This window comes from Ciceribacter sp. RN22 (assembly GCF_024054295.1).
GTDB lineage: Bacteria > Pseudomonadota > Alphaproteobacteria > Rhizobiales > Rhizobiaceae > Allorhizobium > Allorhizobium lividum.
Map to the genome: position 1 here is coordinate 1,487,647 of NZ_JAMXLD010000001.1, position 55,140 is coordinate 1,542,786.

The following is a 55,140-nucleotide window of genomic DNA, read 5'->3' on the forward strand; positions in this document are numbered from 1 at the left end:
ATCGGCCTTGATCCGGGTTGCGGCGCGGCAGGGGATTGTTCGAGCGTGAACGTCATAGGAGGACGGCTATGAAAGAACTGACGACAATAGTGGTCGCGCTTTGCACCATCGTTTCTTCGACGCTGATGACGTACCATCCGGCCGTTGCCGGCGACTATGTCGGGGTGCGTGAGATTGCGGTTCCCTCCAGGGAACGGGGCCGCGATCTTGCCGTTACCGTCTGGTATCCTGCGAACGCGGAGGGCGATCCTGTGACGCTTGGCGAGAGCATCTTCTTTGTGGGGACGCCCGCCTGGCTCGACGGTCCGATCTCGGATGGAAGATTTCCTTTGATACTGCTTTCCCACGGTGCCGGCCTCGCGGGAAACGCGCAAGCCTTGAGCTGGATTGCTGTGCCCTTGGCGCAGCAGGGTTTCATCGTGGCGGCTCCCACGCACCCCGGAAACTCAGGTGCCAGCAGGTCTGCGGCGGAAACGATGAAGCTCTGGCTGCGCCCAGCCGATATCACCGAAACACTGAATGCGATGGAGGACGCCCCTCTCTTCAAAGAACATCTCGAGTTCGATAAGACAGGTATCCTCGGGCTCTCGATGGGAGGCGGCACGGCGTTGGCGATCGCCGGTGCTCGTATCGACCCTGAACGCTTGGCAAGCTATTGCGATACGGATGCTCTCAACCCTTCGCTCTGCGATTGGGTCAGGCAAAGTGGTGTCGATCTGCACGCGATGGATCTACGATCGGCCGGACGGGATAACCATGACGCGCGCATCGGATTTGCCATGGCAATTGATCCGGCGCCTGCCGATGTCTTCGAAATCGACAGCCTTTCTCGAATCTCAATTCCCGTCGCGCTCGTGAATCTGGGTCAGCCGGGCAAAATCCCTCCCACCCTGCGGGCGGACGAAATCGCAAATGTCATTCCAAACGCAAAATATTCCACGATCGAGGATGCAAGCCATTACAGCATGTTTGCCGAATGCAGACCCGGGGCGGCCGAGATAGCCGAATCCGAAAAGATAGGCGATCCAATCTGCTCGGATGGCGGGGGACGCTCACGCCGCGAAATCCACGTGCAGCTCATCGATATGGTCGTTGCCGCTTTCAGCCGAGCATTGAAATAGGGTCCTTAAGCGCGCTTGCCGGACGTTATTTCACACTTTCGCCAGGGTGCGTCGGATCTCTGCTGTCGAGCGCGTTCAATACTCAGGTTGGAGAGCGGCGCCGGAAGGCGCCGCTTTGAGTTTATAGTCACCTGTTGTCCAGTTCCGCCCTCACCAGCTGCAGACCTCTTTCGGTGATCCGGTAGGGGCGTCCGGCCTTCGAACTGATCGCCTTCAGGCGCTTCAGTTTTCGGAAGAGGAGAAGATCGAAGCCGGGATAGAGCCAGCCGTCGCGCGAGAAGCACCGGGCGTTCTCGATCTTGCGGCTGTCATTGCGGGAAATTTCGATCCGCCCGCCTTGGGCGAGCAGGTGAAGGATGCGCTGTTCGGTGCGCGAAATGTCCATTGTCGTTGATCCGGTGTTCGCGTCCTTCGGAAGGACGCACGAAAACGTATCCGGTGCCGGTCAGGCATCGGGGTTCTGTTCTCGTCGGGCCCATGCGCGCAGATCGTAATCGATCGCGGGCAGGGCCTTCACCGGGTCTGTGACAAACCGTACATCAACACTCCATCGTGCGGAGCTGTTTTTGCCGCATGCCTATGCGCGCGTCAAGCGCACGGCGACATCCGCCTCTCAATCCTTTGGCGAATCAGGCAATCGCTCTTCCAAGGATCCCGTAACGTAATGCTCGGATGCAAAAGGGAGCGTAGAGAATTGTATATAAAGGACATTCCCTAACTCCGCATCAGCCACTGGCGGCGGGCTGGTAAATCCGCATCGGCGGTGTTCTACTGATGCAAAGCGGGGGGGCACTTCATGATCACGATCCGCAGTGCACGGCAGGACGAGGCGGTGATCCTTGCCGATGTGGGGCTGCGCGCCTGGGAAAAGGCGATGATCCCCGTCGGCGAAACGAAAGCCATGGTCGAGAATGCGCGCGCCGCCTTCTGGAACTTCGTCAGCTCGGATTGGCTCACGATCACCGTGATCGAGCAGAACGGCGACGTCGCCGGCTGGGCCGCGCGCGAAAACCTAGATGAGGACATCACGGACTTCTGGATCGATCCGGTCTTCCAGGGGCAGGGCCTCGGCACGGCACTGCTCGAAGCCGTCGAGAAGGAAATTCGTCACCTCGGCTTCGAAAAGGCGACGCTCGAGACCCACGCGATGAACCGCGAGGGGCTGCATTTCTTCGAGAAACACGGCTATTCCGTGCACTGGCTGACGGTCGCCTACAACCCCAAGCTCGATCGCGACATTCAGACGGTCGGTCTAGCAAAGCTCTTTGTCGCGCCCGAACCGGTCGGCTACGGCCAGGAATTCTGAACTTGCCCCGAGGCGTCGCTTAACGACGGTCGCGACCGCGTCGAGCCTTGCGCCGCCGCGCCATTTGCTCTACCCAACGGGGTCAGAAATCCCAAGCATGACAAGAGCTCCAGATGACCATTGTTGACACGCGCACGCCTGACCCGAAACGCTTGATCCCCGGCGCCACCGGCGATTGGGAAGTGGTGATCGGCATGGAAGTCCATGCCCAGGTGACCAGCAACGCCAAGCTCTTCTCGGGGGCCTCGACCACCTTCGGAAACGCACCGAATTCCAACGTCTCGCTCGTCGATGCGGCGATGCCGGGCATGCTGCCGGTGATCAACGAGGAATGCGTCAGGCAGGCGGTCCGCACCGGCCTCGGCCTCAAGGCCAAGATCAACAACCGCTCGATCTTTGACCGCAAAAACTATTTCTATCCGGACCTGCCGCAGGGCTACCAGATCTCGCAGTTCAAGGACCCGATCGTCGGCGAGGGCAGGATCGTGATCTCGCTCGGCCCAGATCGCCAGGGCAATTTCGAGGATATCGAGATCGGCATCGAGCGCCTGCATCTCGAGCAGGATGCCGGCAAGTCGATGCACGACCAGCATCCGACCATGTCCTATGTCGATTTGAACCGTTCGGGCGTCGCGCTGATGGAGATCGTGTCGAAGCCCGACATGCGTTCCTCCGACGAGGCCAAGGCCTACATGACCAAGCTGCGCTCGATCGTGCGCTATCTCGGCACCTGCGACGGCAACATGGACGAAGGCTCGATGCGCGCCGACGTCAACGTCTCCGTGCGCAAGCCGGGCGGCGCCTTCGGCACGCGCTGTGAGATCAAGAACGTCAACTCCATCCGCTTCATCGGCCAGGCGATCGAATACGAGGCCCGTCGCCAGATCGCCATCCTTGAGGACGGCGGCGAGATCGACCAGGAAACCCGCCTCTTCGACCCCGGCAAGGGCGAAACCCGCGCCATGCGGTCGAAAGAAGAGGCGCATGACTATCGCTATTTCCCCGATCCGGACCTCCTGCCGCTTGAATTCGACGATGCCTTCGTCGAGGCGCTGAAGAAGGACCTGCCGGAGCTGCCCGACGACAAGAAGGCTCGTTTCGTCGCTGATCTCGGCCTCTCGGTCTATGACGCTTCCGTGCTCGTCTCGGAAAAGGCGATCGCCGACTATTTCGAGGCCGTGGCCGAGGGCCGCGACGGCAAGGCCGCTGCCAACTGGGTCATCAACGACCTGCTCGGTGCGTTGAACAAGGCCGGCAAGGGCATCGAGGAGACGCCCGTCTCGCCCGCTCAGCTCGGCGGCATCATCGACCTCATCAGGGACGGCACGATCTCCGGCAAGATCGCCAAGGATCTCTTCGAGATCGTCTGGAACGAGGGCGGTGACCCGGCGGCGATCGTCGAGAGCCGCGGCATGAAGCAGGTGACCGACACCGGCGCGATCGAGAAGGCGGTCGACGAGATCATCGCCGCCAACCCCGACCAGGTCGCCAAGGTGCTGGCCAAGCCGACGCTTGCCGGCTGGTTCGTCGGCCAGGTGATGAAGGCGACCGGCGGCAAGGCCAATCCGCAGGCCGTGCAGGCGCTCGTCAAGCTGAAGCTCGGAATCGAGGAGTGATGGCAGCGATGTTCTTCGTCCGCACGGCCAGCGAGCGCGATGTCGAAGCGCTACGCGGCCTGCTGGCCGAGACCTTCCATGCCACCTATGACGGCTTCTACGGGCCGGAGAAGGTGCAGCAGCTCGTCGATGCCTGGCATTCGCTGCCGGCGCTCCGAGCCCGCGTCGCCCAGAAGGAAGGCGAGTTCCTCGTCGCCGACGATGGCCGGCGGCTCGGCGGCATGGCCTATGCCGCCATGTCGAAGACGATGACCAAGACCGCCATGCTGCACCAGCTCTACGTGCGTCCGTCCTGCCAGCGCGCGGGGATTGGCCGCGATCTCTTTGCCGAGCTGGAAACCTGCTTTCCGGATGCCGAGATCATGCGTCTGGAGGTCGAACCGCGAAACGCTGCGGCGATCGCCTTCTACGAGGCGCACGGCTTCGTCGAGGTCGACCGCACGACGAGCTGCGGAGGCCCCGATTCGGGACTGCCGGCGATCATTATGGAAAAGCCGCTCGGCTGAGCGTCCTCACTCCTGAGGGACTTCCTCGCCATTGCCATCCTCATCGTAGAGGAACACGGCCGCGCACTCGGCAAGGTCCGGACGCCGTTCCCGGTCGCAGGCGACCTTCGCCGCGGCCAGCGCCGCTTCCTTGCTCTCCCAACCGCAATAGAACTCTTCCCAATGGAGGCCTTCCTTGTGCAGGATCGAGACCTCGACGCTGTAAAGCGCCGGGAAGCAATAGCTCATCGCGACGCAATCCTCGTCCGTGCCGCCGCCGTCGACGCACTGCTTCCGGGCGCAGGCGAACGCCTCGTCCGCATTGGCTCCGGTGCAGACGCCGCTGCTCATCTCGGGGGCCTGTACGAAGGCGATGCCCTTGCGGCCGCCTTCCTCGGCCTGCACTGCCGACACGGATAAAAGTAGCGCAAGAAAGAGCGTGCAAGCGCTGCGGCCGATCATGTAAGTCTTCCCCCAGTTCCCCTGATTTGCGGGTCTCCCCGCGCGCGAAGGACGATACATGGAAACCGAGGCTGTTACCATCAGGAAGGCCGAGCACGGGGATGTGCCGGCGATCGTCGCGATGTTCGCAAGCGATTCGCTCGGTGGCCACGGCGATACGACGGACCCGGCAGCGCTTCCCGGTTATATGGCGGCATTCCGCCGCATCGAGAAGTCCCCGAACGAGACCCTCTACGTGGCCATAAAAGACGGGGAGGTGGTCGGGACCTTCCAGACCCTGATCACCACGACCCTGACCGGCCGCGGCGGTTCCTCGATGATCGTCGAGGCAGTGCATACGCGCACGGATTGCCGGGGGCAGGGGATCGGCGAGGCGATGGTCCGCTTCTGCCTCGAGGAGGCGCGTCGGCAGGGCTTGCGGAAGGTTCAACTGACCTCCAACGCCAAGCGAACGGACGCCCACCGCTTCTACGGGCGGCTGGGTTTCGAGGCGAGCCATCTCGGCTTCAAGTTGACGCTGAAATGACGGTTGAAGGCCCGCGAAACACTGGACAATCGGCCCCCGAGGCGGCATAAGCGGGAAACTGTTGAACCCGAGCGCCGTTCGGGTGTCGGAGCCGAAGGACGAGACATGAAGCAGCTTCTGTTGCAAATTTTCACCTGGTGGAACGGCCAGACCATGGGCACGCGCTTCTTCACCTGGCGCAATGGCAAGCGCGTCGGCGAAGACGAGTTCGGCAACGTCTACTACGAGGGCGGTATGACCTCTTTCGGTCTTCCGCGCCGCTGGGTCATCTACAACGGCTATGCCGAGGCTTCGAAGATTTCGGCCGACTGGCACGGCTGGATGCATCACCGCACGGACGTTCCTCCGACCAAGGAGGACTACAAGGCCCGCGAGTGGCAGAAGCCCCATCGCCCGAACTACACCGGTTCCTCGCTCGCCTATCGTCCGCAGGGCTCGATCGCCGTTCCGGGCGAGCGTCCGCGCGTCACCGGCGACTACGACGCCTGGACGCCCGGCAACTGACACCGGTTTTGGCCACAATTGACGTTTAGCCGCTTTGGTGGGCGTTGCCTTCTCCCGGAGGAGCAGCGCCGACAGGACGGCTGGAGACTGGAGATATGAAGCTTTTCGGAAACGGCATCGGGCTTGGCGCGGCCTCCTTTCTTGCGCTGACGACCGCCGTTTCCCTGCTGTCGGCCGCAAGTGCGGCGAGAGCGGAGCGTATCGCCAATCCGGTTGCGCAGTTCGCCGGCATCGACAAGATCACCGGGCGCATTACCTCGTTTGATGTCTACGTCAACGAGACCGTGCAGTTCGGCGCACTGCAGGTGACGCCGAAGGTCTGCTATTCCCGTGACGACGCGGAGGCCCAGAAGATCGACGCGTTCATCGAGGTCGACGAGATCACCCTCGACCGCAAGATTCGTCGCATTTTTTCCGGCTGGATGTTTGCCGACAGCCCGGCGCTGAACGCCGTCGAGCACGCGATCTACGACGTGTGGCTGACCGGCTGCAAGCCGTCGTCGGACGTTCCGGCGCCAGAGGGCGTCGAGGCTGCTCATCCCGCTCCCGTACCGGTTTCGGAGGCACAGAAGGCCACCGAGACGCAGAAGGCGGCCACAAGTTCGGAAAGTCAGGCGATGCCGCAGGTGAGCGAACAGCCGCAGCCGGCAGAAACTGCGCCCGCCCCGCAGGACAGCGGCACGCTGCAACCGCCGCAGCAGGACGCCATTCCGCCGCTCGGTGCCCCGCGGGAAATCCCGGACAACGCGCCCGGCGACGCCTTGCCGCCGCTCGATGATTCTCAGCAGATGCAGGATGTCGCGCCGGACGAAGCGTTGCCGTCGCTCGAAGAACTCCGACCGGTGCCGGACAATGCGCCGGGAGACCTCCTGCCGCCGCTCGATATTCCGCAGGGTGCCGAAGAGATGCCGCAGGGGCAGCCCGTGCCGCAGTCTCCAGTGACGAAGCCGGGAAGTGTCGGGCTGTTCTGACGTCCTGATGCCTGCGTCGTCGCGTTAGACGAACGCGACATCCGGTCCGGCCACCGCCTTCTCCAACAATTGCCCATACTGGTCCTTCGGCACGTCGATCGCGCCGAAGGTCTTCAGGTGCTCTGTGGTGAACTGCGTGTCGAGCAGTGTGAAACCACGTTCCTTCAGGCGTTCGACGAGGTGGACGAGGCAGATTTTCGAGGCGTTGGTGCGCCGGGCGAACATGCTCTCACCGAAGAAGGCAGAGCCGAGAGAGACGCCGTAGAGCCCGCCGACGAGTTCGTCGCCCTCCCAGGCTTCGACGCTGTGGGCATGGCCCATCCGGTGAAGCGCGCGGTAGAGATCCTTGATCGTCTGGTTGATCCAGGTGCTCGGCCGGTCTTCCGCCGCTTCGGCGCATTTGTCCAGGACGAGGTCGAAGGCGGTATCGTAACGGATATCGAAGGGCCTGTGGCGGATCGCTTTCGCAAGGCTCTTCGAAACGTGGAACTGATCGAGGGGAATGATGCCGCGGAGTTCCGGCTCGACCCAGAAGATTTCCGGGTCGTCCGCCGATTCCGCCATCGGAAAGAGGCCGATGGAATAGGCGCGCAGCAGGATCTCCGGAGTGATCGAATGGTCCCTGCTGCGCGGCCCTGCCATTGGCGTTCTTCAGGCGGAGGTTCTGGCCAGATAGTCCTCCAGCCAGTGGATGTCGTAGTCGCCATTCGCGATGTCCTGATTGGCGATCAGGTCCTGGAACAGCGGCAGGGTTGTCTTGATGCCGTCGATGACGAATTCGTCGAGCACGCGGCGCAGGCGCATCATGCATTCGACGCGGGTGCGCCCGTGCACGATCAGCTTGCCGATCAGGCTGTCGTAATAGGGCGGGATCTTGTAGCCCTGATAGGCACCCGAATCGACGCGCACGCCGAGACCGCCCGGTGCATGGAAGTGCGTGATCGTGCCGGGGGAGGGCACGAAGGTGCGCGGATCCTCGGCGTTGATACGGCATTCGATGGCGTGGCCGGAGAAAGTCACCTCGTCCTGCGTCACCGAGAGACCGGCGCCCGACGCGATGCGGATCTGCTCGTGCACGAGGTCGATGCCGGTGATCGCTTCGGTGATCGGATGCTCCACCTGTAGACGGGTATTCATCTCGATGAAGTAGAATTCGCCGTTCTCGTAGAGGAATTCGACCGTGCCGGCGCCGCGATACTTCATCTTCTTCATGGCGTCGGCGCAGATCTGGCCGATCCTCATGCGCTGCTCGACGTTGAGGGCTGGAGAATTCGCCTCTTCCCAGACCTTCTGGTGGCGACGCTGCAGCGAGCAATCACGTTCGCCGAGGTGGATCGCGTTGCCTTCACCGTCGCCGAGCACCTGGATCTCGATGTGCCGCGGCTTGCCGAGGTACTTTTCCATGTAGACGGCCGGGTTGCCGAAGGCAGCCGCCGCTTCGCTCCGGGCGGTGTTGAAGGCTTCCTCGAGCTCGCCTTCGGTCTTGGCGACCTTCATGCCACGGCCGCCGCCGCCGGCGGTCGCCTTGATGAGAACCGGAAAGCCGATCCGGTGCGCGGTGGCCATCAGGTTGTCTTCGGTCACCTCACCGTCGGAACCCGGAACGACCGGAATGCCGAGTTCCATCGCCGTCTGCTTGGCGGTGATCTTGTCACCCATCAGGCGGATGTGCTCTGCCGTCGGCCCGATGAAGGTGATGCCGTGCGCATCGAGGATATCGGCGAACTTGGCGTTTTCCGAAAGGAAGCCGTAGCCCGGATGGACGGCGTCGGCACCGGTGATCTCGCAGGCCGCGACGATCTGGTGGATGTTGAGATAGCTTTCGCGCGAGGGCGGCGGGCCGATGCAGACGCTCTCGTCGGCGAGACGGACATGCATTGCGTCCGCATCCGCCGTCGAGTGTACGGCCACCGTGGCGATGCCGAGCTCCTTGCAGGCGCGCAGGACGCGCAGGGCGATTTCGCCGCGATTGGCAATCAGGATCTTCGAAATACCGCTCATGGGCCTCACTCGATGATCAGCATGGGCTCGCCGTACTCGACGGGCCGGGCATCCTCGATCAGAATTTCCACGACCTTGCCGGAACGCGGGGCCGGGATCTGGTTCATCGTCTTCATCGCTTCGATGATGAGAAGTGTCTGGCCTTCCTTGACGATCGAGCCGACCTCGACGAAGGGACGGGCGCCCGGGGCGGGGGATAGATAGGCGGTGCCGACCATCGGCGCGGTGACCGCATTCGCAAGATTGCGTGCCGGCTCGGCGGCAACTGCCGGAGCGGCGGCAACCGGGGCCGGGGCGGCCGCGGGAACCTGGTAGGCCGGGGCCTGCTGCATGGCCACCATCTGCGGACCGGAGCGCGAGACGCGGATTCTCAGGTCGTCCTGTTCGACTTCGATCTCGGTCAGATCAGTCTCGTTGAGGATGTTCGCGAGGTCACGGATCAGCGCCTGATCGATTCCCGATTTCTTTTCAGCCATGGATGAGGTCCTATATTCTTGTTATTGCGTGATGTTTTTCAGCGCGTGCAGCGCCAGGATGTAGCTGTGGGGGCCAAAGCCGCAGATCATGCCCTTGGCGGCCGGCGCGATCATCGACTTGTGGCGGAATTCTTCCCGCGCGTGGATATTGGAGATGTGCACTTCGACGACCGGCACGGAGATCGCGCGGATGGCGTCGTGCAGTGCGATCGAGGTATGTCCGTAGGCGCCGGGATTGATCGCGACGCCGACCGCCGCGTCATTGGCCTCGTGCAGCCAATCGACGAGCCTGCCCTCGTGGTTGCTCTGGCGGAAGTCGACATGGAAGCCGAGCGCGTCACCGGCTTCCTTGCAGTCGGCCTCGATATCGACGAGGGTCTTGCCGCCATAGATGCCGGGCTCGCGTTTGCCGAGCATGTTCAGATTGGGGCCGTTCAGCACGAAGATCGTTTTGCTCATGAGGGGTCCGTCTCTCTTCAACCGCCTCCTATAGACTGAGAGGCCCGCAAGGGAAAGCCCCCTGCGGGCCAGACACTGGAGTTCCCCCGACTTTGCGGGGGAGAGAGGTGTTGAGACGTCTCTCCGGCACTCAGCAGGCGGTGCGGCCGCAGCTGCGGACGTTCGCGACCTTCTCCTCGATCGCGTTCGAGCCGATGGCGCCGAACACCGCTTCGTTGCCGACGATATAGGAGGGGGTGCCGGTGATGCCGAGGCTGGTCGCGAGCTGATAGGCCTCGCGGACGGATTCGTCGTTCGGGCTCTCGGCCATCTTCTTGCGGATATCGGCCTCTTCGACACCGAGCGAGGCGGCGACTTCGATCGCGCGCGCCTCGTTGGCACGGCCTTCGCCGCCGAGCAGCGCGCGGTGGAACTCGCCGTACTTTTCCGGCGCGATCTTCCGGAAGGCATCCGAGACCTTGTGCGCGGCTTCCGAATCCGGCCCGAGGATCGGGAATTCCTTCAGCACGAAGCGCACGTTCTTGTCGGCTGCGATGATGCTGTCCATGTCGGAAAGCGCGCGCTTGCAGTAGCCGCAATTGTAGTCGAAGAACTCGACGATCGTGACGTCGCCCTTCGGGTTGCCGAGCGAAAGATCGTATTTCGAGCTGAAGAGGGCATCCTTGTTGCTGTCGACGGCGGCCGAGGCCTGCTGCTGGCGTGCCTCCTGCTGCTTCTTTTCGAGTGCGTCCTGCACGTCGAGCATGATCTCGGGGTTCTCGATCAGGTATTCCTTGATGAACTCGCCGAATTCCTTCTTCTGCTGTTCGTCGAGCGCATTCACCGTCGTCGGCAGTGCTGCGGGCAGGAGGGCGAGGGCCGCAACGGCGAGATGTTTGAACGTCAGGGGCATGTCATTCCTCATAAGGACCGTCGGCGCGCTGCCGACAGCCGGCTGGTTCCATCGGAACCGATTGGATTCGTCATCAATGTAGTGTCTGGAGCACGGAATGGAAGCTCGAAAAATGGCCCCTCCGCGCCAATCTCACCATTGTGAACACTGCAATAATACGGCAAATGTCGGGCGCCCCTCCTGATGCGAGAGAATTGCCCGTGGTCACCATCTCCAAACGCAGTGCCGTCGAACCCTTCCACGCCATGGATGTGCTGGCCGAAGCCACCAGGCGCCGGCAGGCCGGCAAGCCGGTCATCTCCATGGCCGTCGGCCAACCCGGTCATCCTGCTCCGCAGGCGGCTCTTGCCGCGGCCAGGACAGCCCTCGATCATGGCCGGATCGGCTACACCGACGCGCTCGGCACCAGCGAACTGCGGCAGGCGCTTGCCGACTACTATCGCCGGCGGCACGGTGTTGCCGTCGATGCCGGACGGATCATCGTCACGACGGGCTCGTCGGCCGCCTTCAATCTCGCCTTCCTCGGTCTCTTCGATGCGGGGGATGCCGTGGCGATTGCAAGGCCCGGATACCCTGCCTACCGCAACATCCTGAAGGCGCTCGGCCTGACCGTCGTCGAAGTGCCGGTCAATGCCGGAACGCACTTCACCCTGACACCCGAAAGCCTCGAAAACGCGCAGCGCGAAGCCGGGCTGCGGCTGAAGGGCGTTCTGCTCGCAAGCCCGGCCAATCCGACCGGGACTGTGACCGGCAAGGCGCAGCTCCGAGACCTGGCGTGCTATTGCGAGGGGGAGGGGATCAGTCTCATCTCCGACGAGATCTACCACGGCCTGACCTTCTCCGGCGACGAGGCGAGTGCGCTGGAGATCGGCGACCGTACGGTCATCATCAACTCCTTCTCGAAATACTACTGCATGACCGGCTGGCGCGTGGGCTGGATGGTGGTTCCGCCGGAACTCGTCCGCCCGCTCGAATGCCTGGCGCAGAGCCTCTATATCTCCGCTCCGGAACTCTCGCAGATCGCGGCGGTTGCGGCTCTGGGCGCCGGCGAGGAACTGGAACACTACAAGGCGAGCTGCCGCGCCAATCGCGACTATCTCATGGAGAGGCTGCCGACGCTCGGACTGCCCTTGCTGTCGCCGATGGACGGGGCCTTCTACGCCTATGTCGACGTCAGCCGTCACACCAATGACAGCATGGCCTTCGCCCGCGAGATGCTTTCGGCAATCGACGTCGCGGCGACGCCCGGCCTCGACTTCGATCCGGTGGAGGGCCACCGCGCGATGCGTTTCTCCTATGCCGGCACCATGGCGGAAATGATCGAAGCGCTCGACCGCATCGAGCACTGGCTGTAGTAGCGATCGCCGGCAGCCTGCGCCTTTGATCTCTTGCCGCGACAGCCCAAGTCAGGCTCTAACGTATGGACCGGAGATTTGAGCGAGGCAGGAGGTGCGGATGACGGCATGCTGGGTAAGGCGATCATTGCCGGAGGCTCCCGAACTGTTGACGGAGCGCACGCGACTACGCGGGCATCGTGTTTCCGACTTCAACGCGCTCGCCCGCATGTGGGCCGATGAAGACGTCGTCCGCTACATCAGCGGAAAGCCATCCACGCGGCAGGAAAGCTGGGCACGCCTGCTGCGCTATGTCGGCCACTGGCGCCTTCTCGGTTTCGGCTACTGGGCGATCGAGGATCGTCACACCGGCGAATACCTGGGCGAACTGGGCTTCGCCGACTTCAAGCGGGAGATGACCCCTTTGCTCGACGGGGTCCCGGAGGCGGGCTGGCTCCTTGCGCCGGAGGCACAGGGACAAGGAATTGCGACCGAAGCGCTGACGGCGGTTCTTCGGTGGGCGGATGGCAATTTCGTCAGCGACAAGATCGCCGCCATCTTCGATCCCGCACACAATCGCTCGATCCAGCTGGCTGAACGGTGCGGCTTCACCCTGCAAGGCGAGGCGACGGTCGCCGGCACGCGGGCCGTTTTGATGTCGCGACAAAGGCCAGTTCTCTGACGCCTTGCCAAGTCCGAAGGTCCAGCGAGCCCATGAATGCGAAACGGCCGCCCATTGGGCGGCCGTTTCGTGTTCAGACCTGGAAGCGGCTATCTCAGAAGAAGCCGCGCTTCTGCCACCAGCCACCCTTTTTCGGCTTTTCGCCTTCACCTTCCGGCGTCGACGATTTCACCGATGTGACGACTGGTTCGGAGGAGGCGACGTTCGACTGGCGATTGGCACGAGCCGGCTTTGCCGGTTCCGCAGCCTCTTCGGTGACTGCCTCTTCGGCAACAGGTTCCTCGGCGAGCGCTGCGCTCTTCTCCGCGACCTCGGGTTCGACCGGCGCCTCTTCGGCGAGGATCGGCTCCTCGACCGGCGAGACGGCGACCTTGGCCTTGCGGGTGCGGCGCGGCTTGCGGGCTGCAGGCTCCTCGGCCGATTCGATCGCCGCCATGGCGGACGGCTCTTGGGCCTCCGTTTCTTCGGCGATCGCCTCGCTCACTTCGGCGGTGGTTTCTTCATCCTCCGCCTCCGTTTCGTCGCCTTCTGCGCCTGCGGCTTCCGCCGTACCTTCCTCGCCCGGACGGCTGCGGCGGCCACCGCGCTTGCCGCGACGGCGACGCTTGCGCTTCTGACCTTCTTCGGACGTTTGCTCGTCAACCTCGGCGGAGGCGGCTACGGCGCCTTCCTCTTCGCCCTCATCCTCGTCTTCGTCCTCATCGAGGCCGTTGTGCGCGGATGCAGAGGCGGTCTCACCGTTACCGTTTCCGTTGCGGCCACGCCGGCGGCGACGGCGCTTGCGCTTGCGGCCCTGTTGCTCCTCGCCGGCGCCTGCCTGCGGGGCCGAGGCCGCTTCCATAGCTTCCTCTTCTTCCTCTTCCTCCGGCTCGATGTAGATTTCCTCCTCCTCTTCGGGTTCGGAGATCACCGGCATCAGGCTTTCGATCTTGACGGGATTGAGAACCGGCTCGCCACGGTCGATCGCAAAATGCTGCGATCCGACGCTGTCGTCGGAGTCAACCACGATCGAAACGCCGAATCGGTGTTCGTAATCGACGATGGTGCCGCGCTTGTGGTTCAGGAGGTAGAGCGCCGTTTCCGGCGTCGTGCGCACGGTGATGTCGTGCGTCGTGCTCTTCAGGAGATATTCCTCGATGCCGCGCAGGACATGCAGCGCGACGGAGGACTGCGACCGGATGAGTCCGGTGCCGCCGCAGTGCGGGCAGAGCTGCGTCGTCGATTCGAGAACCGAGGCGCGGATGCGCTGGCGCGACATCTCGAGCAGGCCGAAATGCGAGATCCGGCCGACCTGAATGCGGGCACGGTCGTTCTTCAGGCAATCCTTCAGCTTCTTCTCGACGGCGCGGTTGTTGCGCTTTTCTTCCATGTCGATGAAGTCGATGACGATGAGGCCGGCAAGGTCGCGCAGACGGAGCTGACGGGCGACTTCCTCGGCCGCTTCGAGGTTCGTCTGCAGTGCAGTGTCCTCGATCGAGTGCTCGCGCGTCGAGCGGCCGGAGTTGACGTCGATCGCCACCAGCGCTTCGGTCTGGTTGATGATGATGTAGCCGCCGGACTTCAGCGTCACCTGCGGCTGCAGCATGCGGTCGAGCTGGGCCTCGATGCCGGAACGCGAGAAGATCGGGTGAATGTCGCGATAGGGCTGAACGACCTTTGCATGGCTCGGCATCAGCATCTTCATGAAGTCTTTCGCTTCACGATAGCCGTCTTCGCCGGCGACGACGATCTCGCCGATATCCTTGTTGTAGAGGTCACGGATCGATCGCTTGATGAGCGAGCCTTCCTCGTAGACGAGGCAGGGCGCGGTCGAACTCAGCGTCAGCGTCCGGACGTTTTCCCAAAGCCGCATCAGGTATTCGAAGTCGCGCTTGATCTCGACCTTGGTGCGGTTGGCGCCGGCCGTGCGCAGGATGACGCCCATACCCTGCGGTACTTCGAGACCGCGGGCGATTTCCTTCAGCCGCTTGCGGTCGGCCGGATTGGTGATCTTGCGGGAGATGCCGCCGCCACGTGCGGTGTTCGGCATCAGCACGGAATAGCGACCGGCGAGCGAAAGGTACGTGGTGAGGGCCGCGCCCTTGTTGCCGCGTTCTTCCTTGGCGACCTGCACGAGCAGGATCTGCCGACGCTTGATGACTTCCTGGATGCGGTACAGCTTGCGGGGCTTGCGCACGACGCGATCCGGAACCTCTTCCATCGCGTCCTCGGCGCCGACGGATTCGATTTCTTCCTTCTCGCCGTCGTTGTCGCCGTCATCGTCGTCATCGAAATCGTCATGGCCGCGGCGACCGCCGGCCTCTTCGGAGATTTCGTCCATGTCGACCATGGCGGCCATGGTGTTGCCGCCTTCGCTGCCGCCGTCTTCGTCCGTCGCCTGCGCACCGGCTTCTTCCGGCTGCTCGGCTGCGGCCTCCGTGGCTTTCTTGCCGCGCGGCTTGCGGGCACGCCGCGCCTTCGGCTTGGCGGCAGGCTCCTCGGCGGCCTCGGCCGGGGCTTCTTCCGCCGCGGCCGGTTCAGCGGCGAGTTCCGCCTCTTCGGCCGGAGAGGAGGCTTCCGCGGCTTGCGCTGCGGCCGGCGCTTCTTGTTCCGCATCGCCTTCGTCGGCGCGGCGGTGTTCTTCTGCCTCGGCGCTCAGGAGCGCCTGGCGATCTGCAAGCGGGATCTGGTAGTAATCGGGATGGATTTCGGCGAAGGCCAGGAAACCGTGGCGGTTGCCGCCGTAATCGACGAAGGCGGCCTGCAGGGAGGGCTCGACCCGCGTAACCTTTGCCAGATAGATGTTGCCCCTGATCTGCTTCTTATGCTGGGACTCGAAGTCGAATTCTTCTATCCGGTTACCACGAACGACGACAACGCGCGTCTCTTCCTCGTGAGACGCGTCGATAAGCATTCTGTCTGCCATGTAAGTTGTGCTCCTCGGCGCCTTCGCGGCAAGATCGAGTCGCACGTTGCTGGAACGAGCGAGAGATATCTTGGGGATGCGCCGGATATAGATGTCTTCGTCCGGTGGGGTGAGCGAGCAGCAACTGAACAGCTTCCGGGGCGCCGAGCGCTCCAAATCCGCTGATGTTTCTGACTACCTGCTGCAACGACATCAAAGACCGAACAAAAACGACAATGCCATAGGCCCTTGGGCCCGATGAATGCTCACAAAGAGCGTTTGGTGGTTACCCACCAGTAGACGAAACCGGCCGAATGCCGGCTTGTGATCCAGTTTCAGGACAAAGCTGCAGAGACGACGGATGAATGTCCGGCAAGCTGGCGCCAAACCTTTTGTGGCTGGCAGCCGCGGCGATGATTCTATCCCGTGGGCATCTCTATCCCTCGGTTGCGTTGTATGTTTTCTCCACCGCAATAGCAAGGGAAAACCCATTTGTGCCATAATACCCATGGATTAGTAGTGTTTAGCACGCCGAGGTGATTCTCTTGTGGAGGATGGGCGGCGGGCTCTGCCATATCATCGAAAGGGGTGGGTGTTGCGTCAGTCTGGAATCGGTGGACGATGGTCGCGCCGGAGTGCGTCGCTGTTCTGGTTCTTGGTCGCGGCGCTGCTGTCGCTGACAGTGCCGGAGCGGGCGCCTGCCGCCGACGAAGACCGGGAGCCGCCCGTGCTTGCCTACGCCGCGAGGATCGCCGGCGACCGTGCCCGGACCCGCATCGTCATCGATCTCGACCGCAAGCCGACCTTCGAGGTTCGCTATCTGGAACGACCGGACCGGATCGTCGTCGATCTGCCGGCCTTCACCTTCGCCTTCGCCGCGGACGACCTCAAGGCGCGCGGTCTCTTCAAGGACGTCCGCTTCGGCGCGGTCGACGCTCGCTCCGCACGAATCGTGCTGACGACCGAACGTCCGGCGCAACTCGCGCTCGCAGAAGTCCAGGCCGACGAGGCCGGCAAGGGCTTTCGCCTCGTCCTTGATGCCGAAATGGTGAAGAGGGAAGTCTTTGACGATCTCGTAAAGCGTCAGGCCTGGAGCGGCGGCAAGGCGGCAGTCGGCGCGGAAGCCTCCGAGGCGGCGGTCGCTGCCGCGCGCGGGGACCGGCTCGGAACGTCGAGCCCGGAGCCGGGCGGCGCCTTCGTGATCGCGATCGATGCCGGCCATGGCGGCATCGACACCGGTGCGATCGCCAGCGAGACCAAGACGCCGGAGAAGGACATCACGCTCGCCTTCGCCAAGGCTCTGCAGCGGCGCCTCGCCAGGGAGCCGGGGATCTTCGCCTTCCTGACGCGCGAGGGCGACGAGTTTCTGTCGCTGTCCGAGCGGGTGACGATCGCCCGTCAGCACCACGCGAACCTCTTCGTCTCGCTCCACGCCGACAAGCTGCGGCAGGACAACATCCGTGGCGCGACGGTCTACACGATCTCCGACAAGGCTTCCGACCGTATGGCCGCCGAACTCGCCGAGCGGGAAAACCTCGCCGACGCGATCGGCGGCGTCGGCTTCGCCAGCGAGCCGGCCGAAGTCACCGACATCCTTCTCGATTTCACCCGACGCGAAACCCAGGCCTTCTCGGTCGCGATGGCCGACTCGGTGGTGTCGTCCTTCGAAGGACAGGTCGCCCTCATCAACAATCCGCATCGTTTCGCCGGTTTCCGTGTCCTGCAGGCCCACGACGTCCCGTCGATCCTGCTCGAGCTCGGTTTCCTCTCGAACAAGGAGGACGAGAAGGTGCTTCTCGACGAGAGCTGGCGGGAGAAGATCGCCGAACTGCTGACCGCGGCGATCAGGCGATATCGCGAGCCGGTGCTCGCAAACGGTGGCTGAGGTGAACACTCGCCGCGCCGCGGCTATACGGCACGGCGCGGGTGGTGGCGAAATTTGCTGCCCTCCATGCGGAATGAATGCGGGACGGAAGGCGCCCGGCCCTATTTTCCTCACAATCGCACCTTTACTCCGGGGTGGTTTCGAGGAGTGCGGCCATAGCGGCCGCCTGTCCGTCCCCGAAGCCTTGCCAATGGGCGCCCGACGTGCAAAACGCGACGACATGTGCGATGTTTGCCATTGCGCGCCGAACCGAAAGCGAACGCCGGTAGCTCGATTATGATCAGACTGATTGGATACTTCTTCGGACTTGCCTCCGTGCTCGCGCTCGCCGTGGCGGTGGTGGTCGCCATCTATCTGACCAATCTCACGAGGGATCTGCCGGACTTTGCGGTCCTGTCGAGTTACGAGCCGCCGGTCGCAACGCGCATCCATGCCGACGACGGTTCGCTGATGGCCGAATATGCGCGTGAACGTCGCCTCTTCCTGCCGATCCAGGCGATACCGGACCGTGTGAAGGCAGCGTTCCTTTCGGCTGAAGACAAGAATTTCTACAATCACCCGGGCGTCGACATTTACGGTCTCGGCCGCGCGATCCTGGTCAACCTGCAGAACTTCGGTTCCGGCCGCCGTCCCGTCGGCGCCTCGACGATCACCCAGCAGGTCGCGAAGAACTTCCTGCTGAGTTCGGACCAGACGATCGACCGCAAGGTGAAGGAAGCAATCCTCTCCTTCCGCATCGAGCAGGCCTATTCTAAGGACAAGATTCTCGAACTCTATCTGAACGAAATCTTCTTCGGCATGAACGCCTACGGCATTGCCGGGGCGGCGCTCACCTATTTCGACAAGTCGGTGACCGAGCTTACGGTCGCCGAGGCGGCCTATCTCGCCTCGCTGCCGAAAGGCCCGTCGAACTATCATCCGTTCCGCCACCCCGACGCCGCACTCGAGCGCCGCAACTGGGTCATCGACCGCATGGTCGAGAACGGTTTCGTTTCCCAGGAGGATGGTGCGGAGGCGAAGAAGCAGCCGCTCGGCGTCACCCTGCGCCGTACCGGCTCCCATCTTTTCGCGTCGGACTACTTCGCCGAAGAGGTCCGCCGGCAGATCATCGAACGTTACGGTGACAAGGCACTTTACGAAGGCGGGCTCTCCGTCCGCACCTCGCTCGATCCGAAGATGCAGGTCTTTGCACGCAAGGCCTTGCAGAAGGGGCTGATCACCTATGACGAGCGCCGCGGTTATCGCGGCCCCGTGAGCCAGATTGACATTTCGGCCGACTGGGGTGCGCCGCTGGCCAAGGTGGCGGGCTTGAGTGACGTTCCGGAATGGAAGCTCGCCGTCGTGCTGGCGGTCTCCAGTGATCGCGTGGACATCGGCCTGCAGCCGGCGACCGAAGCCGGCGGCAAGGTGGCGGCCGAGCGCCAGACGGGCAAGATCATGGCCGGGGACATGGACTGGGCCTATCGCTCCGCGACCGGCGATCGCAAGACGGCGAAGTCTCCCGAGGGCGTGCTGAAGTCCGGCGATGTCGTTTACGTCGAAGCGCTCGAAGGGGAAGGGAACAAGGATCGTTATCGCCTGCGCCAGCCGCCGAAGGTACAGGGTGGCCTCGTGGCGATGGATCCGCATACCGGCCGCGTCCTCGCCATGGTCGGTGGCTTCTCCTACGCACAGTCGGAATTCAACCGTGCCACCCAGGCGATGCGCCAGCCCGGTTCGTCGTTCAAGCCGTTCGTCTATGCCGCCGCGCTCGACAACGGCTATACCCCGGCGTCAGTCATCATGGACGCTCCCATCGAGATCGTGCAGGGCGGCCAGGTCTGGCGCCCGCAGAACTACGGCGGCGGCTCGGCTGGTCCTTCCACGCTCAGGCTCGGCATCGAAAAGTCGCGTAACCAGATGACCGTGCGCCTTGCCAACGACATGGGCATGAACCTTGTCGCGGAATATGCCGAACGCTTCGGCGTCTACGACAAGATGAACCCGGTTCTGGCGATGTCCCTCGGCTCGGGCGAAACGACGGTGCTGCGCATGGTTTCGGCCTATGCGGTGCTCGCCAACGGCGGCAAGCAGATCAAGCCGACGCTGATCGACCGCATCCAGGATCGCTACGGCAAGACGATTTTCCGTCACGAGGAGCGCGTCTGCGAAGGCTGCAATGCCGACGGCTGGAACAATCAGGAAGAGCCGACGGTCGTCGACAATCGCGAACAGGTGCTCGATCCGATGACGGCCTATCAGATCACCTCGATCATGGAGGGGGTCATCACGCGCGGCACCGCAGCCGGCAAGGTCAAGCTCGACCGCCCCGTTGCCGGCAAGACCGGCACCACGAACGACGAGAAGGATGCCTGGTTCGTCGGCTACACCCCCGATCTCGTCGCGGGTCTCTACATCGGCTACGACAATCCGGCTCCGCTCGGCCGCGGCGCGACCGGCGGCTCGCTGTCCGCCCCGATCTTCAACGAATTCATGCAGGCCGCCGTCGCCGGTACGCCGCCCGGCAAGTTCCACATTCCGGAAGGCATGAGTCTGATTGCGATCAACCGCAAGACCGGCATGGCGGCGGTTCAGGGCGAGCCGGATACCATCATCGAAGCCTTCAAGCCCGGCACCGGTCCGGCCGACAGCTTCTCGGTCATCGGCATGGACGAATACATGGCGCCCGAGGAAATCCTTCGCACGTCGCCGCAGGCCAACGAGGCCGTGACCTCCGGTTCGGGCGGTCTCTTCTAAGATGCTGGACGCGTGCTCGCCGCCCCTTTACAGGAGCGGCGGCCGCAACTATGCACGGGGCTCCTTTTCAGCGAGGTGAAAAAGCAAGCACATGCGTACGGAAATCGAGAACGTCGTCGACGAAATCAAGCAGGCCATAAGCCTGCTGAGGAGGCATCTTTGACTGGGACCAGGCGATAAGACGACTGGACTGGTTGAACAACAGGGCAGAGGATCCGAACCTCTGGAATGATGCCTCCGAAGCTCAAAAGCTGATGCGCGAACGCCAGCAGCTCGACGACAGCGTCAACGGCGTGAAGGCGCTCGAGCGGCAGCTCACCGACAACGTCGAACTCATCGAAATGGGTGAGGAAGAGGGCGATCAGGAGATCGTCACCGAGGCCGAGAACGCTCTGAAGGCACTGAAGACCGAGGCCGGCCGGCTCCAGGTCGAGGCCATGCTGTCGGGCGAAGCCGACGGCAACGACACCTATCTCGAAGTCCATTCGGGTGCCGGCGGCACGGAGAGCCAGGACTGGGCCAACATGCTGCTGCGCATGTATATCCGCTGGGCCGAGAAGCAGGGCTTCAAGGTCGAGGTCCTCGAAGTGCACGAAGGCGAAGAGGCGGGCATCAAGTCGGCGACGATCCACGTCAAGGGCCATAATGCCTATGGCTGGCTGAAGACGGAATCGGGTGTGCACCGTCTGGTGCGTATCTCGCCCTATGATTCGAACGCGCGGCGCCACACGTCGTTCTCGTCCGTCTGGGTCTATCCGGTGGTCGACGATTCGATCCAGATCGAGATCAACGAGAGCGATTGCCGCATCGATACCTACCGCTCCTCGGGTGCTGGTGGACAGCACGTCAACACCACCGACTCGGCTGTGCGCATCACCCACATTCCGAGCGGCATCGTCGTTGCCTGCCAGCAGGAACGCTCACAGCACAAAAACCGCGCCAAGGCCTGGGACATGCTGCGTGCACGCCTTTACGAAGCGGAACTCAAGAAGCGGGAAGAGGCGGCGAACGCCGAAGCCGCGTCGAAGACCGACATCGGCTGGGGACACCAGATCCGCTCTTACGTGCTGCAGCCGTACCAGTTGGTCAAGGACTTGCGCACCGGCGTCGAGAGCACCGATCCGGACACCGTTCTGAACGGCGACCTGAACGAGTTCATGGAGGCGGCACTCGCCCATCGCATTTCGGGTGGCGCCGACGTCGAGGTCGCGGACATCGATTGAGGTTCGGCAGTTCGCAGAAATGAAGAGGCGGCGGGACGAAAATCCCGCCGCCTTTGCGTTTCATGGGCGTTCTTCTGCCGGCCGGGCAGCTGCTGCGGGCCGCAATGTCAGTGCGGCAAGGAAGAGCACCATGAGCGAGCAGGCGGCGATGGTGGTTACCATCGGCAGGGCCGTGCCGTCGAAGAACAGGCTCGCCACCCCGATCACGCTTGATGCCGTGACGAATTGCAGTGTCCCCATGAGAGCCGAGGCTGTTCCGGCTATCCGTCCGTGACTTTCGAGCGCAAGCACCGCCGAGGTCGGGATCACCATGCCGAGGAAGCCGTAGGCGACGAAGAGCAACGCGGAGAGAACCGGCAGGCTGCCGAAGCCGGAGGCAAAGGCCGCGAAGAGCGCTGTCGATGCGAGCGCGAAGCCGGCGACCGCGAAGCGGATCAGCCGCCTCAGGCCGAACCGGCGCGAGAGCCGGCCGTTCATCTGCGATGCGCCGATGAAGGAGACGGCGTTCATCGAAAAGACGACGCTGTAAAGGCCGGGCGAGAGCCCATAGTGCTCGATCAGCACGAAGGACGAGTTGGCGACGTAGATCATGTAGCTCGCCATGCCGAAGGAGGCGATGAGGACGAGCCCGAGGTAATAAGGATCGCGCAGAAGAGTTCCGTAGGAGGCGAGGGCGCTGCCGATGCTGCTCTGGCTGCGGGCTTCTTCGGAACGGGTTTCCGGGAGCCGTAGTGTGACAAGCACGGCCCCGATGGCGGCGGCGAGGACCATCACCCAGAAGATGGCGCGCCAGCTTGCTGCGAGCGTCACGCCACTGCCGGCGAGCGGCGCCAGAATCGGCGACACGCTGAAGACCAGCAATAATCGCGACATCAGCTGGGCTGCCGCCACGCCGGTGAAGAGGTCACGGACGATCGCGCGGCAGATGACGGCTCCGGCGCAGGCGCCGACGCCCTGAAGCGCGCGGAAGCCGACGAGCCATTCGATCGAGGGGGAAAGCGCGCAGCCGACCGCGCCGATGGAGAAGAGCGAAAGACCAAAATAGAGCGGCTTCTTGCGGCCGATCATGTCCGAGACCGGGCCGTAGACGAGCTGGGAGAGCGCCATGGCGACGAAGAAGGAGACGAGGCTTGCCTGCACGGCGCCGCTGCCGGCGTGGAGCCCTTCGCCAATCTCGGGAAGTGCCGGAAGATACATGTCGATCGCGAAAAGGCCGATGGCGGTGAGCAGGCCGAGGACGACGGGGAGGGATGCCTTGATGTTCTGCTGCATGGAAAAAACCTTCGTTGCTCCGCGGCATGCGCCGCGTGGAGGTTGAATCGGATGCGGAATGAATGAATGAGGCGCGTCGGGCTATGCCGCGCTGTGACTATGATGTATAAATTATTGGACACAATTGTCCAATTCGTCAAGCCCCCTTATGGTGAGGCATGGATCAGATCTCGGATCATCGAAAATCATCGGACGGGCACCGCGCCGGCGCGCCGGGCAAGCGCGCCGCAATCATCGACGCGGCGGCGGCGATTTTTGCCGACAGCGGGTATTCGAGCGCCAGCATCGATGCGATCGCGGCCCGCGCCAAGGTCTCCCGCCAGACCGTCTACAATCAGATCGGCGACAAGGATAAGGTTTTCAAGGCGGTGGTGGAGGACGTCACGCAGCGCTCCAGCGCCCGCTTTTTCGCCGTTCTCGACAGTTTCCCCGACGCGCCGACGGATATCGAGGCGGATCTCGCCGCCTTCGCCAAGCGGCTGCTGAAGGTTGCGATCTGCGAGGATTGCGGGCGCTGGCTTTTCCGTATCCTGTCGCTCGAAGGTGCACGGCATCCGGAGCTTTTCACGAGCTGGCGGGAATACGGCCCGGGACGCAAATACCCCGCGCTCGCCGCCCGTTTCGCGCAGCTCGCCCACGGCGGCTATCTCCAGCTCGATGATCCGTCGCTCGCGGCGCGCCAGTTCATGGCGCTCGTCATGGCCGACGTGCGCGCCGACCTGCAGCTCGGCTTGCCGATCGCGGAAAGCGAGCTGGACGGGCTCGCACGCAATGCCGTGCAGACCTTCCTCAAGGCGTTCGCAAAGCGCTGAGGGTGAGGCGCCTGCCGCGCTATTCGCGGCCGGTCAGTTCGTGGCCTTCTCGATCTTGATCTCGCCGAGCTCGTCGATCAGCACCGTCCAGCTCTCCGGTTCGGTCGCTGCCGGATCGGTCTTCAGGTAGACGGTGGCAAAGAGCCCGGGCTGCCGGCTGATGCCGGTCGAATCCTCCGGCCGGATGTCGGTGACATAGGGTTTGATCGCCGTGAACTCTTCGAGTTCGACGCTCTCGACCACCTGGGGGCCCGTCTCGTCGACCGCGATCTGCTGCAGGTAGACCTTGGCGGTGCGATCCGGCTGGCGAATGGCGACGAGCTTGTAATAGCCGCGGCGCGTTGCTGTGCCGGCTGCTGTGCTGTCCGTGCCGGTCGCACTCTTGGCTTCGGCCTTGCCACTCGGCTCGCCGCCGGCCTCCTCCCAGAAACCCGTGCTGACGACGAAGGTCGCCGTGACCGGAAGCTCGTCGATGTCCCCGGCGAAAGCAGGGGCGGCGGCCATTGCCAGTGCGGCGAGGGCCAGTCGGGAGAAGATGTGTACAGCCATCCGGAAACCTCCCTAGTTGGAAAACTGTTCGGCCAGAATACGGTCGGACCAGGAGCGGTCGGGATCGGAGAGGATCCGCGCTGTCGTGTCCTCGGACTGGGCGATCTGCACCCTGGTCACGGATTTTACCTCGGTGTGGTCGGCGACCGCGTTCACCGGCCGTTTGTCGGCTTCGAGCACATGGATGTCGACGCTCACTTTATTCGGAAGCAGGGCGCCGCGCCAGCGCCGCGGGCGGAAGGCGCTCACCGGTGTCAGCGCGAGCAGCGGCGCTTCCAGCGGCAGGATCGGCCCGTGGGCCGAGAGATTGTAGGCGGTGGATCCCGCAGGCGTCGCGACCATCAAGCCGTCGCAGATGAGCTCGTCGAGCCGCACCTTGCCGTCGATGATGACGCGGAGCTTCGCCGCCTGGTAGGACTGGCGAAACAGCGAGACCTCGTTGATCGCCAGCGCCACCGACGTCGTTCCGTCGGCACTTTCGGTCGTCATCTTCAGGGGGTGGCAGTCGTTCTCGACGGCCGCCGCGATGCGTTCGCGCAGCTTGTCCATGTGGAAATCGTTCATCAGGAAGCCGACCGAGCCGCGGTTCATCCCGTAGACGAGCTTGCCCGTGTTCATCGTGTCGTGCAGCGTCTGCAGCATGAAGCCGTCGCCCCCGAGCGCGACGATGACGTCGGCCTCCTTCGGCTCGACATTGCCGTAGACGCGAATCAGCTCCTGCCGGGCGGCCTGCGCTTCCGGCGCGCTGGACGCTATGAAGGAAAGTGACTGGAAGGAACGAGACATCGGGGGCCCTCGGTGACGGGCTCTGTGGTACATGAAAAAGGCCGAGAGCGACAAGGTGTTTCGCTGCCCCGTTTGCCGGTCCCGACAGTCGGATGGGACCCGGCAAGCGTCTGCCGCGGCGCAGAAATTGCTTTACAGCCGGCCAAAATCTGCTTATCCGACGAGGCTCATGATGCCCTTGTAGCTCAGTTGGTAGAGCACCTGATTTGTAATCAGGGGGTCGCGGGTTCGAACCCTGCCGGGGGCACCATTTTTTCTTCGGGTCCGTTCTTTGCGGCCCGGTTCCACTCCTAGCACTTCTTGACGTTTGTCGTATTCCTGCCGGCCGCCTTGCGCTATGATCGCGAAAGTTGCGGGGAGGTTCCAATGACCCGACGGTTGCGAGTGATTGCAGGATTGGTCGCATTTGCCGTGCCGGCGATGCCGGCCATGGCCGAGGATGTGCCGACCGCCATTTACAAATGTGACGGCGGCAGCACGTTCACGGCGCGCTTCGAGAACGACACGGCCTATCTTACCTTTCCGGACGGCAAGACATATGATCTGCCGGTCGCGATCTCCGCCGACGGCTTCCGCTACGAGGCGGATGGTGTCGAACTGCGGGGCAGGGGCGAGGACGCGACCCTGACGGTGCCGGGCGCAGAGCCGCTCGTCTGCCGGGCGGAAGACGCCGATTAGCGGCGCCTCCCCTTACGCTTTCGTCCTTCAGGACTGGCCGTGGACGCCTAAGACGCAGCCTTCGCGAGGAACTGCCGCGAGGCATAGAGCGCGATGGCCGCGGCATTGGAGACGTTGAGCGACTTGATCGCCCCCGGCATGTCGAGCCGGGCGAGCGCATTGACGATCTCCCGCGTCTTCTGGCGCAGGCCCTTTCCTTCCGAACCGAGCACGAGCGCGATCTTCCCGCCTTGGAACGTGCCCTCGAGCGGGGCTGGCCCCTCCGAATCGAGACCGATCGAATAGAAGCCGAGCCGGTGCAACTCGCCGAGCGCATCCGCCAGGTTGGTGATCTGGATATAGGGGATGAGTTCGAGCGCGCCGGAGGCCGATTTTGCAAGCACGCCCGATTCGGTCGGGCTGTGACGCTGGGTGGTGATCACCGCGCCGGCATTGAAGGCGACCGCCGAGCGCATGATCGCGCCGACATTGTGCGGATCGGTCACCTGGTCGAGCACGAGGAGGAGCGGACTTTCCCTCAGCGCCTCCAGACGCCGGACGGGCAGGGGACGTGTCTCCAGCATCACGCCCTGGTGGATGGCGTCAGGGCCGAGTACCCGGTCGATCTCCTGCGGCGAGACGATTTCCACAGGAAAGGACAGTGTCTCGGCCGGGCCGATCTCGAGCCGGGCCAGCGCGTTCTGGGTCACCGAGAGCTTGATGATCCGGCGCTCCGGATTGTCGATCGCCGCGCGTACCGTGTGCAGACCGTAGAGATAGATCTGCTCGGGGGCGAGCTGCGGCGGCGTCCAGCCTTCGGCGGACTTCTTCCGCTTCTGCGGCGCCGGAGTGGGGATTTCGCCCCTCTCGCGCTTGGCGTCGCGCACCTGCCGGCGCAGGGTGGCGTAGTGGGTGTCGCGGGCGGATCTGTCTTTGGAAGTGTCTTTGGCCATGCGGCTTTATAGCGGCGAAGTCTTCCGGCGGATAGAGGTGCCCGGCGGCGAGGGTGTTTTTGCGAGGTGCGGAAAAATTTCGAAAAAATTCATCGGACATCGTGTTGACATCGACCTGCAGGGCCGTCATATACCCGCCGCAGATCACGGGGCGTCGCTCCCGAGGATCTGGAGAAAGCTTGGTCGCTTGATCCGGTCGGAGACTGGAGGGATGCCCGAGTGGTTAAAGGGGACGGACTGTAAATCCGTTGGCTCAGCCTACGTTGGTTCAAATCCAACTCCCTCCACCATTCCGACATCGGATCGAACACCGCGGGTATAGCTCAATGGTAGAGCAGCAGCCTTCCAAGCTGAATACGCGGGTTCGATTCCCGCTACCCGCTCCAATCGCACCGCCCGCCCGAAATTGCTGAATTTTCTGGCCTGTCGCCTCCGCAGTTCATGTCCCACCTTCGTTTGTACAGGGCGCCGGCCGTGTCGGCATCGCGCGTGCAGCGGCCTTTGTCGCACCGAGCAAATAGGTCTTGCGCAATTGCTGCGAAAGCCTTAAACGGCGGCACTAAACCCGTTTGCCGGGTCAACCATTTACGATCATAGGAAGCATTCAAATGGCAAAGAGTAAGTTTGAGCGCAACAAGCCGCACGTTAACATTGGCACGATCGGCCACGTTGACCATGGCAAGACGTCTCTGACGGCGGCGATCACCAAGTACTTTGGTGAGTTCAAGGCCTATGACCAGATCGACGCGGCTCCGGAAGAAAAGGCTCGTGGTATCACGATCTCGACGGCGCACGTCGAATACGAAACGGCGAACCGCCACTACGCGCACGTCGACTGCCCCGGCCACGCCGACTACGTCAAGAACATGATCACCGGTGCTGCCCAGATGGACGGCGCGATCCTGGTTTGCTCGGCTGCCGACGGCCCGATGCCGCAGACGCGCGAACACATCCTGCTCGCCCGCCAGGTCGGCGTTCCGGCGATCGTGGTGTTCCTGAACAAGGTCGACCAGGTCGACGACGCCGAGCTTCTCGAACTCGTCGAGCTCGAAGTTCGCGAACTCCTGTCTTCGTACGACTTCCCGGGCGACGACATCCCGGTCATCAAGGGTTCGGCTCTTGCTGCCCTCGAAGACTCCAACAAGGAAATCGGCGAGAACGCGATCCGCGCGCTGATGGACGCTGTTGACGCCTACATCCCGACGCCGGAACGTCCGATCGACCAGCCGTTCCTGATGCCGATCGAAGACGTGTTCTCGATCTCGGGCCGTGGTACGGTTGTGACCGGCCGCGTCGAGCGTGGCATCATCAAGGTCGGTGAAGAAGTCGAGATCGTCGGCATCCGTCCGACCATCAAGTCGACCTGCACGGGCGTTGAAATGTTCCGCAAGCTGCTCGACCAGGGCCAGGCCGGCGACAACATCGGCGCGCTGCTTCGCGGTGTCGACCGCAACGGCGTCGAGCGTGGCCAGATTCTCTGCAAGCCGGGTTCGGTCAAGCCGCACAAGAAGTTCAAGGCCGAAGCCTACATCCTGACGAAGGAAGAAGGCGGCCGTCATACGCCGTTCTTCACGAACTACCGTCCGCAGTTCTACTTCCGCACGACGGACGTGACGGGCATCGTGACGCTTCCGGAAGGCACGGAAATGGTCATGCCTGGCGACAACGTCACCGTTGACGTCGAGCTGATCGTTCCGATCGCGATGGAAGAAAAGCTGCGCTTCGCTATCCGCGAAGGCGGCCGTACCGTCGGCGCCGGCATCGTCGCCTCGATTATTGAATAATAATCGAGCGAGAGGCCGAAAGCTGCCGACGCATTGAAGTGGTGCAAATGGCGCGCAAGCGCGATTTGCACGCGGCGCCGGCATCATCGCCTCGGTCATCGAGTAAGTTTCGGTTCCCGCAATGGACCGACAGAACCCCGCCGGAAACGGCGGGGTTCTTGCGTTTGAGAGTGAATAGAACGCTGACGGCGTTTTGCGGCTGGATGCGGATGATGCGACAGGCCACCTGCGGGACGCATGGCTGCATTGGCATGCGGATATTGGCCAAGCCGGCGAATTGTGTGTAGAAGAGTGACTCCCAATCGTTCTGCCCGTCGACAAGTCGATGTCGATCTCGCGGGCCATCAATCTCACTCGATTTCAGGAGAACGGAATGCTGGATAAGACTGCGCGCATCTATATCGGTTTCGACTCGAACGAGGTGGCCGCCTATCATGTTCTGGCGCAGAGCATCATTCAGCATTCGACGATCCCCGTCGTCTTCTCTCCGATCGTGCTCGGCCATCTCGGCGGACTCTTCGAGCGCGAGCGCAATTCCCTTCAGTCGACGGAGTTTTCGTTCTCGCGCTTCATGGTTCCCTACCTGAGCGACTACGAAGGCTGGAGCATGTTCATTGACTGCGACATGCTCGCCAGAGCGGATATCGCGGAACTCTGGGCCTTGCGAGACGATCGCTATGCCGTGATGTGCGTGAAGCACGACTATCAACCGAAGATCGACACGAAGTTCCTCGGGCAGACTCAGACCAAGTACGAGAAGAAGAACTGGTCGAGCGTCATCCTTTTCAATAATGCGAAGTGCCGGGCGCTGACGCCGGACTATGTGAACTCGGCGACCGGTCTGCAGCTGCATCAGTTCAAATGGCTCGAGAGTGACGACCAGATCGGCGACCTGCCGGTTACCTGGAACTATCTCGTCAACGAATACGAATACAGGCCCGATGCCAAGATCGTCCATTTCACCGATGGCGGCCCGTATTTCGACGAATACCGTAACTGCGACTATGCCGAAGAGTGGTTCGCCATGCGGGACCGTGTTCTTTTCGTTCGCCAGCGAGAGTCCTGATTGATGTCTGCTGATTCCGTTTCGTCCGCCGCGGCGCCCGGCGCCGCCGAGATCGCCGACTGGTCTGCGTTCTTTTCGCGATATTCGCACATCGTCCTCGTCGCAAACAGCGACCAGGCGCAACTCGGGAAAATGAAGGCGAGCCTGCCGGACACGGCGCTGTTCGTGTTCTTCAACAAGGTCTACAAGGTTCTCGACGCGCCGTTTGACGGGAACGCGCTGCTCGTCGCCCGAAGCGGCTCCGTCGGCGCCAATATCGTCTATCGCCGTGAAGTGGCGGAGGTTCTGGGATATTTCCCCGGTGATCGCTTTGCCGGCGTCGTCAATCTTCGCGTCGATCCGGGTGAGCGATTCAGCCGTCCGGAAGAGTTCGAAGGAGCCTCCGTTCGGCATCTCGATCTCGCGTCCTACTTTTCCGACTTCTATTCTCCGGGCCGAATACCGACCAGCGGCTTTGCGCTGGCTGTCTGGCTGGCGGAGCTTAGAATGGGCCGGCCGGTTATGATCACCGGCTTCTCCGCTCGTAGAAGTGCGAGATGGAAACTCTTCCACCAGCACGACTGGACGCTGGAACAGGTGATCCTGCGTCTGTTGATCCGCGGTGGTCTCGTCGTTTCCTCCGAGAAAACCGACATCAACCCCTACGCGGCGCTTGCGCTGCGCTTTCCGGAACTGAATGCGACCGAGGCTGTATTCACCGGCGTCGAGGTGCTGTCGGAGAGGCTGGAGGGGGCCAATCACGAGATCGACCGGCTATTCTCCTACACCAAGGTCGGTCGCGCCATACACACCTTCAGCCGTTGGCTGAAGCCAAAGAAGCGGAAAGTCAGGCTGGCAGAAAAGTTGCGCGCCACCGAGCAGAACGGCGGCGCTTGATGTTCGGTTCGGCCGTATGACGGGCTGCACTGTCGGAAATCCGACGCGACAGCGAAACCGGATACAGCGCTGAAGTCTGCCTGCCTTTCGGTAGGGTGCGTGCCGACGAAGACCGGCCGCTCATCTGGAATGTCTCGAAGGGTAGGGGATTGCGCCTTCTGGTTCCGGACCGGGTTGCGCTGGTCCGGCAGGCGCTTTCGCTTTCGTAGAGCGCGCAGTGGTCGGCGACGCCCGCAGTCGACGTTGCCGCTTTCCGGGCGCTGGAGGCGAATACCATCGCCGGGCAGTCGGTCGGCTTCGTCGCGCGGCAATCGGTGAACTTTGATCTCGCCGACATCGGCTCGTCCTTGCGAATGGACGGCTTCCTCGATGGACGTAGCCGCGCTGCCCATGCGAAACTGGGTGTGGAAAAGAAGCGGTCGAGGGGCGTGACGCTCTCCGCCGACCTCTCCGACCCGTTCAACTCGACCGTCGCCACGCTCGGCGCCCGCGTCCAGCGTCACTGGTGGGCGTCAAAGATCGTTTCGGCCTGTCGAAAAAGAAAAAACAGGCTTGCCAATCGTTTCGGCTCACCTTAAAGGGAGCGCCATGCCAGCGCGCAGGACGTGGTTTGACGCCGCGTCGGTGCCGGATCTAGGGGTATAGCTCAGTTGGTAGAGCGGCGGTCTCCAAAACCGCAGGTCGGGGGTTCGAGCCCCTCTGCCCCTGCCATGTCCCTTTCGAAGAGGACGAAGAACCGCGTGCCCGAGAGTTTCGGGCGGGCCGGCAAAAATTTGCATGATATCGATTTCGCTCTTGTGAAATGCGGAATCGGTGTTTATGTAGGGTGAAACAGACACGCGGTGCGTGGGGCTGATATAGTCGGCTTTACGCGCCGTAAAAGCGTGGGCAATAGATGGCATCCAAGACAAATCCGTTTGCGTTTCTGCAGCAGGTTCGCTCCGAGACGAACAAGGTGACATGGCCCACTCGTCGCGAGACGATGATCTCCACGGCCATGGTCCTCTTCATGGTGCTTTTTGCGGCGCTGTTTTTCTTTTCGGCGGATCAGATCATCGGTTGGCTTATCGGCCTGGTGCTGAGCGTCGGTAACTAATCGGGCGGAGACGGACATGGCGGCGCGTTGGTACATCGTCCACGCTTATTCGAATTTTGAGAAGAAGGTGGCTGAATCCATTGAGGAGAAGGCCCGGCAAAAGGGGCTCGAGCATCTTTTCGAGAAGATCCTCGTGCCGACCGAGAAGGTGGTCGAAGTGCGGCGTGGCCGCAAGGTCGACAGCGAGCGCAAGTTCTTTCCGGGCTATGTCCTGGTGCGCGCCGATCTGACCGACGAGGCCTATCATCTCATCAAGAATACTCCGAAGGTGACGGGGTTCCTCGGTTCCGACAATAAGCCGGTTCCGATCCCGGATTATGAGGCTGAGCGCATCCTGGGTCAGGTCCAGGAGGGTGTCGAGCGTCCGAAGTCTTCCGTCTCCTTCGAGATCGGCGAGCAGGTCCGCGTTTCCGACGGTCCTTTCGCCTCGTTCAACGGCACCGTTCAGGATGTCGACGAAGAGCGTTCGCGCCTCAAGGTGGAAGTGTCGATCTTCGGTCGCGCCACCCCGGTCGAGCTCGAATATTCTCAGGTCGAAAAGGTCTGAGTGTCGGGGCGGTTATCCGCCCTGTTCCGCGTGGGAGGATGAGGACCTGAAGCCGGGTCTTTCAGACGGACCACGCAACCGCAGCCGCCGATGCAAATCGGCATTTTCGGGCCGGGCGACCGGTCCTTAAGGAAAGGCAGAGAGAAATGGCTAAGAAAGTTGCAGGCCAGCTCAAGCTGCAGGTCAAGGCAGGATCGGCAAACCCGTCCCCGCCGATTGGTCCCGCACTTGGTCAGCGTGGCATTAACATCATGGAATTCTGCAAGGCGTTCAACGCCGCCACGCAGGAAATGGAAAAGGGTATGCCGATTCCGGTCGTCATTACCTATTACCAGGACAAGTCCTTCACCTTCGCGATGAAGCAGCCGCCGGTCACCTACTGGCTGAAGAAGGAAGCAAAGATCACCTCCGGCTCGAAGACGCCGGGCAAGGGTGCGAAGGTCGGTACCATCACCAAGGCTCAGGTCCGTGCGATCGCCGAAGGCAAGATGAAGGACCTCAACGCAGCCGACGTCGAAGGCGCAATGGCGATGGTCGAGGGCTCTGCCCGCTCCATGGGCCTGGAAGTGGTAGGTTGATCATGGCTAAGCTCGCAAAGCGCATTCAGAAGATCCGCGAAGGCATCGATCCGTCGAAGCTCGTGGCCTTGCCGGAAGCAATCGCTCTCGTGAAGGAGCGTGCCGTCGCCAAGTTCGACGAAACCGTCGAAATCGCGATGAATCTCGGCGTCGACCCGCGTCACGCCGACCAGATGGTCCGTGGCGTCGTTAACCTGCCGAACGGCACCGGTCGCGACGTTCGCGTCGCCGTCTTCGCCCGTGGCGCCAAGGCTGATGAAGCCAAGGCAGCCGGCGCGGATATCGTCGGTGCGGAAGAACTCGTCGAGATCGTCCAGGGCGGCAAGATCGACTTCGACCGCTGCATCGCCACCCCGGACATGATGCCGCTCGTCGGCCGTCTCGGTAAGGTTCTCGGCCCGCGCGGCATGATGCCGAACCCGAAAGTCGGGACCGTCACCATGGACGTCGCCGGTGCCGTCAAGGCTTCCAAGGGCGGCGCCGTCGAGTTCCGCGTCGAGAAGGCCGGTATCGTTCATGCCGGTATCGGCAAGGCTTCCTTCGACGCCAAGGCGCTCGAAGAAAACATCAAGGCCTTCGCTGACGCCGTTATCAAGGCGAAGCCCGCCGGCGCAAAGGGTAACTACGTCAAGCGCGTAGCGATCTCCTCGACCATGGGCCCGGGCGTCAAGATCGACCCGGCTTCGGTCACCGCGGCCTAAGAATTCTTTCGGAGCCCCAGAGGCTCCGGAAAACAGTGATTTCCGGCCCGAAAGGGCCGGGAATTTCCGGGGAAACCCGGAACTCCTGTCCGAGATTGCAGGCGGCTTCGGCCTTAATCGTCATGGTCTGCATGAGACGGGTAAGACCCGGATTTGGAAAGGCACCTGGTGTCTTGAAAGAGTCGGTTCGAGCCTAGTGTGCCTTGTGCCTGGAACCAAACGGTGACAGTGCGAGGGGACAGGATCCTCAAGCGTCGCTTGGGGTCCGATCTGAAGGATCCCTTGAGGCAAAGGCAAACCGGCAGGGTCCGAGATATCGGTCCTGCCAACTGGAGACAGACAGTGGAAAGAGCGGAAAAACGCGAATTCGTCACGGAGCTGAACGAAGTCTTCAAGGCTTCCGGTTCGGTTGTCGTGGCCCACTATGCTGGTGTCACAGTCGCGCAGATGAACGACTTCCGTTCGAAGATGCGCGCTGCTGGCGGCACCGTCAAAGTCGCGAAGAACCGTCTGGCCAAGATCGCTCTTCAGGGTACGGAGTCGGAAGGGATCTCTGATCTCTTCAAGGGTCAGACGCTGATCGCATACAGCGAAGACCCGGTTGTGGCTCCGAAGGTCGTCGTGGATTTCGCCAAGACCAACGACAAGCTCGTTGTTCTCGGTGGCGCCATGGGGGCAACCGCTCTCAACGCGGACGCAGTCAAGTCGCTTGCGACCCTGCCTTCGCTCGATGAGCTGCGCGCGAAGCTGCTGGGCCTTCTCAACGCCCCGGCTACCCGCGTCGCTACGGTTGTCGCAGCACCGGCAAGCCAGCTTGCCCGCGTGTTCTCGGCCTACGCCAAGAAGGACGAAGCCGCCTAAGGTGGTTTTTCGCTGTTAATATCGAACCAGTTCGAACCGAACAAAAGGAACTAGTAAAATGGCTGATCTCGCAAAGATCGTTGAAGACCTCTCCTCGCTGACCGTTCTGGAAGCCGCTGAGCTTTCCAAGATGCTCGAAGAAAAGTGGGGCGTTTCCGCTGCTGCTCCGGTAGCAGTTGCTGCTGTTGCTGCTGGCGGCGGTGCCGCTGCTGTTGAAGAAGAAAAGACCGAATTCGACGTCATCCTCGTCGACGCCGGCGCCAACAAGATCAACGTCATCAAGGAAGTCCGCGGCATCACCGGCCTCGGCCTCAAGGAAGCCAAGGATCTGGTCGAAGGCGCTCCGAAGCCGGTCAAGGAAGGCGTTTCCAAGGGCGAAGCTGCTGACCTCAAGAAGAAGCTTGAGGAAGCCGGCGCCAAGGTCGACGTCAAGTAATATCGGAACAGCTTGTGGGAGGGGACGTTTTGTCCTCTCCCATTCGCCGTTTCTCGAGAACAGATTACCCAAAAGCCCGTCAAGACGGCTTTTGGGTAATGGGTTCTTCAAGAGGATGGTTCCAATCCGACCCGCCAGGCAATCCGGCCGGCCGTTCGGAGACAGGAACGAGGTTGAACGTTTCCCATTGATTGACGGACCTGAATGGCCAGCAGGTTCCGTCTGTTGCAGGCCCGGATGCACAAATTGACAAGGAGCGACGATGGCTCAGACCCTTTCCTTTAATGGTCGCAGGCGCGTACGCAAGTTTTTTGGAAAAATTCCAGAAGTGGCGGAAATGCCGAACCTCATCGAGGTTCAGAAGGCTTCCTATGACCAGTTCCTCATGGTCGACGAACCCCAAGGGGGGCGTCCCGACGAGGGACTTCAAGCCGTTTTCAAGTCCGTCTTCCCGATCACCGACTTCTCGGGCGCTTCGATGCTCGAATTCGTGTCCTACGAATTCGAACCGCCGAAGTTCGACGTCGACGAATGCCGCCAGCGTGACCTGACCTACGCCGCGCCGCTGAAGGTGACGCTGCGTCTCATCGTGTTCGATATCGACGAGGACACCGGCGCCCGTTCGATCAAGGACATCAAGGAACAGTCGGTCTACATGGGCGATATGCCGCTCATGACCAACAACGGTACCTTCATCGTCAACGGTACCGAGCGCGTCATCGTGTCCCAGATGCACCGTTCTCCGGGCGTGTTCTTCGATCACGACAAGGGCAAGAGCCATTCCTCCGGCAAGCTGCTGTTCGCCGCCCGCGTGATTCCGTATCGCGGTTCCTGGCTCGACATCGAGTTCGACGCCAAGGACATCGTTCATGCGCGCATCGACCGTCGCCGCAAGATCCCCGTGACGTCGCTGCTGATGGCGCTCGGCATGGACGGCGAAGAAATCCTGTCGACCTTCTACTCGAAGTCCGTCTATCAGCGTGACGCAGGCGGCTGGCGCGTTCCCTTCAGCCCGGAAGCGCTGAAAGGTGCCAAGGCCATCTCCGACATGATCGACGCCGACACCGGCGAAGTGGTTGTCGAGGCGGGCAAGAAGCTCACCCCGCGTCTGCTGCGCCAGATGCAGGAAAAAGGCCTCAAGGCCCTCAAGGCCACCGACGACGATCTCTACGGCAACTACCTCGCCGAAGACATGGTCAACATGGCGACCGGCGAGATCTATCTCGAAGCCGGTGACGAGATCGACGAGAAGTCGCTGCAGGTGATCCTGGACTCCGGTTTCGACGAGATCCCGGTTCTCGGCATCGACCACATCAATGTCGGCGCCTACATCCGCAACACGCTTTCCGCGGACAAGAACGAGAACCGCCAGGATGCGCTGTTCGACATCTACCGTGTCATGCGTCCGGGTGAACCGCCGACCATGGAATCGGCCGAAGCCATGTTCCAGTCGCTGTTCTTCGACGCCGAGCGCTACGACCTGTCGGCCGTCGGTCGCGTCAAGATGAACATGCGTCTCGACCTCGACTGCCCGGACACCGTGCGCGTCCTGCGCAAGGACGACATCCTGGCGGTCGTCAAGATGCTCGTCGAGCTGCGTGACGGCAAGGGCGAGATCGACGACATCGACAACCTCGGCAACCGTCGCGTTCGCTCCGTCGGCGAACTGATGGAGAACCAGTACCGTCTCGGTCTGCTCCGCATGGAGCGCGCGATCAAGGAACGCATGTCCTCGATCGAAATCGACACGGTGATGCCGCAGGATCTGATCAACGCGAAGCCGGCGGCTGCCGCTGTTCGCGAATTCTTCGGCTCCTCGCAGCTGTCGCAGTTCATGGACCAGGTGAACCCGCTTTCGGAAATCACCCACAAGCGCCGTCTTTCGGCTCTTGGCCCGGGTGGTCTGACCCGCGAGCGTGCCGGCTTCGAAGTCCGCGACGTTCATCCGACGCACTACGGCCGTATCTGCCCGATCGAAACGCCGGAAGGCCCGAACATCGGTCTGATCAACTCGCTCGCCACCTTCGCCCGCGTCAACAAGTACGGCTTCATCGAAAGCCCGTACCGCAAGATCGTCGACGGCAAGGTGACCAACGAGGTCGTGTACCTGTCGGCCATGGAAGAGGCGAAGTACTACGTCGCCCAGGCGAATTCCGAGATGACCGCCGACGGCGCCTTCGTCGAAGAATTCGTCGTATGCCGTCATGCCGGCGAAGTCATGCTCGCGCCGCGCGACACCATCAACCTGATGGACGTCTCGCCGAAGCAGCTTGTCTCGGTCGCGGCCGCGCTCATTCCGTTCCTGGAAAACGACGACGCCAACCGCGCTCTCATGGGCTCGAACATGCAGCGTCAGGCCGTGCCGCTTCTGCGGGCGGAAGCACCGTTCGTCGGCACCGGCATGGAGCCGATCGTCGCCCGCGACTCCGGTGCTGCGATCGCGGCTCGCCGCGGCGGCGTGGTCGACCAGGTGGATGCGACCCGTATCGTTATCCGCGCCACGGAAGACCTCGATCCGTCGAAGTCTGGCGTCGACATCTACCGCCTGATGAAGTTCCAGCGTTCGAACCAGAACACCTGCGTCAACCAGCGTCCGCTGGTCACCGTCGGTGACGTGCTCAACAAGGGTGACATCATCGCGGACGGTCCGTCGACCGATCTCGGCGATCTGGCGCTCGGCCGCAACGCGCTCGTCGCGTTCATGCCCTGGAACGGCTACAACTATGAGGACTCGATCCTCATGTCCGAGCGTATCGTGAGCGAAGACGTCTTCACCTCGATCCACATCGAGGAGTTCGAGGTCATGGCCCGCGACACCAAGCTGGGTCCGGAAGAAATCACCCGCGATATTCCGAACGTTTCGGAAGAAGCGCTGCGCAACCTCGACGAAGCCGGTATCGTCTACATCGGTGCAGAGGTTCAGCCGGGCGATATCCTGGTCGGCAAGATCACGCCGAAGGGCGAAAGCCCGATGACGCCGGAAGAAAAGCTTCTGCGCGCCATCTTCGGTGAGAAGGCGTCCGACGTCCGCGATACCTCCATGCGCATGCCTCCGGGCACGTTCGGCACCGTCGTCGAAGTTCGCGTCTTCAACCGCCACGGCGTTGAGAAGGACGAGCGCGCGATGGCGATCGAGCGCGAGGAAATCGAGCGTCTCGCGAAGGACCGCGACGACGAACAGGCGATCCTCGATCGCAACGTCTACGGTCGTCTGCTCGACATGCTACGTGGCCAGATGTCGATCGCCGGTCCGAAGGGCTTCAAGAAGGGCGTCGAGCTCTCCAACGCCGTCGTCTCGGAATACCCGCGTTCGCAGTGGTGGATGTTCGCCGTCGAGAACGAGAAGGTCCAGGGCGAGATCGAAGCTCTGCGTGGCCAGTACGACGAATCCAAGTCGCGCCTCGAACAGCGCTTCATGGACAAGGTCGAGAAGGTCCAGCGCGGCGACGAAATGCCTCCGGGCGTCATGAAGATGGTCAAGGTCTTCGTCGCTGTGAAGCGCAAGATCCAGCCGGGCGACAAGATGGCCGGCCGTCACGGCAACAAGGGTGTCGTCTCGCGCATCGTTCCGGTCGAGGACATGCCGTTCCTCGAAGATGGTACGCATGTCGACATCGTTCTGAACCCGCTCGGCGTTCCGTCCCGTATGAACGTCGGTCAGATCCTCGAAACCCATCTTGCCTGGGCTTGCGCCGGCATGGGCAAGAAGATCGGGCAGATGCTCGAGGACTATCGCAAGCATCTCGACATCACCGAGCTGCGCAACGAGCTGACCGATATCTACGCGTCGGAGGCTCATGACGAGGTCAAGAACTTCGACGACGAGTCGCTGGTTCGTCTCGCCGAGGAAGCCAAGCGGGGCGTTTCGATCGCCACGCCGGTCTTCGACGGCGCGCACGAAAGCGATGTCGCCTCGATGCTGACCAAGGCTGGTCTCCATCCGTCGGGTCAGTCGGTCCTGTATGATGGCCGTACCGGTGAGGCCTTCGACCGCAAGGTCACCGTCGGCTACATGTACATGATCAAGCTGAACCACCTGGTCGACGACAAGATCCACGCGCGTTCGATTGGTCCGTACTCGCTCGTCACTCAGCAGCCGCTGGGCGGTAAGGCGCAGTTCGGCGGTCAGCGCTTCGGGGAAATGGAAGTCTGGGCGCTCGAAGCCTACGGTGCTGCATACACCCTGCAGGAAATGCTCACCGTCAAGTCGGACGACGTCGCGGGCCGTACCAAGGTCTACGAAGCGATCGTGCGCGGCGACGACACCTTCGAGGCGGGCATTCCCGAGAGCTTCAACGTTCTCGTCAAGGAAATGCGCTCGCTCGGCCTCTCCGTCGAACTCGAGAACTCGAAGGTCGGCCCCGAGGATGCGAGCCAGCTTCCGGACGCCGCCGAGTAACAGGTTGACAAGGGCGTGCGTGGCGAAGGCCGCGCACGCCATTCCCTCCCGGGACAGCCGTTCCGGATCTGGCCGGGGTAGGGGAGTTTCGCCGCATTTCGCGGTTATTGTCATTTAGGGGTCCGGTGCGGCAACCCGGGATTTCGCCGCCGCCGTGACCCAATTGAGGGCTCTTTTGCCCCATCAAGGAGACAGGCATGAACCAAGAGGTCATGAACCTTTTCAACCCGCAGGTGCCGGCCCAGCACTTCGATTCGATCCGCATCTCGATCGCGTCGCCGGAAAAGATCCTTTCCTGGTCCTACGGTGAGATCAAGAAGCCGGAAACGATCAACTACCGCACGTTCAAGCCCGAGCGTGACGGCCTGTTCTGCGCGCGCATCTTCGGACCGATCAAGGACTACGAGTGCCTGTGCGGCAAGTACAAGCGCATGAAGTACAAGGGCATCATCTGCGAAAAGTGCGGCGTCGAAGTCACGCTGTCGCGCGTTCGCCGCGAGCGCATGGGCCACATCGAGCTCGCTGCACCCGTTGCCCACATCTGGTTCCTGAAGTCGCTTCCCTCGCGCATCTCGACGCTGCTCGACATGACGCTGAAGGATGTCGAACGCGTTCTCTACTTCGAGAACTACATCGTGACCGAGCCCGGCCTGACTGCGCTCAAGGAGCACCAGCTGCTCTCCGAAGAAGAGTACATGCTGGCGGTCGACGAATATGGTGAGGACCAGTTCACGGCGATGATCGGCGCCGAGGCCATCTACGAGATGCTCGCCTCGATGAACCTCGACAAGATCGCCGGCGACCTGCGTTCGGATCTGGCCGACACGACGTCCGATCTGAAGCAGAAGAAGCTGATGAAGCGGCTGAAGATCGTCGAGAACTTCATCGAATCGGGCAACCGTCCGGAATGGATGATCATGAAGGTCGTTCCGGTCATCCCGCCGGACCTGCGCCCGTTGGTTCCGCTCGATGGCGGCCGTTTCGCGACGTCCGACCTCAACGATCTCTATCGTCGCGTCATCAACCGTAACAACCGCCTGAAGCGCCTCATCGAGCTGCGCGCGCCGGGCATCATCATCCGCAACGAAAAGCGCATGCTGCAGGAATCTGTCGATGCGCTGTTCGACAACGGCCGCCGCGGCCGCGTCATCACCGGCGCCAACAAGCGTCCGCTGAAGTCGCTGTCCGACATGCTCAAGGGCAAGCAGGGCCGCTTCCGCCAGAACCTGCTCGGCAAGCGCGTCGACTATTCCGGCCGTTCGGTCATCGTGACCGGTCCGGAACTCAAGCTGCACCAGTGCGGCCTGCCGAAGAAGATGGCGCTCGAGCTGTTCAAGCCGTTCATCTATGCCCGTCTCGACGCCAAGGGTTATTCCTCGACCGTCAAGCAGGCCAAGAAGCTGGTCGAGAAGGAAAAGCCGGAAGTCTGGGATATCCTCGACGAGGTCATCCGCGAGCATCCGGTTCTCCTGAACCGTGCGCCGACGCTGCACCGCCTGGGCATCCAGGCCTTCGAACCGATGCTGGTCGAAGGCAAGGCGATCCAGCTGCACCCGCTCGTCTGCACGGCCTTCAACGCCGACTTCGACGGTGACCAGATGGCCGTTCACGTGCCGCTGTCGCTCGAAGCCCAGCTCGAAGCCCGCGTGCTGATGATGTCGACGAACAACATCCTGCATCCGGCGAACGGTGCCCCGATCATCGTTCCCTCGCAGGACATGGTTCTCGGCCTTTACTACCTGTCGATCATGAACCAGAACGAGCCGGGCGAAGGCATGGCCTTCTCCGACATGGGCGAACTGCACCACGCTCTGGAAAACAAGGTCGTCACGCTGCACGCGAAGATCCGCGGCCGCTACAAGACCGTCGACGCCGAAGGCAAGCCGGTTTCGAAGATCTACGAAACCACCCCTGGCCGCATGATCATCGGCGAGCTTCTGCCGAAGAACGTCAACGTGCCGTTCGACATCTGCAACCAGGAAATGACCAAGAAGAACATCTCGAAGATGATCGACACGGTCTACCGCCATTGCGGCCAGAAGGACACGGTCATCTTCTGCGACCGCATCATGCAGCTGGGCTTCACCCACGCCTGCAAGGCGGGCATTTCCTTCGGCAAGGACGACATGGTCATCCCGGACACCAAGGCGAAGATCGTCGGTGACACCGAAGCCCTGGTGAAGGAATACGAGCAGCAGTACAACGACGGCCTGATCACCCAGGGCGAGAAGTACAACAAGGTCGTCGACGCCTGGGGCAAGGCCACCGAGAAGGTCGCGGAAGAGATGATGGCGCGCATCAAGGCCGTCGAATTCGACCCCGCGACCGGCCGGCAGAAGCCGATGAACTCGATCTATATGATGTCCCACTCGGGTGCTCGTGGTTCTCCGAACCAGATGCGCCAGCTGGGCGGCATGCGCGGCCTCATGGCCAAGCCGTCGGGTGAAATCATCGAGACGCCGATCATCTCGAACTTCAAGGAAGGCCTGACCGTGAACGAGTACTTCAACTCGACGCACGGTGCCCGTAAGGGTCTCGCAGACACCGCCCTGAAGACCGCGAACTCCGGTTACCTGACCCGTCGTCTCGTCGACGTGGCGCAGGATTGCATCGTCAACATGGTCGATTGCGGCACCGACAAGGGCCTGACCATGACGGCGATCGTCGACGCCGGCCAGGTCGTGGCGTCCATCGGCGCCCGCGTTCTGGGTCGTACCGCGCTCGACGACATCGATCATCCGGTCACGGGTGAGCGCATCGTCGACGCCGGCAAGATGATCATGGAAGCCGATGTCGTCGAGATCGAAAAGGCTGGCATCCAGTCGATCCGCATTCGTTCGGCTCTGACCTGCGAAGTCCAGACGGGCGTCTGCTCCGTCTGCTACGGCCGCGACCTCGCTCGCGGTACGCCGGTCAACATGGGCGAAGCCGTCGGTGTCATCGCCGCGCAGTCGATCGGCGAGCCGGGTACCCAGCTCACCATGCGTACCTTCCACCTTGGCGGTACGGCAAACGTGGTCGACCAGTCGTTCCTTGAAGCGTCTTACGAAGGTACGATCGCCATCAAGAACCGTAACCTGCTGCGCAACTCCGAAGGCAATCTCATTGCCATGGGGCGCAACATGGCGATCACCATCCTCGACGAACGCGGCGTGGAACGCTCCTCGCAGCGCGTCGCCTACGGTTCGAAGGTCTTCGTGGACGATGGCGACAAGGTCCGTCGTGGCCAGCGTCTCGCCGAGTGGGATGCCTACACCCGCCCGATGATGACGGAAGTCGAAGGTATCGTTCACTTCGAGGATGTCGTGGACGGCATCTCCGTTCTGGAAGCGACCGACGAGTCGACCGGCATCACCAAGCGCCAGGTCATCGACTGGCGTTCGACCCCGCGCGGCGCGGACTTGAAGCCTGCGATCGTCATCAAGGACGCCGCCGGCAACGTGCTCAAGCTGTCGCGTGGCGGCGAAGCCCGCTTCCAGCTCTCGGTCGACGCGATCCTGTCGGTCGAACCCGGCCAGAAGGTCTCCCAGGGTGATGTTCTTGCCCGTTCGCCGCTCGAAAGCGCCAAGACCAAGGACATCACCGGTGGTCTGCCGCGCGTTGCCGAACTGTTCGAAGCCCGTCGTCCGAAGGATCATGCCATCATCGCAGAGATCGATGGTACGATCCGCCTCGGCCGCGACTACAAGAACAAGCGTCGCGTCATCATCGAGCCGGCGGAAGACGGTGTCGAGCCGGTCGAGTACCTGATCCCGAAGGGCAAGCCCTTCCATCTTCAGGACGGCGACTACATCGAAAAGGGTGACTACATCCTCGACGGTAACCCGGCTCCGCACGACATTCTGGCGATCAAGGGCGTCGAGGCTCTGGCCTCGTACCTGGTCAACGAAATCCAGGAAGTCTACCGACTGCAGGGCGTTGTGATCAACGACAAGCACATTGAGGTGATCGTTCGCCAGATGCTGCAGAAGGTCGAGATCACCGATGCCGGCGACAGCCAGTACATCGTCGGCGACAATGTCGACCGCATCGAGCTGGAAGACGCCAACGATCGCCTGATCGAGGAAGGCAAGAAGCCGGCATCCGGCGAGCCCGTCCTCCTCGGTATCACCAAGGCCTCGCTGCAGACGCCGTCGTTCATCTCGGCCGCATCCTTCCAGGAAACCACCAAGGTTCTCACGGAAGCTGCGATCGCCGGCAAGACCGACACGCTGCAGGGCCTCAAGGAGAACGTCATCGTCGGCCGCCTCATCCCGGCCGGTACCGGCGGAACCATGACGCAGATCCGCCGCATCGCCACCTCGCGCGACGACCTCATCCTCGAGGAACGCAAGAAGGGCACCGGTGCGGACGTCGCGACCCCGATGCTGCAGGACCTCGCCGCCGGCGAGAACCTTCCGGCCGGCGAATAATCGCCGCGCCACTTCGAAGATGAAAAAGACCGTCCGGAGCGATCCGGGCGGTTTTTCGCATCTGCAGGTGGCGCGTTGCAAACTTGATCTATTTCAAGGCGCATTATTAGAATTAGTCTAAACTGTGGGGCGTTCGAAACCGAATGGAGACACCCCATGAAGAAGCTTTCGACTGCCGTCTCGGCCCTTCTGGTTGCGACTTCGACATTGGCCGCCGACGCTGTTCCCGACACTCGCTCGAGAGCGCTCGAGGTCTTCAAACCCCTGCCGTCGACGACGCCGGCAGTGGCCCACAATCCGATAACGCCGGACAAGATCGCGCTCGGCAAGGCGCTGTTCTTCGATCCGCGGATATCCGCGTCCGGCGTCTTCTCCTGCAATTCCTGTCACAACCTGGCGACCGGCGGGGATGACAATCTGGAAACTTCGATCGGCCATGGCTGGCAGAAAGGGCCGCGCAATGCACCGACGGCACTGAACGCCGTCTTCAACATCGCCCAGTTCTGGGACGGGCGGGCCGAGGACCTGAAGGCCCAGGCCAAGGGCCCGGTGCAGGCGGGCGTCGAGATGGCGAACACGCCGGAGAATGTCGTGGCGACGCTGAAATCGATGCCGGCCTATGTCGACTGGTTCAAGGCGGCCTTTCCGGACGAAGCCGATCCGGTGACCTTCGACAACTTCGCCAAGGCCATCGAGGCCTTCGAGGCGACGCTGATCACGCCGGCGCCCTTCGACGCATGGCTGAACGGCGACGACGAGGCATTAACGGCGGAGCAGAAGCAGGGGCTCGCGCTCTTCATGGACAAGGGGTGCTCCTCCTGCCATACCGGGATCAATGTCGGCGGGCAGGGGTACTTCCCGTTCGGCGTGGTCGAGAAGCCCGGTGCCGACGTGCTGCCGCAGAACGACAAGGGGCGCTTCGCGGTCACCAACACGGCGGACGATTCCTATGTCTTCCGTGCGGCTCCGCTCCGCAACGTCGCGCTGACGGCTCCCTATTTCCACTCCGGGAAGGTCTGGGACCTGAAGCAGGCGGTGGCGATCATGGGGACGGCGCAGCTCGGGCAGGAACTGAACGACGGGGAGGTTACCCTCATCGTCGCCTTCCTCAATTCGCTGACCGGCAAGATGCCTGAGGTCAGCGTGCCGGTTCTGCCGCCCGAAACCGAAGCTACGCCTCGACCGAACGGGAAGATCGTCAAGAAATAGATCTTCGGACAGACGAGAAAGGCCGCCGGCATGCACCGGCGGCCTTGCGACCCTGCTCTGAGCACGCGCCTCTCAGTTGAAGCGAATGATGGCGATCTCGCCTTCGAGCGCGCCCTGATAGGCGGACGCATGCGGCTCCTCGTCCGGCGCGCCATTGATCATGCCGATCTGGTCGAGATCGGCCTCAAGGAAGCCTTCCTCGGACAGCGCGTTCAGCGCCTCACGGACGGCGGAATCGTCGTCCGGTGCGCGCAGGAGGATGTGAAGGTCTACGCCTTCGCCGCCTTCCTCTTCATAGCCCTTGGCGATGATGATGAAGACCATCGGCGAGTCGAAATTGTTGTCGTTGTCCGGATCATGGGCCATCTCGGTCTTCTTTCCTGCGTCGGGAATCGAATCGCGCGGGAGCGGAAGACCCGGCGCGAAGGGTGGTTGGCGTTGCCCGTCGTTTCTAGCCGATTTTCCCTGTGAGGCCCATGCAAAATCGCGAGGGGGGTGCTATATATCGTTGGCCGGGACCGTCAAACGGCCGGAACGCCGGGGTGGCGACCCAATAAATTGCGATTGTCACTTGACGTCAGCAGGTGAAAACAGTAGTACGCCCGGCATCGGAACCCATGTGAGGTTAGGCTTTTCGGAACGCCATGTTCCGGAGTTCGTCTCAAACAGGGTCTAAAACGCACTTTGAAGATACAAATGCTGCATGCATGACGCATCTGATGATGCGTCCTCTGATCATTGTGGTCCATCCGTGAAGAGCGGGTAGGGCCACATTTTGCGCATGAGGATAGGGTGCGTCCGTCGCCGGAAACGGCAATAGCCACGGCCCGGAAGGGCTTGAGAGACAAGATTTTGTAAGGGATGGTTGTATGCCTACCGTAAACCAGCTTATCCGCAAGCCCCGTCAGGCGCAGGTAAAGCGTAACAAGGTTCCTGCCCTGCAGGAAAACCCGCAGAAGCGCGGCGTTTGCACCCGCGTCTATACCACGACCCCGAAGAAGCCGAACTCGGCACTTCGTAAGGTTGCCAAGATCCGTCTGACCAACGGTTTCGAAGTGATCGGCTACATTCCCGGTGAAGGCCACAACCTTCAGGAACACTCCGTCGTCATGATCCGTGGCGGCCGCGTGAAGGACCTTCCGGGCGTTCGCTACCACATCATCCGCGGCGTTCTCGATACCCAGGGTGTCAAGAACCGCAAGCAGCGCCGTTCGAAGTACGGTGCGAAGCGTCCGAAGTAATTCGGTTTTCATTTGGAATTCGGCGCTGCGCGAGGTTCTCCGCGTGATAAGGCGCCTTAACAGTTGAGAGACAAGAAGTATGTCCCGTCGCCATAGTGCAGAAAAGCGTGAGATCAACCCGGATCCGAAGTTCGGCGATCTCGTCGTCACGAAGTTCATGAATGCCATCATGCTTCACGGCAAGAAGTCGGTCGCTGAAAGCATCGTTTACGGTGCCTTCGATGCCGTTCAGGGCAAGCTGAAGCAGGAGCCGCTGGCTGTCTTCCATCAGGCGCTCGACAATGTCGCGCCGCATGTCGAAGTCCGCTCCCGCCGCGTCGGCGGTGCGACCTACCAGGTCCCGGTCGATGTTCGTCCGGAGCGCCGTCAGGCTCTCGCCATCCGCTGGCTGATCGCCGCTGCTCGCAAGCGCAACGAGACCACCATGGTCGATCGCCTCTGCGGCGAACTCATGGATGCTGCCAACAACCGTGGCAGCGCGGTCAAGAAGCGTGAAGACACGCACAAGATGGCTGACGCAAACCGCGCGTTCTCGCATTACCGCTGGTAATCAGAACCGATCGATATTGAAAGGCAGTCCATCATGGCTCGCGAATATAAAATCGAAGACTACCGTAACTTCGGTATCATGGCTCATATCGACGCCGGTAAGACCACGACGACCGAACGAATCCTCTACTACACCGGCAAGTCGCACAAGATCGGCGAAGTCCATGACGGCGCTGCGACCATGGACTGGATGGAGCAGGAGCAGGAACGCGGCATCACCATCACGTCCGCTGCGACCACGACCTTCTGGAAGGGCCGTGACGGCAAGACCCGCCGCTTCAACATCATCGACACGCCCGGCCACGTCGACTTCACCATCGAAGTTGAGCGTTCGCTGCGCGTTCTCGACGGTGCAGTCGCTCTTCTCGACGCCAACGCCGGCGTTGAACCGCAGACGGAAACCGTCTGGCGTCAGGCGGACAAGTACAATGTTCCGCGGATGATCTTCTGCAACAAGATGGACAAGATCGGCGCGGACTTCTACCGCTCCGTCGAGATGATCAAGACCCGTCTCGGCGCGACCGCCGTCGTCTGCCAGCTGCCGATCGGCGCTGAAAACGACTTCAAGGGCGTCGTCGACCTGATCGAGATGAACGCCCTCGTCTGGCGCGACGAATCCCTCGGCGCCCAGTGGGACGTCGTCGAGATCCCGGCTGACCTGAAGGACAAGGCCGAAGAATGGCGCGAGAAGATGATCGAAACGGTCGTCGAACTCGACGAAGCCGCCATGGAAGCCTACCTCGAAGGCAACATGCCCGACAACGACACGATCCGCGCGCTGATCCGCAAGGGTACGATCGAAGTCAAGTTCTTCCCGATGTTCTGCGGCTCGGCCTTCAAGAACAAGGGCGTTCAGCCGCTGCTCGACGCCGTCGTCGAATTCCTGCCGTCGCCGATCGACATTCCGGCCATCAAGGGTATCGACGTCAGGACCGAAGCGGAAATCGAGCGTCACCCCGACGACAACGAACCGCTGTCGATGCTGGCGTTCAAGATCATGAACGACCCCTTCGTAGGTTCGCTGACCTTCTGCCGCATCTACTCGGGCAAGCTCGAAAAGGGCTCTTCCGTTCTCAACACGGTCAAGGACAAGCGCGAGCGCGTCGGCCGTATGCTGCAGATGCACTCCAACTCGCGTGAAGACATCGAAGAAGCCTTCGCGGGCGACATCGTTGCGCTTGCCGGTCTCAAGGAAACCACCACGGGTGACACGCTCTGCGATCCGCTGAAGCCGGTCATTCTCGAGCGCATGGAATTCCCGGAACCGGTTATCCAGATCGCGATCGAGCCGAAGTCTAAGGGCGACCAGGAAAAGATGGGCCTCGCGCTCAACCGCCTCGCCGCCGAAGACCCGTCCTTCCGCGTCAAGACCGACCAGGAATCCGGCCAGACCATCATCGCCGGCATGGGCGAACTTCACCTCGACATCATCGTCGACCGCATGCGTCGCGAGTTCAAGGTCGAAGCCAACGTCGGCGCTCCGCAGGTTGCCTACCGTGAAACCATCACGAAGACCTGCGAAGAAGACTACACGCACAAGAAGCAGACCGGTGGTACCGGCCAGTTCGCGCGCGTCAAGATCGTCTTCGAACCGAACCCGGAAGGCGAAGACTTCAAGTTCGAGTCGAAGATCGTCGGTGGTGCCGTTCCGAAGGAATACATCCCGGGCGTTCAGAAGGGCATCGAGAGCGTTCTGTCTTCCGGTCCGCTGGCAGGCTTCCCGATGCTGGGCGTCAAGGCGACCCTCATCGACGGTGCTTTCCACGACGTCGACTCCTCGGTCCTGGCCTTCGAAATCGCTTCGCGTGCCTGCTTCCGTGAAGCTGCCCGCAAGGCCGGTGCACAGCTTCTCGAGCCGATGATGAAGGTCGAAGTCGTCACCCCCGAAGACTATGTCGGTGACGTTATCGGCGACCTCAACTCCCGCCGTGGTCAGATCCAGGGCCAGGAGCAGCGCGGCATTGCGATCGTCATCAACGCTCACGTGCCGCTGGCGAACATGTTCAAGTACGTCGACAGCCTGCGCTCCATGTCTCAGGGCCGCGCGCAGTACTCGATGGTGTTCGACCACTACGCCCCGGTACCGAGCAACGTCGCCCAGGAAATCCAGGCCAAGTATTCCGGTCAGAAGTGACCGGAATACCCCGAAACCTGAACACTTAACGAATTTCTCCCCTTGGGGAGATGAAAGAATGGAGAGCCGAAAATGGCAAAGAGTAAGTTTGAGCGCAACAAGCCGCACGTTAACATTGGCACGATCGGCCACGTTGACCATGGCAAGACGTCTCTGACGGCGGCGATCACCAAGTACTTTGGTGAGTTCAAGGCCTATGACCAGATCGACGCGGCTCCGGAAGAAAAGGCTCGTGGTATCACGATCTCGACGGCGCACGTCGAATACGAAACGGCGAACCGCCACTACGCGCACGTCGACTGCCCCGGCCACGCCGACTACGTCAAGAACATGATCACCGGTGCTGCCCAGATGGACGGCGCGATCCTGGTTTGCTCGGCTGCCGACGGCCCGATGCCGCAGACCCGCGAACACATCCTGCTGGCCCGCCAGGTTGGCGTTCCGGCGATCGTGGTGTTCCTGAACAAGGTCGACCAGGTTGACGACGCCGAGCTTCTCGAACTCGTCGAGCTCGAAGTTCGCGAACTTCTGTCGTCCTACGACTTCCCGGGCGACGACATTCCGGTCATCAAGGGTTCGGCTCTTGCTGCCCTCGAAGACTCCAACAAGGAAATCGGCGAAGACGCGATCCGCGCGCTGATGGACGCTGTTGACGCCTACATCCCGACCCCGGAACGTCCGATCGACCAGCCGTTCCTGATGCCGATCGAAGACGTGTTCTCGATCTCGGGCCGTGGTACGGTTGTGACCGGCCGCGTCGAGCGTGGGATCATCAAGGTTGGTGAAGAAGTCGAGATCGTCGGCATCCGTCCGACCATCAAGTCGACCTGCACGGGCGTTGAAATGTTCCGCAAGCTGCTCGACCAGGGCCAGGCCGGCGACAACATCGGCGCGCTGCTTCGCGGTGTCGACCGCAACGGCGTCGAGCGTGGCCAGATTCTCTGCAAGCCGGGTTCGGTCAAGCCGCACAAGAAGTTCAAGGCCGAAGCCTACATCCTGACGAAGGAAGAAGGCGGCCGTCATACGCCGTTCTTCACGAACTACCGTCCGCAGTTCTACTTCCGCACGACGGACGTGACGGGCATCGTGACGCTTCCGGAAGGCACGGAAATGGTCATGCCTGGCGACAACGTCACCGTTGACGTCGAGCTTATCGTTCCGATCGCGATGGAAGAAAAGCTGCGCTTCGCCATCCGCGAAGGCGGCCGTACCGTCGGCGCCGGCATCGTCGCCTCGATTATTGAATAATAGTCGAGCGAGAGGCCGGAAGCTGCCGACGCATTGAAGTGATGCAAATGGCGCGCAAGCGCGATTTGCACACGGCGCCGGCATCATAGCCTCGGTCATCGAGTAATCGATTGACGAATTGCCGGCGGCGGTGTATGTCGCCGGCCTAGACCAGAATCGGACGGTGATTTGCGTCGTCCGGTTTTTGCGCTGTATTTTACCGGTCTGTTTTCTCGGATCGGTGCGGGCAGGGCACCTCATGCTTACAAGTGACAGGGACACCTTTGGTGTCCCTGTGATTTTTGAAAATCAGGGGCCGGCCAGCAATTGGTAATTCACTGTCTCTGCGTATGCGGGACGCAAGAAAAGAAACAAGGACAAGTCGAATGAACGGCCAGAATATCCGCATCCGCCTGAAGGCGTTTGATCACCGGGTTCTCGATGCCTCCACGCGGGAGATCGTGTCGACCGCCAAGCGTACCGGTGCAAGCGTCCGCGGTCCGGTACCGCTTCCGACCCGCATTGAAAAGTTCACGGTCAACCGCTCGCCTCACGTCGACAAGAAGAGCCGTGAACAGTTCGAGATGCGCACGCACAAGCGCCTGCTCGACATCGTTGATCCGACCCCGCAGACCGTTGACGCGCTGATGAAGCTCGACCTGGCTGCCGGCGTGGACGTCGAGATCAAGCTTTAAGAAGAGATTCCGGCGAGAGCCGAAATAACAAGGAAGGTACGTGGCAAGACCTGCCAACGACTTCTCGAAACGGGAAACCTCCTGGTCCGGAAGGGCCTTGCAGGAATCCTTAAACAAAGAGGCAAGGAAGGGTCGCTAAGGCCCCGACACGACTCTCAAGAGGAACGAACTGATGCGTTCAGGTGTGATTGCACAGAAAGTGGGAATGACCCGCGTCTACAACGACGCCGGCGAGCATGTCCCGGTAACGGTTTTGCGGCTCGACAATGTTCAGGTTGTCGCTCACCGCACCAAGGAAAAGAATGGCTACACGGCCGTCCAGCTGGGCGCCGGCGCTGCCAAGGTAAAGAACACGTCGAAGGCCATGCGCGGCAACTTTGCTGCCGCCAGCGTCGAACCGAAGGCGAAGCTCGTCGAGTTCCGCGTTTCGGAAGAAAACCTGATCGACGTCGGTTCGCAGATCACTGCCGGCCACTTTGCCGCGGGTCAGTTGGTCGACGTGACCGGCACCACGATCGGTAAGGGTTTTGCCGGCGCCATCAAGCGCCACAACTTCGGCGGTCTTCGTGCCACGCACGGTGTGTCTGTTTCGCACCGCTCCCACGGTTCGACCGGTTCCAACCAGGATCCGGGTCGCGTCTGGAAGGGCAAGCGCATGGCTGGTCACATGGGCCAGACGCGCGTCACCACGCAGAACCTTGAAGTCGTTTCGACCGATGAAGATCGGGGTCTCATCCTTGTGAAGGGCGCCGTTCCCGGTTCCAAGGGTTCCTGGATCATCGTCCGCGACGCCGTTAAGTCGGCATCGAAGTAAGGGAGCCAAACCAATGGAATTGAACGTCAAGACCCTCGAGGGCAAAGACGCCGGCAAGGTTTCCCTGTCGGATGAAATTTTCGGCCTGGAGCCGCGCGAAGACATCATCGCTCGCATGATCCGCTGGCAGCTTGCCAACAAGCGTCAGGGAACGCACAAGGCGAAGGGTCGCGCGGAAGTCTCCCGCACCGGCTCGAAGATGTACAAGCAGAAGGGTACGGGCCGCGCTCGTCACCATTCGGCTCGCGCTCCGCAGTTCCGCGGCGGTGGTAAGGCCCACGGCCCGGTCGTTCGCAGCCACGCCCAGGACCTTCCGAAGAAGGTTCGTGCGCTCGCTCTGCGTCATGCTCTCTCCGCCAAGCTCAAGGCTGAAGACCTGATCATCGTCGATCAGCTGGTCGCTGCCGAAGCCAAGACCAAGGCTCTCGTCGGCAACTTTGCCTCGCTCGGCCTCACCAACGCTCTCGTGATCGGCGGCGCCGAAATCGACAGCAACTTCAAGCTCGCTGCCCAGAACATCCCGAACATCGATGTTCTGCCGGTTCAGGGCATCAACGTTTACGACATCCTGCGTCGCGGCAAGCTCGTGCTTTCCAAGGCTGCGGTTGAAGCTCTGGAGGAGCGGTTCAAATGACTGATCTTCGCCACTACGATGTGATCGTATCTCCGTCGATCACCGAAAAGTCGACCTTGGTTTCGGAACAGAACCAGGTTGTGTTCAACGTCGCCAAGGGCGCAACGAAGCCGGAAATCAAGGCTGCCGTCGAATCGCTCTTCGGTGTCAAGGTCACGGCCGTGAACACGCTGCTGCGCAAGGGCAAGATCAAGCGTTTCCGCGGTTTTGCCGGCAAGCAGAAGGACGTCAAGAAGGCGATCGTAACGCTCGCCGAAGGTCAGTCCATCGACGTGTCGACGGGCGTCTGAGGTAGGGAACAGGAACAATGGCATTGAAACACTTCAATCCGACCACGCCGAGCCAGCGTCAGCTCGTCATCGTCGACCGCTCCAGCCTCTACAAGGGCAAGCCGGTCAAGGCTCTGACGGAAGGTCTGACCAAGAGCGGTGGTCGTAACAACCTCGGCCGCATCACCGCCCGCTTCATCGGCGGCGGTCACAAGCGCACCTATCGCCTGGTTGACTTCAAGCGTCGCAAGTTCGACGTCGAAGGCACCGTCGAGCGTCTGGAATACGACCCGAACCGCACCGCGTTCATCGCTCTCGTCACCTATGCCGACGGCGAACAGGCTTACATCCTGGCGCCGCAGCGCCTCGCTGCCGGTGACAAGGTCATCGCGTCCGACAAGGCTGTCGACGTCAAGCCCGGCAACACCATGCCGCTGCAGTACATCCCGGTCGGTTCGATCGTCCACAACGTCGAAATGAAGCCGGGCAAGGGCGGCCAGATCGCCCGCTCTGCAGGCACCTATGTACAGCTGGTCGGCCGCGATGCCGGCATGGCGATCCTTCGCCTGAACTCCGGTGAGCAGCGCCTCGTGCATGGCTCGTGCCTTGCAACCGTCGGCGCCGTCTCCAACCCGGACCACGGCAACATCAACGACGGCAAGGCTGGTCGTACGCGCTGGCGTGGTAAGACCCCGCATAACCGCGGCGTCGTCATGAACCCGGTCGACCACCCGCACGGTGGTGGTGAAGGCCGCACCTCCGGTGGCCGTCATCCGGTTACCCCGTGGGGCAAGCCGACCAAGGGCAAGCGTACGCGCTCGAACAAGTCGACCGACAAGTTCATCATGCGCTCCCGCCACCTGAAGAAGAAGTAAGAGAGGTAGTCATTAATGGCTCGTTCAGTATGGAAAGGTCCGTTCGTTGACGGCTATCTTCTCAAGAAGGCTGAGAAGGTTCGCGAAGGCGGTCGTAGCGAAGTGATCAAGATGTGGAGCCGTCGCTCCACGATCCTGCCGCAGTTCGTAGGTCTGACCTTCGGCGTCTACAACGGCAGCAAGCATGTTCCGGTCAGCGTCAACGAAGACATGGTCGGACACAAGTTCGGAGAATTCGCTCCCACCCGGACCTACTACGGTCACGGTGCGGACAAGAAAGCGAAGAGGAAGTAAGAAATGGGCAAGGCAAAAGCCGAACGTCGGCTGAAGGATAACGAGGCGCAAGCCGTTGCGCGCACGCTCCGCGTCAGCCCCCAGAAGCTCAACCTGGTTGCCGCGATGATCCGCGGCAAGAAGGTTGACCGCGCACTCGCTGACCTCGAGTTCTCGCGCAAGCGCATCGCCGGCACCGTCAAGAAGACGCTGGAATCGGCCATCGCGAACGCCGAGAACAACCACGATCTCGACGTCGACCAGCTGATCGTTGCAGAAGCCTATGTCGGCAAGTCGATCGTCATGAAGCGTTTCCACGCTCGTGGCCGCGGCCGTGCATCGCGCATCGAAAAGCCGTTCTCGCACCTGACGATCGTCGTGCGGGAAGTCGAAGCCAATGGGGAGGCCGCATAATGGGTCAGAAAATCAATCCGATCGGTTTCCGTCTCGGCATCAACCGTACCTGGGACAGCCGCTGGTTCGCCGACAACGCCGAATACGGCCAGCTGCTGCATGAAGACCTGAAGATCCGTTCCTACCTGATGTCGGAACTGAAGCAGGCCGGCATCGCCAAGGTCGTCATCGAGCGTCCGCACAAGAAGTGCCGCGTCACGATCCATTCGGCTCGTCCGGGTCTGATCATTGGCAAGAAGGGTGCAGACATCGAGAAGCTCCGCAAGAAGCTCTCGGAGATGACGAATTCCGAAACGCACCTCAACATCGTCGAAGTGCGCAAGCCGGAAATCGACGCGACGCTCGTCGCACAGTCGATCGCCCAGCAGCTGGAACGTCGTATCGCGTTCCGTCGTGCGATGAAGCGTGCCGTTCAGTCGGCCATGCGTCTTGGCGCCGAAGGCATCAAGATCACCTGCGCCGGCCGTCTCGGCGGTGCGGAAATCGCTCGTACCGAATGGTACCGTGAAGGCCGCGTTCCGCTGCACACGCTGCGTGCGGACATCGACTACGGCACCGCCGAAGCAGAAACCGCCTACGGTATCTGCGGTATCAAGGTCTGGATCTTCAAGGGCGAAATCCTTGAGCACGATCCGATGGCATCTGAGCGCCGTGCGCTCGAAGGCGACTCGCAAGGTCCGGCAAGCCGTGAACGCGGCGAGCGGCGTCGCGAGAACGCTTGATAGGCGCTGGCGAAAGATAAGCTCGGAGAAGTAAGAAAATGTTGCAGCCAAAGCGTACCAAGTACCGCAAGCAGTTCAAGGGTCGCATCAAGGGCGTCGCCAAGGGTGGTTTCGATCTGGCTTTCGGTGAATTCGGCCTGAAGGCTCAGGAACCGAACCGCGTCAACGCTCGCGAAATCGAAGCGGCACGTCGCGCCATCACGCGCCACATGAAGCGTGCCGGCCGTGTGTGGATCCGTGTGTTCCCCGACGTTCCGGTCACGGCGAAGCCGACCGAAGTCCGTATGGGTAAGGGCAAGGGTTCCGTCGAATACTGGGCCTGCAAGGTCAAGCCCGGTCGTATGATGTTCGAGATCGACGGCGTTTCCGAAGAGATCGCCCGCGAGGCTCTGCGTCTCGGCGCGGCCAAGCTCTCGGTCAAGACGCGCTTCGTTCAGCGCATTGCAGAGTGAGGATCAGGCCCATGAAAGCCGCAGATGTTCGCGCCATGAGCGCCGACCAGTTGAATGACGAGCTTGCCAAGCTGAAGAAGGAGCAGTTCAACCTGCGCTTCCAGAAGGCGACCGGCCAGCTTGAAAAGTCTTCGCGTATCCAGGAAGTCCGTCGGGACATCGCACGCGTGAAAACCATCGCCCGCCAGAAGGCGGCGGAAGCCAAGGCCTAAAGGACCAGAATAATATGCCTAAACGCATTCTGCAGGGCGTCGTCGTCAGCGACAAGAACGACAAGACCGTGG

The 55,140-nt window shown here is 61.9% G+C and carries 54 protein-coding genes, 4 tRNA genes and 1 pseudogene (1 of these 59 only partly in view); 46 read left to right on the plus strand and 13 right to left on the minus strand.

The genetic code is table 11. The annotated features are described in order from the left end of the window. The first annotated feature begins 68 nt into the window (after positions 1-68). On the plus strand, positions 69-1,121 hold the full coding sequence (locus tag NHF53_RS07420) for an alpha/beta fold hydrolase (protein ID WP_252833689.1): 1,053 nt from the start codon (positions 69-71) through the stop codon (positions 1,119-1,121). A gap of 127 nt (positions 1,122-1,248) precedes the next feature. On the opposite strand, the gene NHF53_RS07425 is transcribed toward NHF53_RS07420, so the two are convergent. Then, the gene (locus tag NHF53_RS07425; RefSeq protein ID WP_114362229.1) at positions 1,249-1,506 is read right to left on the minus strand and encodes a YjhX family toxin; all 258 of its coding nucleotides are present in this window, start codon (positions 1,504-1,506) and stop codon (positions 1,249-1,251) included. Between the two features lie 411 nt (positions 1,507-1,917). Here NHF53_RS07425 and NHF53_RS07430 point away from each other — a divergent pair, with 411 nt between their 5' ends. From NHF53_RS07430 to NHF53_RS07440, 3 genes are all read left to right on the plus strand, one after another. After that, a complete protein-coding gene (locus NHF53_RS07430) occupies positions 1,918-2,427 on the plus strand; it encodes a GNAT family N-acetyltransferase (RefSeq protein WP_252833690.1) in 510 nt (169 codons plus the stop codon). A gap of 113 nt (positions 2,428-2,540) precedes the next feature. Next, positions 2,541-4,043 (plus strand): Asp-tRNA(Asn)/Glu-tRNA(Gln) amidotransferase subunit GatB, encoded by a 1,503-nt coding sequence (gatB, locus tag NHF53_RS07435; RefSeq protein WP_252833691.1) that lies wholly within the window; start codon positions 2,541-2,543, stop codon positions 4,041-4,043. Positions 4,044-4,051: 8 nt separating this feature from the next. Then, positions 4,052-4,549: a GNAT family N-acetyltransferase gene (locus tag NHF53_RS07440; RefSeq protein ID WP_114362327.1), complete on the plus strand. Its 498-nt coding sequence runs from the start codon at positions 4,052-4,054 to the stop codon at positions 4,547-4,549. A gap of 6 nt (positions 4,550-4,555) precedes the next feature. Here the strand turns inward: NHF53_RS07440 and NHF53_RS07445 are convergent, their stop codons facing one another. Continuing rightward, the gene (locus tag NHF53_RS07445; protein ID WP_252833692.1) at positions 4,556-4,990 is read right to left on the minus strand and encodes a hypothetical protein; all 435 of its coding nucleotides are present in this window, start codon (positions 4,988-4,990) and stop codon (positions 4,556-4,558) included. A 58-nt stretch (positions 4,991-5,048) separates the two neighbouring features. Here NHF53_RS07445 and NHF53_RS07450 point away from each other — a divergent pair, with 58 nt between their 5' ends. The 3 genes and pseudogenes from NHF53_RS07450 to NHF53_RS07460 all read left to right on the plus strand — a co-directional run. Further along, entirely contained in the window at positions 5,049-5,516 is a 468-nt protein-coding gene (locus tag NHF53_RS07450) for a GNAT family N-acetyltransferase (protein ID WP_252833693.1), read from the plus strand. A gap of 105 nt (positions 5,517-5,621) precedes the next feature. Further along, positions 5,622-6,020 (plus strand): NADH:ubiquinone oxidoreductase subunit NDUFA12, encoded by a 399-nt coding sequence (locus NHF53_RS07455; RefSeq protein ID WP_148160987.1) that lies wholly within the window; start codon positions 5,622-5,624, stop codon positions 6,018-6,020. A 95-nt stretch (positions 6,021-6,115) separates the two neighbouring features. Next, positions 6,116-6,553 (plus strand): annotated as a pseudogene (locus tag NHF53_RS07460) (DUF2155 domain-containing protein); the annotation flags it as partial. Between the two features lie 462 nt (positions 6,554-7,015). On the opposite strand, the gene aat reads toward NHF53_RS07460, so the two are convergent. The 5 genes from aat to NHF53_RS07485 form a co-directional block, all read right to left on the minus strand. Next, positions 7,016-7,633, minus strand: coding sequence for a leucyl/phenylalanyl-tRNA--protein transferase (aat, locus tag NHF53_RS07465; protein ID WP_252833694.1), 618 nt, complete (start codon positions 7,631-7,633; stop codon positions 7,016-7,018). A gap of 9 nt (positions 7,634-7,642) precedes the next feature. Next, positions 7,643-8,992, minus strand: a complete 1,350-nt coding sequence (gene accC, locus NHF53_RS07470; RefSeq protein WP_114362236.1) for an acetyl-CoA carboxylase biotin carboxylase subunit — start codon at positions 8,990-8,992, stop codon at positions 7,643-7,645. A gap of 5 nt (positions 8,993-8,997) precedes the next feature. Continuing rightward, complete coding sequence (accB, locus tag NHF53_RS07475) at positions 8,998-9,468, minus strand: acetyl-CoA carboxylase biotin carboxyl carrier protein (RefSeq protein WP_114362237.1); 471 nt, start codon at positions 9,466-9,468, stop codon at positions 8,998-9,000. A 21-nt stretch (positions 9,469-9,489) separates the two neighbouring features. Next, positions 9,490-9,927 (minus strand): type II 3-dehydroquinate dehydratase, encoded by a 438-nt coding sequence (gene aroQ / locus NHF53_RS07480; RefSeq protein WP_112687240.1) that lies wholly within the window; start codon positions 9,925-9,927, stop codon positions 9,490-9,492. A 130-nt stretch (positions 9,928-10,057) separates the two neighbouring features. Further along, positions 10,058-10,819 (minus strand): DsbA family protein, encoded by a 762-nt coding sequence (locus tag NHF53_RS07485; protein WP_252833695.1) that lies wholly within the window; start codon positions 10,817-10,819, stop codon positions 10,058-10,060. A 200-nt stretch (positions 10,820-11,019) separates the two neighbouring features. On the opposite strand from NHF53_RS07485, the gene NHF53_RS07490 reads away from it, so the two are divergent. Next, positions 11,020-12,174 (plus strand): pyridoxal phosphate-dependent aminotransferase, encoded by a 1,155-nt coding sequence (locus tag NHF53_RS07490; RefSeq protein WP_252833696.1) that lies wholly within the window; start codon positions 11,020-11,022, stop codon positions 12,172-12,174. Positions 12,175-12,274: 100 nt separating this feature from the next. Beyond that, complete coding sequence (locus tag NHF53_RS07495; RefSeq protein ID WP_252833697.1) at positions 12,275-12,835, plus strand: GNAT family N-acetyltransferase; 561 nt, start codon at positions 12,275-12,277, stop codon at positions 12,833-12,835. 94 nt (positions 12,836-12,929) lie between these two features. Here NHF53_RS07495 and NHF53_RS07500 read toward each other — a convergent pair whose 3' ends face one another. Next, positions 12,930-15,740, minus strand: coding sequence for a ribonuclease E/G (locus NHF53_RS07500; RefSeq protein ID WP_252833698.1), 2,811 nt, complete (start codon positions 15,738-15,740; stop codon positions 12,930-12,932). Positions 15,741-16,311: 571 nt separating this feature from the next. Between NHF53_RS07500 and NHF53_RS07505 the strand changes: the two genes are divergently transcribed. The 3 genes from NHF53_RS07505 to prfB all read left to right on the plus strand — a co-directional run bounded on the left by NHF53_RS07505 (position 16,312) and on the right by prfB (position 21,563). Then, a complete protein-coding gene (locus NHF53_RS07505; RefSeq protein ID WP_374591046.1) occupies positions 16,312-17,604 on the plus strand; it encodes an N-acetylmuramoyl-L-alanine amidase in 1,293 nt (430 codons plus the stop codon). A gap of 276 nt (positions 17,605-17,880) precedes the next feature. Beyond that, positions 17,881-20,340, plus strand: coding sequence for a penicillin-binding protein 1A (locus tag NHF53_RS07510; RefSeq protein WP_252833700.1), 2,460 nt, complete (start codon positions 17,881-17,883; stop codon positions 20,338-20,340). 91 nt (positions 20,341-20,431) lie between these two features. Further along, positions 20,432-21,563, plus strand: a protein-coding gene (prfB, locus tag NHF53_RS07515; RefSeq protein ID WP_252833701.1) for a peptide chain release factor 2 whose coding sequence is annotated in 2 segments (ribosomal slippage) — positions 20,432-20,500 and positions 20,502-21,563 — 1,131 coding nt in all. Because the reading frame shifts where the segments join, the coding sequence is not laid out codon by codon here. 60 nt (positions 21,564-21,623) lie between these two features. Here prfB and NHF53_RS07520 read toward each other — a convergent pair. Continuing rightward, entirely contained in the window at positions 21,624-22,835 is a 1,212-nt protein-coding gene (locus tag NHF53_RS07520) for a multidrug effflux MFS transporter (RefSeq protein WP_252833702.1), read from the minus strand. Positions 22,836-22,993: 158 nt separating this feature from the next. On the opposite strand from NHF53_RS07520, the gene NHF53_RS07525 reads away from it, so the two are divergent. Beyond that, positions 22,994-23,647 carry a TetR/AcrR family transcriptional regulator gene (locus NHF53_RS07525; RefSeq protein WP_252833703.1) on the plus strand — a complete coding sequence of 218 codons (654 nt, stop codon included), beginning with the start codon at positions 22,994-22,996 and terminating at the stop codon, positions 23,645-23,647. Between the two features lie 33 nt (positions 23,648-23,680). On the opposite strand, the gene NHF53_RS07530 is transcribed toward NHF53_RS07525, so the two are convergent. Next, entirely contained in the window at positions 23,681-24,196 is a 516-nt protein-coding gene (locus NHF53_RS07530) for a hypothetical protein (RefSeq protein ID WP_252833704.1), read from the minus strand. A 12-nt stretch (positions 24,197-24,208) separates the two neighbouring features. Continuing rightward, the gene (locus NHF53_RS07535; protein WP_252833705.1) at positions 24,209-24,982 is read right to left on the minus strand and encodes an NAD kinase; all 774 of its coding nucleotides are present in this window, start codon (positions 24,980-24,982) and stop codon (positions 24,209-24,211) included. 174 nt (positions 24,983-25,156) lie between these two features. Between NHF53_RS07535 and NHF53_RS07540 the strand changes: the two genes are divergently transcribed. Together NHF53_RS07540 and NHF53_RS07545 are read left to right on the plus strand one after the other, a co-directional pair. Then, positions 25,157-25,232: transfer RNA gene (locus NHF53_RS07540), tRNA-Thr, on the plus strand. A gap of 116 nt (positions 25,233-25,348) precedes the next feature. After that, complete coding sequence (locus NHF53_RS07545; RefSeq protein ID WP_252833706.1) at positions 25,349-25,660, plus strand: MliC family protein; 312 nt, start codon at positions 25,349-25,351, stop codon at positions 25,658-25,660. 47 nt (positions 25,661-25,707) lie between these two features. Here NHF53_RS07545 and NHF53_RS07550 read toward each other — a convergent pair whose 3' ends face one another. Next, the gene (locus tag NHF53_RS07550; protein ID WP_252833707.1) at positions 25,708-26,592 is read right to left on the minus strand and encodes an RNA methyltransferase; all 885 of its coding nucleotides are present in this window, start codon (positions 26,590-26,592) and stop codon (positions 25,708-25,710) included. 205 nt (positions 26,593-26,797) lie between these two features. Between NHF53_RS07550 and NHF53_RS07555 the strand changes: the two genes are divergently transcribed. From NHF53_RS07555 to NHF53_RS07630, 16 genes are all read left to right on the plus strand, one after another. Beyond that, positions 26,798-26,882, plus strand: a tRNA-Tyr gene (locus NHF53_RS07555). Positions 26,883-26,904: 22 nt separating this feature from the next. After that, positions 26,905-26,978 (plus strand) — tRNA-Gly (locus tag NHF53_RS07560). Between the two features lie 222 nt (positions 26,979-27,200). Next, on the plus strand, positions 27,201-28,376 hold the full coding sequence (gene tuf, locus NHF53_RS07565; RefSeq protein WP_114362252.1) for an elongation factor Tu: 1,176 nt from the start codon (positions 27,201-27,203) through the stop codon (positions 28,374-28,376). 373 nt (positions 28,377-28,749) lie between these two features. Next, positions 28,750-29,442, plus strand: coding sequence for a glycosyltransferase (locus tag NHF53_RS07570; protein ID WP_252833708.1), 693 nt, complete (start codon positions 28,750-28,752; stop codon positions 29,440-29,442). Positions 29,443-29,445: 3 nt separating this feature from the next. Beyond that, positions 29,446-30,318 (plus strand): 3-deoxy-manno-octulosonate cytidylyltransferase, encoded by an 873-nt coding sequence (locus NHF53_RS07575; protein ID WP_252833709.1) that lies wholly within the window; start codon positions 29,446-29,448, stop codon positions 30,316-30,318. 314 nt (positions 30,319-30,632) lie between these two features. Continuing rightward, the gene (locus NHF53_RS07580; RefSeq protein ID WP_252833710.1) at positions 30,633-30,896 is read left to right on the plus strand and encodes a hypothetical protein; all 264 of its coding nucleotides are present in this window, start codon (positions 30,633-30,635) and stop codon (positions 30,894-30,896) included. Between the two features lie 57 nt (positions 30,897-30,953). Then, a tRNA-Trp gene (locus NHF53_RS07585) sits at positions 30,954-31,029 on the plus strand. A gap of 184 nt (positions 31,030-31,213) precedes the next feature. Beyond that, complete coding sequence (secE, locus tag NHF53_RS07590) at positions 31,214-31,414, plus strand: preprotein translocase subunit SecE (protein WP_112691122.1); 201 nt, start codon at positions 31,214-31,216, stop codon at positions 31,412-31,414. Between the two features lie 16 nt (positions 31,415-31,430). Continuing rightward, positions 31,431-31,961: a transcription termination/antitermination protein NusG gene (nusG, locus tag NHF53_RS07595; RefSeq protein ID WP_112691121.1), complete on the plus strand. Its 531-nt coding sequence runs from the start codon at positions 31,431-31,433 to the stop codon at positions 31,959-31,961. A 146-nt stretch (positions 31,962-32,107) separates the two neighbouring features. Continuing rightward, on the plus strand, positions 32,108-32,539 hold the full coding sequence (gene rplK, locus NHF53_RS07600; RefSeq protein WP_099057545.1) for a 50S ribosomal protein L11: 432 nt from the start codon (positions 32,108-32,110) through the stop codon (positions 32,537-32,539). A gap of 2 nt (positions 32,540-32,541) precedes the next feature. Further along, positions 32,542-33,240: a 50S ribosomal protein L1 gene (gene rplA / locus NHF53_RS07605; RefSeq protein ID WP_112691120.1), complete on the plus strand. Its 699-nt coding sequence runs from the start codon at positions 32,542-32,544 to the stop codon at positions 33,238-33,240. Between the two features lie 342 nt (positions 33,241-33,582). Further along, positions 33,583-34,101 carry a 50S ribosomal protein L10 gene (gene rplJ, locus NHF53_RS07610; protein ID WP_112691119.1) on the plus strand — a complete coding sequence of 173 codons (519 nt, stop codon included), beginning with the start codon at positions 33,583-33,585 and terminating at the stop codon, positions 34,099-34,101. A 58-nt stretch (positions 34,102-34,159) separates the two neighbouring features. Further along, positions 34,160-34,537, plus strand: coding sequence for a 50S ribosomal protein L7/L12 (gene rplL / locus NHF53_RS07615; RefSeq protein ID WP_114362254.1), 378 nt, complete (start codon positions 34,160-34,162; stop codon positions 34,535-34,537). Positions 34,538-34,799: 262 nt separating this feature from the next. After that, positions 34,800-38,936 (plus strand): DNA-directed RNA polymerase subunit beta, encoded by a 4,137-nt coding sequence (rpoB, locus tag NHF53_RS07620; protein WP_252833711.1) that lies wholly within the window; start codon positions 34,800-34,802, stop codon positions 38,934-38,936. Positions 38,937-39,133: 197 nt separating this feature from the next. Next, complete coding sequence (gene rpoC / locus NHF53_RS07625; RefSeq protein WP_252833712.1) at positions 39,134-43,348, plus strand: DNA-directed RNA polymerase subunit beta'; 4,215 nt, start codon at positions 39,134-39,136, stop codon at positions 43,346-43,348. A gap of 156 nt (positions 43,349-43,504) precedes the next feature. After that, positions 43,505-44,557, plus strand: a complete 1,053-nt coding sequence (locus tag NHF53_RS07630; protein ID WP_252833713.1) for a cytochrome-c peroxidase — start codon at positions 43,505-43,507, stop codon at positions 44,555-44,557. 72 nt (positions 44,558-44,629) lie between these two features. Here NHF53_RS07630 and NHF53_RS07635 read toward each other — a convergent pair whose 3' ends face one another. Then, positions 44,630-44,923: a transcriptional regulator gene (locus NHF53_RS07635; protein ID WP_114362258.1), complete on the minus strand. Its 294-nt coding sequence runs from the start codon at positions 44,921-44,923 to the stop codon at positions 44,630-44,632. Between the two features lie 503 nt (positions 44,924-45,426). Between NHF53_RS07635 and rpsL the strand changes: the two genes are divergently transcribed. The 15 genes from rpsL to rpsQ form a co-directional block, all read left to right on the plus strand. Then, positions 45,427-45,798 carry a 30S ribosomal protein S12 gene (rpsL, locus tag NHF53_RS07640; RefSeq protein WP_003507760.1) on the plus strand — a complete coding sequence of 124 codons (372 nt, stop codon included), beginning with the start codon at positions 45,427-45,429 and terminating at the stop codon, positions 45,796-45,798. A 79-nt stretch (positions 45,799-45,877) separates the two neighbouring features. Then, entirely contained in the window at positions 45,878-46,348 is a 471-nt protein-coding gene (gene rpsG, locus NHF53_RS07645; protein WP_129331165.1) for a 30S ribosomal protein S7, read from the plus strand. Positions 46,349-46,381: 33 nt separating this feature from the next. Further along, complete coding sequence (gene fusA, locus NHF53_RS07650; RefSeq protein WP_252833714.1) at positions 46,382-48,481, plus strand: elongation factor G; 2,100 nt, start codon at positions 46,382-46,384, stop codon at positions 48,479-48,481. A 72-nt stretch (positions 48,482-48,553) separates the two neighbouring features. After that, a complete protein-coding gene (gene tuf / locus NHF53_RS07655; protein ID WP_252833715.1) occupies positions 48,554-49,729 on the plus strand; it encodes an elongation factor Tu in 1,176 nt (391 codons plus the stop codon). Between the two features lie 365 nt (positions 49,730-50,094). Continuing rightward, a complete protein-coding gene (rpsJ, locus tag NHF53_RS07660) occupies positions 50,095-50,403 on the plus strand; it encodes a 30S ribosomal protein S10 (protein ID WP_006728688.1) in 309 nt (102 codons plus the stop codon). A gap of 172 nt (positions 50,404-50,575) precedes the next feature. Then, positions 50,576-51,217 carry a 50S ribosomal protein L3 gene (rplC, locus tag NHF53_RS07665; protein ID WP_252833716.1) on the plus strand — a complete coding sequence of 214 codons (642 nt, stop codon included), beginning with the start codon at positions 50,576-50,578 and terminating at the stop codon, positions 51,215-51,217. A gap of 13 nt (positions 51,218-51,230) precedes the next feature. Next, positions 51,231-51,851: a 50S ribosomal protein L4 gene (gene rplD / locus NHF53_RS07670; RefSeq protein WP_114362262.1), complete on the plus strand. Its 621-nt coding sequence runs from the start codon at positions 51,231-51,233 to the stop codon at positions 51,849-51,851. After that, positions 51,848-52,141 carry a 50S ribosomal protein L23 gene (locus tag NHF53_RS07675; protein ID WP_114362263.1) on the plus strand — a complete coding sequence of 98 codons (294 nt, stop codon included), beginning with the start codon at positions 51,848-51,850 and terminating at the stop codon, positions 52,139-52,141. The genes rplD and NHF53_RS07675 overlap by 4 nt, the downstream gene beginning before the upstream one ends. 17 nt (positions 52,142-52,158) lie before the next feature. After that, complete coding sequence (gene rplB / locus NHF53_RS07680) at positions 52,159-52,995, plus strand: 50S ribosomal protein L2 (protein WP_112684684.1); 837 nt, start codon at positions 52,159-52,161, stop codon at positions 52,993-52,995. A gap of 15 nt (positions 52,996-53,010) precedes the next feature. Further along, positions 53,011-53,289 carry a 30S ribosomal protein S19 gene (rpsS, locus tag NHF53_RS07685; RefSeq protein WP_062282885.1) on the plus strand — a complete coding sequence of 93 codons (279 nt, stop codon included), beginning with the start codon at positions 53,011-53,013 and terminating at the stop codon, positions 53,287-53,289. Between the two features lie 3 nt (positions 53,290-53,292). After that, complete coding sequence (gene rplV / locus NHF53_RS07690) at positions 53,293-53,682, plus strand: 50S ribosomal protein L22 (protein WP_112684683.1); 390 nt, start codon at positions 53,293-53,295, stop codon at positions 53,680-53,682. Then, positions 53,682-54,404, plus strand: coding sequence for a 30S ribosomal protein S3 (gene rpsC, locus NHF53_RS07695; protein ID WP_112684681.1), 723 nt, complete (start codon positions 53,682-53,684; stop codon positions 54,402-54,404). Before rplV ends, rpsC begins: the two co-directional genes overlap by 1 nt. Positions 54,405-54,442: 38 nt before the next feature. Continuing rightward, positions 54,443-54,856, plus strand: coding sequence for a 50S ribosomal protein L16 (gene rplP, locus NHF53_RS07700; RefSeq protein ID WP_112684679.1), 414 nt, complete (start codon positions 54,443-54,445; stop codon positions 54,854-54,856). Positions 54,857-54,867: 11 nt separating this feature from the next. After that, complete coding sequence (gene rpmC, locus NHF53_RS07705; RefSeq protein ID WP_028735898.1) at positions 54,868-55,068, plus strand: 50S ribosomal protein L29; 201 nt, start codon at positions 54,868-54,870, stop codon at positions 55,066-55,068. 14 nt (positions 55,069-55,082) lie between these two features. Continuing rightward, positions 55,083-55,140, plus strand: the beginning of a protein-coding gene (gene rpsQ / locus NHF53_RS07710; RefSeq protein ID WP_112684677.1) for a 30S ribosomal protein S17. The gene runs 179 nt beyond the window's last position; 58 of the gene's 237 nt are visible here — the first part of the coding sequence; the start codon lies at positions 55,083-55,085; its stop codon lies beyond the right edge, outside the window.

Coding starts and splice junctions, on each gene's coding strand:
- NHF53_RS07420 (WP_252833689.1), top strand. CDS start 69: ATGAAAGAACTGACGACAATAGTGGTCGCGCTTTGCACCATCGTTTCT.
- NHF53_RS07425 (WP_114362229.1), bottom strand. CDS start 1,506: ATGGACATTTCGCGCACCGAACAGCGCATCCTTCACCTGCTCGCCCAA.
- NHF53_RS07430 (WP_252833690.1), top strand. CDS start 1,918: ATGATCACGATCCGCAGTGCACGGCAGGACGAGGCGGTGATCCTTGCC.
- gatB (WP_252833691.1), top strand. CDS start 2,541: ATGACCATTGTTGACACGCGCACGCCTGACCCGAAACGCTTGATCCCC.
- NHF53_RS07440 (WP_114362327.1), top strand. CDS start 4,052: ATGTTCTTCGTCCGCACGGCCAGCGAGCGCGATGTCGAAGCGCTACGC.
- NHF53_RS07445 (WP_252833692.1), bottom strand. CDS start 4,990: ATGATCGGCCGCAGCGCTTGCACGCTCTTTCTTGCGCTACTTTTATCC.
- NHF53_RS07450 (WP_252833693.1), top strand. CDS start 5,049: ATGGAAACCGAGGCTGTTACCATCAGGAAGGCCGAGCACGGGGATGTG.
- NHF53_RS07455 (WP_148160987.1), top strand. CDS start 5,622: ATGAAGCAGCTTCTGTTGCAAATTTTCACCTGGTGGAACGGCCAGACC.
- aat (WP_252833694.1), bottom strand. CDS start 7,633: ATGGCAGGGCCGCGCAGCAGGGACCATTCGATCACTCCGGAGATCCTG.
- accC (WP_114362236.1), bottom strand. CDS start 8,992: ATGAGCGGTATTTCGAAGATCCTGATTGCCAATCGCGGCGAAATCGCC.
- accB (WP_114362237.1), bottom strand. CDS start 9,468: ATGGCTGAAAAGAAATCGGGAATCGATCAGGCGCTGATCCGTGACCTC.
- aroQ (WP_112687240.1), bottom strand. CDS start 9,927: ATGAGCAAAACGATCTTCGTGCTGAACGGCCCCAATCTGAACATGCTC.
- NHF53_RS07485 (WP_252833695.1), bottom strand. CDS start 10,819: ATGCCCCTGACGTTCAAACATCTCGCCGTTGCGGCCCTCGCCCTCCTG.
- NHF53_RS07495 (WP_252833697.1), top strand. CDS start 12,275: ATGACGGCATGCTGGGTAAGGCGATCATTGCCGGAGGCTCCCGAACTG.
- NHF53_RS07500 (WP_252833698.1), bottom strand. CDS start 15,740: ATGGCAGACAGAATGCTTATCGACGCGTCTCACGAGGAAGAGACGCGC.
- NHF53_RS07510 (WP_252833700.1), top strand. CDS start 17,881: ATGATCAGACTGATTGGATACTTCTTCGGACTTGCCTCCGTGCTCGCG.
- NHF53_RS07520 (WP_252833702.1), bottom strand. CDS start 22,835: ATGCAGCAGAACATCAAGGCATCCCTCCCCGTCGTCCTCGGCCTGCTC.
- NHF53_RS07525 (WP_252833703.1), top strand. CDS start 22,994: ATGGATCAGATCTCGGATCATCGAAAATCATCGGACGGGCACCGCGCC.
- NHF53_RS07530 (WP_252833704.1), bottom strand. CDS start 24,196: ATGGCTGTACACATCTTCTCCCGACTGGCCCTCGCCGCACTGGCAATG.
- NHF53_RS07535 (WP_252833705.1), bottom strand. CDS start 24,982: ATGTCTCGTTCCTTCCAGTCACTTTCCTTCATAGCGTCCAGCGCGCCG.
- NHF53_RS07545 (WP_252833706.1), top strand. CDS start 25,349: ATGACCCGACGGTTGCGAGTGATTGCAGGATTGGTCGCATTTGCCGTG.
- NHF53_RS07550 (WP_252833707.1), bottom strand. CDS start 26,592: ATGGCCAAAGACACTTCCAAAGACAGATCCGCCCGCGACACCCACTAC.
- tuf (WP_114362252.1), top strand. CDS start 27,201: ATGGCAAAGAGTAAGTTTGAGCGCAACAAGCCGCACGTTAACATTGGC.
- NHF53_RS07570 (WP_252833708.1), top strand. CDS start 28,750: ATGCTGGATAAGACTGCGCGCATCTATATCGGTTTCGACTCGAACGAG.
- NHF53_RS07575 (WP_252833709.1), top strand. CDS start 29,446: ATGTCTGCTGATTCCGTTTCGTCCGCCGCGGCGCCCGGCGCCGCCGAG.
- secE (WP_112691122.1), top strand. CDS start 31,214: ATGGCATCCAAGACAAATCCGTTTGCGTTTCTGCAGCAGGTTCGCTCC.
- nusG (WP_112691121.1), top strand. CDS start 31,431: ATGGCGGCGCGTTGGTACATCGTCCACGCTTATTCGAATTTTGAGAAG.
- rplK (WP_099057545.1), top strand. CDS start 32,108: ATGGCTAAGAAAGTTGCAGGCCAGCTCAAGCTGCAGGTCAAGGCAGGA.
- rplA (WP_112691120.1), top strand. CDS start 32,542: ATGGCTAAGCTCGCAAAGCGCATTCAGAAGATCCGCGAAGGCATCGAT.
- rplL (WP_114362254.1), top strand. CDS start 34,160: ATGGCTGATCTCGCAAAGATCGTTGAAGACCTCTCCTCGCTGACCGTT.
- rpoB (WP_252833711.1), top strand. CDS start 34,800: ATGGCTCAGACCCTTTCCTTTAATGGTCGCAGGCGCGTACGCAAGTTT.
- rpoC (WP_252833712.1), top strand. CDS start 39,134: ATGAACCAAGAGGTCATGAACCTTTTCAACCCGCAGGTGCCGGCCCAG.
- NHF53_RS07630 (WP_252833713.1), top strand. CDS start 43,505: ATGAAGAAGCTTTCGACTGCCGTCTCGGCCCTTCTGGTTGCGACTTCG.
- NHF53_RS07635 (WP_114362258.1), bottom strand. CDS start 44,923: ATGGCCCATGATCCGGACAACGACAACAATTTCGACTCGCCGATGGTC.
- rpsL (WP_003507760.1), top strand. CDS start 45,427: ATGCCTACCGTAAACCAGCTTATCCGCAAGCCCCGTCAGGCGCAGGTA.
- rpsG (WP_129331165.1), top strand. CDS start 45,878: ATGTCCCGTCGCCATAGTGCAGAAAAGCGTGAGATCAACCCGGATCCG.
- fusA (WP_252833714.1), top strand. CDS start 46,382: ATGGCTCGCGAATATAAAATCGAAGACTACCGTAACTTCGGTATCATG.
- tuf (WP_252833715.1), top strand. CDS start 48,554: ATGGCAAAGAGTAAGTTTGAGCGCAACAAGCCGCACGTTAACATTGGC.
- rpsJ (WP_006728688.1), top strand. CDS start 50,095: ATGAACGGCCAGAATATCCGCATCCGCCTGAAGGCGTTTGATCACCGG.
- rplC (WP_252833716.1), top strand. CDS start 50,576: ATGCGTTCAGGTGTGATTGCACAGAAAGTGGGAATGACCCGCGTCTAC.
- rplD (WP_114362262.1), top strand. CDS start 51,231: ATGGAATTGAACGTCAAGACCCTCGAGGGCAAAGACGCCGGCAAGGTT.
- NHF53_RS07675 (WP_114362263.1), top strand. CDS start 51,848: ATGACTGATCTTCGCCACTACGATGTGATCGTATCTCCGTCGATCACC.
- rplB (WP_112684684.1), top strand. CDS start 52,159: ATGGCATTGAAACACTTCAATCCGACCACGCCGAGCCAGCGTCAGCTC.
- rpsS (WP_062282885.1), top strand. CDS start 53,011: ATGGCTCGTTCAGTATGGAAAGGTCCGTTCGTTGACGGCTATCTTCTC.
- rplV (WP_112684683.1), top strand. CDS start 53,293: ATGGGCAAGGCAAAAGCCGAACGTCGGCTGAAGGATAACGAGGCGCAA.
- rpsC (WP_112684681.1), top strand. CDS start 53,682: ATGGGTCAGAAAATCAATCCGATCGGTTTCCGTCTCGGCATCAACCGT.
- rplP (WP_112684679.1), top strand. CDS start 54,443: ATGTTGCAGCCAAAGCGTACCAAGTACCGCAAGCAGTTCAAGGGTCGC.
- rpmC (WP_028735898.1), top strand. CDS start 54,868: ATGAAAGCCGCAGATGTTCGCGCCATGAGCGCCGACCAGTTGAATGAC.